This is a genomic window from Bartonella sp. WD12.1, assembly GCF_002022415.1.
Classification (GTDB): domain Bacteria; phylum Pseudomonadota; class Alphaproteobacteria; order Rhizobiales; family Rhizobiaceae; genus Bartonella.
Window position 1 is genome coordinate 1,150,001 of sequence record NZ_MUBG01000001.1, and the last position, 57,671, is coordinate 1,207,671.

At 38.0% G+C, this 57,671-nt stretch carries 48 protein-coding genes and 4 pseudogenes (2 of these 52 running past the window's edge); 34 read left to right on the forward strand and 18 right to left on the reverse strand.

Annotation, left to right across the window (positions count from 1 at the left end; genetic code table 11):
• Nucleotides 1-472, forward strand: the 3' end of a protein-coding gene (locus tag BWD121_RS05120; RefSeq protein ID WP_078664077.1) for an HlyD family secretion protein. Its footprint begins 626 nt before the window's first position; the window shows 472 of its 1,098 coding nt (coding positions 627-1,098); the start codon falls outside the window, past its left edge; the stop codon is at nucleotides 470-472.
• Nucleotides 473-491: 19 nt separating this feature from the next.
• Nucleotides 492-2,063, forward strand: a complete 1,572-nt coding sequence (locus BWD121_RS05125) for a DHA2 family efflux MFS transporter permease subunit (RefSeq protein ID WP_078663648.1) — start codon at nucleotides 492-494, stop codon at nucleotides 2,061-2,063.
• A gap of 118 nt (nucleotides 2,064-2,181) precedes the next feature.
• On the opposite strand, the gene BWD121_RS05130 is transcribed toward BWD121_RS05125, so the two are convergent.
• The 3 genes from BWD121_RS05130 to BWD121_RS05140 form a co-directional block, all read right to left on the reverse strand.
• Nucleotides 2,182-3,315, reverse strand: coding sequence for a type III PLP-dependent enzyme (locus BWD121_RS05130; protein WP_078663649.1), 1,134 nt, complete (start codon nucleotides 3,313-3,315; stop codon nucleotides 2,182-2,184).
• Nucleotides 3,316-3,939: 624 nt separating this feature from the next.
• The gene (locus BWD121_RS05135) at nucleotides 3,940-4,857 is read right to left on the reverse strand and encodes a rhodanese-related sulfurtransferase (RefSeq protein ID WP_078663650.1); all 918 of its coding nucleotides are present in this window, start codon (nucleotides 4,855-4,857) and stop codon (nucleotides 3,940-3,942) included.
• Between the two features lie 241 nt (nucleotides 4,858-5,098).
• Entirely contained in the window at nucleotides 5,099-5,929 is an 831-nt protein-coding gene (locus BWD121_RS05140) for a ferredoxin--NADP reductase (protein WP_078663651.1), read from the reverse strand.
• Nucleotides 5,930-6,641: 712 nt separating this feature from the next.
• Between BWD121_RS05140 and alr the strand changes: the two genes are divergently transcribed.
• Nucleotides 6,642-7,763 (forward strand): alanine racemase, encoded by a 1,122-nt coding sequence (alr, locus tag BWD121_RS05145; protein WP_078663652.1) that lies wholly within the window; start codon nucleotides 6,642-6,644, stop codon nucleotides 7,761-7,763.
• 437 nt (nucleotides 7,764-8,200) lie between these two features.
• Here the strand turns inward: alr and gcvP are convergent, their stop codons facing one another.
• The 3 genes from gcvP to gcvT are packed head-to-tail and all read right to left on the reverse strand — an operon-like array spanning nucleotide 8,201 to nucleotide 12,495.
• Entirely contained in the window at nucleotides 8,201-10,993 is a 2,793-nt protein-coding gene (gcvP, locus tag BWD121_RS05150) for an aminomethyl-transferring glycine dehydrogenase (protein ID WP_078664078.1), read from the reverse strand.
• Between the two features lie 5 nt (nucleotides 10,994-10,998).
• Entirely contained in the window at nucleotides 10,999-11,367 is a 369-nt protein-coding gene (gcvH, locus tag BWD121_RS05155) for a glycine cleavage system protein GcvH (RefSeq protein ID WP_078663653.1), read from the reverse strand.
• Between the two features lie 6 nt (nucleotides 11,368-11,373).
• Nucleotides 11,374-12,495, reverse strand: a complete 1,122-nt coding sequence (gcvT, locus tag BWD121_RS05160) for a glycine cleavage system aminomethyltransferase GcvT (protein ID WP_078663654.1) — start codon at nucleotides 12,493-12,495, stop codon at nucleotides 11,374-11,376.
• 746 nt (nucleotides 12,496-13,241) lie between these two features.
• Here gcvT and BWD121_RS05165 point away from each other — a divergent pair.
• The 6 genes from BWD121_RS05165 to BWD121_RS05190 all read left to right on the forward strand — a co-directional run bounded on the left by BWD121_RS05165 (nucleotide 13,242) and on the right by BWD121_RS05190 (nucleotide 18,328).
• Nucleotides 13,242-13,904: an LON peptidase substrate-binding domain-containing protein gene (locus tag BWD121_RS05165; protein ID WP_078663655.1), complete on the forward strand. Its 663-nt coding sequence runs from the start codon at nucleotides 13,242-13,244 to the stop codon at nucleotides 13,902-13,904.
• Between the two features lie 13 nt (nucleotides 13,905-13,917).
• Entirely contained in the window at nucleotides 13,918-14,109 is a 192-nt protein-coding gene (locus BWD121_RS05170) for a Trm112 family protein (protein WP_078663656.1), read from the forward strand.
• Nucleotides 14,110-14,505: 396 nt separating this feature from the next.
• The gene (locus BWD121_RS05175) at nucleotides 14,506-15,537 is read left to right on the forward strand and encodes an aspartate-semialdehyde dehydrogenase (RefSeq protein ID WP_078663657.1); all 1,032 of its coding nucleotides are present in this window, start codon (nucleotides 14,506-14,508) and stop codon (nucleotides 15,535-15,537) included.
• A gap of 279 nt (nucleotides 15,538-15,816) precedes the next feature.
• Complete coding sequence (locus tag BWD121_RS05180; protein WP_078663658.1) at nucleotides 15,817-16,635, forward strand: MetQ/NlpA family ABC transporter substrate-binding protein; 819 nt, start codon at nucleotides 15,817-15,819, stop codon at nucleotides 16,633-16,635.
• A gap of 6 nt (nucleotides 16,636-16,641) precedes the next feature.
• Nucleotides 16,642-17,676 carry a methionine ABC transporter ATP-binding protein gene (locus tag BWD121_RS05185; RefSeq protein WP_078663659.1) on the forward strand — a complete coding sequence of 345 codons (1,035 nt, stop codon included), beginning with the start codon at nucleotides 16,642-16,644 and terminating at the stop codon, nucleotides 17,674-17,676.
• Nucleotides 17,669-18,328, forward strand: coding sequence for a methionine ABC transporter permease (locus tag BWD121_RS05190; RefSeq protein ID WP_078663660.1), 660 nt, complete (start codon nucleotides 17,669-17,671; stop codon nucleotides 18,326-18,328). The genes BWD121_RS05185 and BWD121_RS05190 overlap by 8 nt, the downstream gene beginning before the upstream one ends.
• On the opposite strand, the gene BWD121_RS05195 is transcribed toward BWD121_RS05190, so the two are convergent.
• On the reverse strand, nucleotides 18,325-18,813 hold the full coding sequence (locus tag BWD121_RS05195; protein WP_078663661.1) for a MaoC family dehydratase: 489 nt from the start codon (nucleotides 18,811-18,813) through the stop codon (nucleotides 18,325-18,327). The two genes, BWD121_RS05190 and BWD121_RS05195, sit on opposite strands and share 4 nt — an antisense overlap.
• Nucleotides 18,814-18,968: 155 nt before the next feature.
• Between BWD121_RS05195 and BWD121_RS05200 the strand changes: the two genes are divergently transcribed.
• A complete protein-coding gene (locus BWD121_RS05200) occupies nucleotides 18,969-20,294 on the forward strand; it encodes a homoserine dehydrogenase (protein WP_078663662.1) in 1,326 nt (441 codons plus the stop codon).
• A 267-nt stretch (nucleotides 20,295-20,561) separates the two neighbouring features.
• On the opposite strand, the gene BWD121_RS05205 is transcribed toward BWD121_RS05200, so the two are convergent.
• Nucleotides 20,562-20,975, reverse strand: coding sequence for an enterotoxin A family protein (locus BWD121_RS05205; protein WP_240536696.1), 414 nt, complete (start codon nucleotides 20,973-20,975; stop codon nucleotides 20,562-20,564).
• Nucleotides 20,976-21,450: 475 nt separating this feature from the next.
• Complete coding sequence (locus BWD121_RS05210) at nucleotides 21,451-28,851, reverse strand: autotransporter outer membrane beta-barrel domain-containing protein (protein ID WP_078663664.1); 7,401 nt, start codon at nucleotides 28,849-28,851, stop codon at nucleotides 21,451-21,453.
• Between the two features lie 1,558 nt (nucleotides 28,852-30,409).
• On the opposite strand from BWD121_RS05210, the gene BWD121_RS05225 reads away from it, so the two are divergent.
• On the forward strand, nucleotides 30,410-31,195 hold the full coding sequence (locus tag BWD121_RS05225) for an N-acetylmuramoyl-L-alanine amidase (RefSeq protein WP_078663667.1): 786 nt from the start codon (nucleotides 30,410-30,412) through the stop codon (nucleotides 31,193-31,195).
• Between the two features lie 856 nt (nucleotides 31,196-32,051).
• Here the strand turns inward: BWD121_RS05225 and BWD121_RS05230 are convergent.
• Nucleotides 32,052-33,185 carry a porin gene (locus BWD121_RS05230; RefSeq protein WP_078663668.1) on the reverse strand — a complete coding sequence of 378 codons (1,134 nt, stop codon included), beginning with the start codon at nucleotides 33,183-33,185 and terminating at the stop codon, nucleotides 32,052-32,054.
• A 1,819-nt stretch (nucleotides 33,186-35,004) separates the two neighbouring features.
• Here BWD121_RS05230 and BWD121_RS05240 point away from each other — a divergent pair.
• The 4 genes and pseudogenes from BWD121_RS05240 to hisS all read left to right on the forward strand — a co-directional run bounded on the left by BWD121_RS05240 (nucleotide 35,005) and on the right by hisS (nucleotide 39,077).
• Complete coding sequence (locus BWD121_RS05240; RefSeq protein WP_078663670.1) at nucleotides 35,005-36,162, forward strand: integrase arm-type DNA-binding domain-containing protein; 1,158 nt, start codon at nucleotides 35,005-35,007, stop codon at nucleotides 36,160-36,162.
• A gap of 271 nt (nucleotides 36,163-36,433) precedes the next feature.
• Nucleotides 36,434-37,005: pseudogene (locus tag BWD121_RS08685) on the forward strand (antA/AntB antirepressor family protein).
• A complete protein-coding gene (locus BWD121_RS05255) occupies nucleotides 37,002-37,517 on the forward strand; it encodes an antA/AntB antirepressor family protein (RefSeq protein ID WP_078663671.1) in 516 nt (171 codons plus the stop codon). The pseudogene BWD121_RS08685 and the gene BWD121_RS05255 overlap by 4 nt, the downstream one beginning before the upstream one ends.
• Before the next feature lie 105 nt (nucleotides 37,518-37,622).
• The gene (gene hisS / locus BWD121_RS05260; protein ID WP_078663672.1) at nucleotides 37,623-39,077 is read left to right on the forward strand and encodes a histidine--tRNA ligase; all 1,455 of its coding nucleotides are present in this window, start codon (nucleotides 37,623-37,625) and stop codon (nucleotides 39,075-39,077) included.
• Between the two features lie 18 nt (nucleotides 39,078-39,095).
• On the opposite strand, the gene BWD121_RS08505 is transcribed toward hisS, so the two are convergent.
• On the reverse strand, nucleotides 39,096-40,004 hold the full coding sequence (locus tag BWD121_RS08505; RefSeq protein ID WP_078663673.1) for a DUF488 domain-containing protein: 909 nt from the start codon (nucleotides 40,002-40,004) through the stop codon (nucleotides 39,096-39,098).
• A 272-nt stretch (nucleotides 40,005-40,276) separates the two neighbouring features.
• Between BWD121_RS08505 and ssb the strand changes: the two genes are divergently transcribed.
• Entirely contained in the window at nucleotides 40,277-40,726 is a 450-nt protein-coding gene (gene ssb / locus BWD121_RS05270) for a single-stranded DNA-binding protein (RefSeq protein ID WP_078663494.1), read from the forward strand.
• Between the two features lie 16 nt (nucleotides 40,727-40,742).
• Nucleotides 40,743-41,291, forward strand: a complete 549-nt coding sequence (locus tag BWD121_RS05275) for a hypothetical protein (RefSeq protein WP_078663495.1) — start codon at nucleotides 40,743-40,745, stop codon at nucleotides 41,289-41,291.
• Here BWD121_RS05275 and BWD121_RS05280 read toward each other — a convergent pair.
• Both BWD121_RS05280 and BWD121_RS05285 read right to left on the reverse strand, forming a co-directional pair.
• The gene (locus BWD121_RS05280) at nucleotides 41,288-41,710 is read right to left on the reverse strand and encodes a type II toxin-antitoxin system HicB family antitoxin (protein WP_078663496.1); all 423 of its coding nucleotides are present in this window, start codon (nucleotides 41,708-41,710) and stop codon (nucleotides 41,288-41,290) included. The genes BWD121_RS05275 and BWD121_RS05280 overlap by 4 nt on opposite strands.
• A gap of 29 nt (nucleotides 41,711-41,739) precedes the next feature.
• Nucleotides 41,740-41,922 (reverse strand): type II toxin-antitoxin system HicA family toxin, encoded by a 183-nt coding sequence (locus BWD121_RS05285; protein ID WP_078663497.1) that lies wholly within the window; start codon nucleotides 41,920-41,922, stop codon nucleotides 41,740-41,742.
• 443 nt (nucleotides 41,923-42,365) lie between these two features.
• Between BWD121_RS05285 and BWD121_RS05290 the strand changes: the two genes are divergently transcribed.
• The 3 genes and pseudogenes from BWD121_RS05290 to BWD121_RS05305 all read left to right on the forward strand — a co-directional run bounded on the left by BWD121_RS05290 (nucleotide 42,366) and on the right by BWD121_RS05305 (nucleotide 44,524).
• Entirely contained in the window at nucleotides 42,366-42,896 is a 531-nt protein-coding gene (locus BWD121_RS05290) for a hypothetical protein (protein WP_078663498.1), read from the forward strand.
• Nucleotides 42,897-42,938: 42 nt separating this feature from the next.
• Nucleotides 42,939-43,806: pseudogene (locus BWD121_RS05295) on the forward strand (N-6 DNA methylase); the annotation flags it as partial.
• A gap of 130 nt (nucleotides 43,807-43,936) precedes the next feature.
• Complete coding sequence (locus tag BWD121_RS05305; protein WP_078663501.1) at nucleotides 43,937-44,524, forward strand: phage tail protein; 588 nt, start codon at nucleotides 43,937-43,939, stop codon at nucleotides 44,522-44,524.
• A 342-nt stretch (nucleotides 44,525-44,866) separates the two neighbouring features.
• Here BWD121_RS05305 and BWD121_RS05310 read toward each other — a convergent pair whose 3' ends face one another.
• Nucleotides 44,867-45,139, reverse strand: coding sequence for a BrnA antitoxin family protein (locus tag BWD121_RS05310; protein WP_078663674.1), 273 nt, complete (start codon nucleotides 45,137-45,139; stop codon nucleotides 44,867-44,869).
• Nucleotides 45,126-45,422 (reverse strand): BrnT family toxin, encoded by a 297-nt coding sequence (locus BWD121_RS05315; protein ID WP_078663675.1) that lies wholly within the window; start codon nucleotides 45,420-45,422, stop codon nucleotides 45,126-45,128. The genes BWD121_RS05310 and BWD121_RS05315 overlap by 14 nt, the downstream gene beginning before the upstream one ends.
• Before the next feature lie 71 nt (nucleotides 45,423-45,493).
• Between BWD121_RS05315 and BWD121_RS05320 the strand changes: the two genes are divergently transcribed.
• From BWD121_RS05320 to BWD121_RS05365, 10 genes and pseudogenes are all read left to right on the forward strand, one after another.
• The gene (locus tag BWD121_RS05320; RefSeq protein WP_078663676.1) at nucleotides 45,494-46,063 is read left to right on the forward strand and encodes a hypothetical protein; all 570 of its coding nucleotides are present in this window, start codon (nucleotides 45,494-45,496) and stop codon (nucleotides 46,061-46,063) included.
• Nucleotides 46,056-47,963: a phage terminase large subunit family protein gene (locus BWD121_RS05325; RefSeq protein ID WP_078663677.1), complete on the forward strand. Its 1,908-nt coding sequence runs from the start codon at nucleotides 46,056-46,058 to the stop codon at nucleotides 47,961-47,963. The genes BWD121_RS05320 and BWD121_RS05325 overlap by 8 nt, the downstream gene beginning before the upstream one ends.
• A gap of 3 nt (nucleotides 47,964-47,966) precedes the next feature.
• Nucleotides 47,967-48,224 carry a hypothetical protein gene (locus BWD121_RS05330; protein ID WP_078663505.1) on the forward strand — a complete coding sequence of 86 codons (258 nt, stop codon included), beginning with the start codon at nucleotides 47,967-47,969 and terminating at the stop codon, nucleotides 48,222-48,224.
• Nucleotides 48,224-49,732 carry a phage portal protein gene (locus BWD121_RS05335; RefSeq protein ID WP_078663506.1) on the forward strand — a complete coding sequence of 503 codons (1,509 nt, stop codon included), beginning with the start codon at nucleotides 48,224-48,226 and terminating at the stop codon, nucleotides 49,730-49,732. Before BWD121_RS05330 ends, BWD121_RS05335 begins: the two co-directional genes overlap by 1 nt.
• Nucleotides 49,722-50,576: pseudogene (locus BWD121_RS05340) on the forward strand (S49 family peptidase); the annotation flags it as partial. The gene BWD121_RS05335 and the pseudogene BWD121_RS05340, both read left to right, overlap by 11 nt.
• Before the next feature lie 41 nt (nucleotides 50,577-50,617).
• Nucleotides 50,618-51,049, forward strand: coding sequence for a hypothetical protein (locus BWD121_RS08510; protein WP_240536693.1), 432 nt, complete (start codon nucleotides 50,618-50,620; stop codon nucleotides 51,047-51,049).
• The gene (locus BWD121_RS05350) at nucleotides 51,046-51,411 is read left to right on the forward strand and encodes a head decoration protein (protein WP_078663507.1); all 366 of its coding nucleotides are present in this window, start codon (nucleotides 51,046-51,048) and stop codon (nucleotides 51,409-51,411) included. The genes BWD121_RS08510 and BWD121_RS05350 overlap by 4 nt, the downstream gene beginning before the upstream one ends.
• Nucleotides 51,412-51,424: 13 nt before the next feature.
• The gene (locus tag BWD121_RS05355; protein WP_078663508.1) at nucleotides 51,425-52,501 is read left to right on the forward strand and encodes a major capsid protein; all 1,077 of its coding nucleotides are present in this window, start codon (nucleotides 51,425-51,427) and stop codon (nucleotides 52,499-52,501) included.
• A 139-nt stretch (nucleotides 52,502-52,640) separates the two neighbouring features.
• Complete coding sequence (locus tag BWD121_RS05360; RefSeq protein ID WP_078663678.1) at nucleotides 52,641-53,693, forward strand: major capsid protein; 1,053 nt, start codon at nucleotides 52,641-52,643, stop codon at nucleotides 53,691-53,693.
• A 1-nt stretch (nucleotide 53,694) separates the two neighbouring features.
• A complete protein-coding gene (locus BWD121_RS05365) occupies nucleotides 53,695-54,039 on the forward strand; it encodes a hypothetical protein (protein ID WP_078663679.1) in 345 nt (114 codons plus the stop codon).
• A gap of 69 nt (nucleotides 54,040-54,108) precedes the next feature.
• On the opposite strand, the gene BWD121_RS05370 is transcribed toward BWD121_RS05365, so the two are convergent.
• The 3 genes from BWD121_RS05370 to BWD121_RS05385 all read right to left on the reverse strand — a co-directional run bounded on the left by BWD121_RS05370 (nucleotide 54,109) and on the right by BWD121_RS05385 (nucleotide 55,291).
• A complete protein-coding gene (locus tag BWD121_RS05370; protein ID WP_078663680.1) occupies nucleotides 54,109-54,426 on the reverse strand; it encodes a type II toxin-antitoxin system HicB family antitoxin in 318 nt (105 codons plus the stop codon).
• A 333-nt stretch (nucleotides 54,427-54,759) separates the two neighbouring features.
• The gene (locus BWD121_RS05380; protein WP_078663681.1) at nucleotides 54,760-55,041 is read right to left on the reverse strand and encodes a type II toxin-antitoxin system YafQ family toxin; all 282 of its coding nucleotides are present in this window, start codon (nucleotides 55,039-55,041) and stop codon (nucleotides 54,760-54,762) included.
• Nucleotides 55,028-55,291, reverse strand: coding sequence for a type II toxin-antitoxin system RelB/DinJ family antitoxin (locus BWD121_RS05385; RefSeq protein WP_078663682.1), 264 nt, complete (start codon nucleotides 55,289-55,291; stop codon nucleotides 55,028-55,030). The genes BWD121_RS05380 and BWD121_RS05385 overlap by 14 nt, the downstream gene beginning before the upstream one ends.
• Before the next feature lie 135 nt (nucleotides 55,292-55,426).
• Here BWD121_RS05385 and BWD121_RS05390 point away from each other — a divergent pair.
• From BWD121_RS05390 to BWD121_RS05405, 4 genes and pseudogenes are all read left to right on the forward strand, one after another.
• A pseudogene (locus BWD121_RS05390) lies at nucleotides 55,427-55,958 on the forward strand (hypothetical protein).
• The gene (locus tag BWD121_RS05395; RefSeq protein ID WP_078663265.1) at nucleotides 55,942-56,679 is read left to right on the forward strand and encodes a phage baseplate assembly protein V; all 738 of its coding nucleotides are present in this window, start codon (nucleotides 55,942-55,944) and stop codon (nucleotides 56,677-56,679) included. Before BWD121_RS05390 ends, BWD121_RS05395 begins: the two are co-directional and overlap by 17 nt.
• Before the next feature lie 8 nt (nucleotides 56,680-56,687).
• On the forward strand, nucleotides 56,688-57,017 hold the full coding sequence (locus BWD121_RS05400; protein WP_240536685.1) for a GPW/gp25 family protein: 330 nt from the start codon (nucleotides 56,688-56,690) through the stop codon (nucleotides 57,015-57,017).
• On the forward strand, nucleotides 57,014-57,671 hold the 5' portion of the coding sequence (locus tag BWD121_RS05405; protein ID WP_078663267.1) for a baseplate J/gp47 family protein. It continues 167 nt past the right edge of the window; 658 of the gene's 825 nt are visible here — the first part of the coding sequence; it begins with the start codon at nucleotides 57,014-57,016; its stop codon lies beyond the right edge, outside the window. The genes BWD121_RS05400 and BWD121_RS05405 overlap by 4 nt, the downstream gene beginning before the upstream one ends.

Below are 57,671 nucleotides of genomic sequence, written 5' to 3' on the forward strand. Positions count from 1 at the left end.
AAGTCTTGAACTCATGCGCGATAAAGCAAAACGTGATCTTGATTCAACTATTTTGCGTGCTCCATTTAATGGAGTTATTGGAAATTTAACAGCAAAAACAGGTGATTTTGTTGTCAACGGTCAACGCCTTGCTGCTTTAGTACCTATCCATACATTATATATTGAAGCAAATTATAAAGAAACACAGTTGAAGAACATTTACAGTGGGCAAACTGCTTATATTTCTGTTGATGCTTTTAAAAATGAGGTTTTTAAAGGCAAAGTCCTTTCTATTTCACCTGCAACGGGAGCTATTTTTTCTCTATTACCACCACAAAATGCCACAGGTAATTTTACTAAAATTACCCAACGTATTCCAGTGCGCATTTCCATCCCCGACGATGCATTAAAAAGTGGGCGTATCCGAGCAGGCATGAGTGTTTTAGTAAAAATCGATACACGTACAAGGCCTCAAGGTAAAAATTCTTTATAACAAAATCAATGATCTCGTCATGAAAGAACCAACATCTACGCCTATTTCCTCTCAAGAGCGTATAGAAATGCGTAAAATCATAGCCTTCATCGCTATGACTTTTGGTATGTTCATGGCTATTTTAGATATTCAAATTGTTTCTTCATCTTTGGCTGAAATTCAAGCTGGTTTATCAGCCAGTCCTGATGAAATTTCATGGATTCAAACTTCCTATCTTATAGCAGAAGTTATTATGTTACCTCTTTCCGGCTTTTTAGGGCGTTTACTTTCAACACGTATTTTATTCAGTCTATCAACTGTCGGATTTACTATCTCATCTATTCTTTGTGCCACAGCAACATCCATTGAACAAATGATATTTTATCGAGTACTCCAAGGCTTTATTGGTGGTGGTATCATTCCCAGTGTTTTTGTTGCTTCTTATACAATTTTTCCTCCCTCTAAACTTCCAATTATTTCGCCTATTGTGGGACTAGTAGCAACATTAGCACCCACCATTGGCCCCACAGTAGGTGGTTATCTCAGTCATACCTTATCGTGGCATTGGCTTTTTCTTATTAATGTGCCTTTTGGAATCATCATCTCAATTATAGCTTGGAAATTAATTGACTTTGACAAAGCTGATTTGTCCTTATTCGCTAAATTTGACTGGTGGGGTCTTATCTCTATGGCAATCTTTTTAGGGTCTTTAGAATATGTTCTAGAAGAAGGTGCACGTCATGACTGGTTTAATGATAATTTGATTTTTAATTTTTTTATTATTATGCTCTTATCTGCTGGCGTATTTTTCTGGCGTGCTTTTACTGTAAAAGAACCAATTGTTGACCTTACTGCTTTTTCTGATCGCAATTTCTCGATCGCAGCAATGTTTTCTTTTACGCTTGGGATAGGTCTTTATGGCCTTACCTATCTTTATCCTGTCTATTTAAGTCAAATCCGTCACTATGATGCCCTTATGATTGGAAATGCAGTTTTTATTTCAGGTCTAGCTATGTTTTTGACCGCTCCTTTTGCGGGATTCCTTTCTGCACGAATGGACGCACGTCTTATGATTGCTATAGGACTTGCAAGCTTTGCATGGGGAACCTGGTTGGCTACCTCTATCACAGATGATTGGGACTTCTGGGAACTCTTTTGGCCGCAAATTTTTCGCGGTATTTCGGTTATGTTGTGTATGGTTCCTATTAATAATATTGCCTTTGGATCATTACCACCAGAACGAATGAAAAATGCCTCTGGTCTCTTCAATCTAACACGAAATCTTGGTGGTGCAGTGGGGCTTGCTATTATCAGCACTCTTATGACGCAACGTACTGACCTTCATTATGGACGAACAGCTGAAACTATTCAGCATGGAAATATTCAAGCAACAGAAATGCTTTCAAATCTCACCATGCAGTTTAGCTCTGCTACTTTTGACCCCCATGGTCTTTCTTTGCTCCAACTTTTTAATATGGTTCTCATACAAGCACAAACCATGGCTTTTAGTGATATCTTTTTTATAATGACTATTCTTTTTAGTATTTTAACCTTTTGCACCATCTTCCTCAAAAAGACATCATTATCTACTAATATTTCTCCAAACCACTGATTTACATTGTAAAGTGTAAGAAAAACTTTGTATTCTGATTACTAAATAGCACAATCTTATTCCTTCGCCATTTTAATGGTGTGCTTTATAAAGTAATATTATACATTTATAAAAAAGCTTAGATTACATAGGATCGTAAAGGCTCAAAACCATTAAATGCAACAGATGCATAAGTTGTGGTGTAAGCGCCAGTCCCGTGAATTAACAATTCATCACCAATGGTTAGAGATAAAGGAAGAAGATAGGGTGTTTTTTCATACATGACATCTGCTGAATCGCATGTTGGCCCCGCCAAAATACAAGGCTCCATTGCCTTATCATCATGAATTGTTTCAATCGGATAGCGAATAGCTTCATCCATAGTTTCAGCAAGGCCATTAAATTTCCCCACGTCAAGATAAACCCAGCGAATATTATCACTATCTGCCTTTTTGGATATCAACACAACCTCTGTACGAATAACACCAGCATTGCCCACTATTGCACGCCCTGGCTCAATAATCGTTTCAGGAATACGATTACCAAAATGTTTTTTTAATGAATCAAAAATCGCTATACCATAAACTTGAGTTGTAGGAACCTCTTTCAAATAACGTGCTGGAAAACCTCCCCCCATATTAACCAATTGCAACTGAATACCTTCTTTTTCTAAACGCTCAAAAATTAAAGCTACATCCGATAAAGCATGATCCCAAGCGTTTAAATGCGTCTGCTGAGATCCCACATGAAAAGACACACCATATGCTTGCAAGCCTAATTGGTGTGCCCGGCGCAGTACATCAACCGCCATATCGGGAACACAACCAAATTTGCGTGATAATGGCCACTCTGCCCCTTCACCATTGGTAAGAATTCGGCAAAAAACGCGAGCTCCTGGTGCAGCACGAGCAATCTTTTCCACTTCTTCAACACAATCAACCGCATAGAGCGAAATGCCAAGAGTATGAGCATAAGCAATATCACGTTCTTTTTTAATAGTATTGCCAAAAGAAATACGCTCAGCTGTTGCTCCTGCCTCTAAAGCCATTTTAATTTCTGCTACAGAAGCAGCATCAAAAGATGATCCTAAAGAAGTAAGCAAACTCAAAATTTCAGGTGCTGGATTTGCTTTAATCGCGTAGAAAATACGCGATTGAGGAAGAGCTTTTTCAAAATTTAAATAATTCTCACGGACAACATCAAGGTCAACAATCAAGCATGGACCTTTTGGATGATGTGTTGAAAGAAAATCGCGAATACGTTGCGTTGCCATTTGCAATTCTCCTTAAGGAAGGCAAAAGTCTCCCTTTAAACCAAAGGACAAAATACACACAAACCACCATTTTTATCCCTATTATTCAGATAATTAGGATAAATCAGCATTGTATGCAACGAAGGAACAGCGCGAAAACCGCATTGTTCTATTTTGTCTGCCTTTTTGATTGGAGTTGCACAAAAACTTCCGCACTGAAGGCAATGAGGTGTGCCTCTATAGTTATCCCAGCTTTTTAAATAGCTGGAAGACACCAGAAAGGCCCGCACCGTCGTTGCTTCAAGATGTCCTCATTCTTTCGATGGCCGTAAGAATGACTGGAGCGGTTAGTTCCAGGTACCGTACCGGTTAATCCCACCATTTGAGAACCAGCGGACACCCACAGGCACGTGCGACTTTGGGCAATGTTGCGTATAAGACTAATTTTTATTTATTTCAATCATTTTTTTTACTTTTAGATAAAAAATGATAGCCAAAAACACACTTTATTCAAAAACGTAAACCAGCTTATATTCCTATCTTCTATGCATGCAATAATAGGCTAACCAATAACCTTTATTCAAAATGCCCTTCTTTTAAAATAGAAGAAAAAACAAAAGCTTTGAATATTCAAAACAGCGATCATCATCGTTCTTGATAGGAATGTATTGCACGTGATTTTAATAACTGGAACTGTTTATGACGTTCTCGAAAACGCTGTCTATCAGCATCGCTGCGTGTATTATAACAAGCATCACACGACACACCCTCTTCATAATGAGGTGATAACTTGCTTTCAGCATTAAGAGGGTAACGACAAGCCCGGCATAATTCGCGCCCACACTCTTCAAGACCGTGACTCACAGAAACACGTTCATCAAAAACAAAGCATTCACCCCACCACAGGCTTTTTTCTTTCGGCATTGTTTCTAAATAGCGTAAAATACCACCTTTTAAGTGATAAACTTGATCATAACCAAGCCCACGCACATAAGCTGTTGATTTTTCACACCGTATACCACCTGTGCAAAACATGGCGATTTTCTTTTTCTTTTTCAAATCACCTTCATGCTTAGCTATCCATTCAGGAAATTCACGAAACGTTTTAATACGAGGATCAATTGCTCCTTGAAAACTACCCAATGCATATTCATAATCATTGCGTGTATCAATTAAAATCGTTTCTTCATCTTGTATCAGGGCATTCCAATCTTCAGGCTCTACATAAGTGCCAACAATTTCTAACGGATTAACACCCTCTACCCCCATTGTAACAATTTCTTTTTTTAATCGCACTTTCATACGATGAAAAGGCATCTTTGATGCCCATGAATATTTAAGTTCTGGCTCCTGCAAAGCAGGCTGTGCAGTAATAAAATTGACTAGTGCTTCAATTGCAGCACAAGAACCAGCAACTGTTCCATTAATACCCTCTTTTGCTAAAAGCAAAGTACCTTTGATGCCATTTGCCTGACATAAATCCCGCAAGGGTTTTTGTAATTGATGATAATGTTCCAAATCTGCAAAACAATAAAGAGCAGCAACTTTAAAATTCTTTTCCATATTCTTGCAATAACCCGCGTTTCACTCAATTTCAAGACTTATTCATATTACTTTTTATATATTTTACTTCTGTATATTATGCTTAAATTAAACTATACTTATCATATTATTGTATAGAAAAAATTATCTTGCATCCAAAATAGAATGCCTTTCACTTTTTATCCAAAAATAAACTCTGACATTGTTGTTCATATGATTTCAAGTGCTGTTTTCGTAACGCATAGCAAGATACAGCTTTTTTCTACCCTACAAAAGCACGTTCCACAACATATGTGGCCGGTGCATTATTTGCACCCTCAATAAGCCCGAAAGATTCACACATTGCTGCACAGTCCTTCAGCATTGCCATTGAACCACAAATCATTACACGGTCTTCATCAGAATTAATTTTGGGCAAGCCAGCCATTTCAAAAAAAACACCACTCTCCATTACATTAGTAATGCGCCCCATATATTTTGAAGGTTCACGAGTAGTCATAGGATAAAATTTTAACTGCTGTGCATACTCACCAATCAACGGATCTTGGTACAAAGATGCAACAAGATCTTTTGCATACGCTAACTCATTTTTCTCACGTGTTGTTTGAACAAGCACAACTTGAGAAAATTTTTCATAAGTTTCAGGATCACGAATAAGACTTGCAAAAGGAGCAACACCTGTACCTGTTGAAAGGAGATAAAGACGCTTTCCAGGAATAAGAGCATCAAGAACCAATGTTCCCGTAGATTTTTTACGCATTAAAACCGTATCACCAATTTTGATTTTTTGAAGATGTTCGGTCAATGGCCCTCCTGGAACTTTGATAGAAAAAAATTCTAACTGTTCATCCCAAAATGGACTAGCGATTGAATATGCACGATAAATTGGCTTTTCTGCATTCGGTAAACCAATCATAACAAATTCGCCTGAGCGAAAACGAAAAGTTTCTGGCCGGTTCAGACGAAATTTAAACAAATGATCTGTATAATGGCAAACCTCCTGAACGGTGAGCGCAAATACATTATCAGGAATCGGAAAGTTTGGTGCAACACTACTGATGTTTGATTGAACATTGGTGGTACATACACTCATAAAATTGTTCCTTATATCCTTATTGAATATTTAATTTTAAATTTTGTAAAATGGTATAATGGTTGCACAACTATCTACCAATATCTTTCTAAACATATAGTGTTAAAATAATACTTTTAGGACTTAAACCAATTAAATAAAAACATCTGAAACAGATATCTGTCACACCAGATAACTCTTATAATGAATCAGTTCAGTTATATTATATTGCTAGCGTTAACACACAACTAGTAACAAACATGATTTTGTTATTAAAATTTAATTTTAAAACTGACAGCTTTAAACCTTAAAACAAAAATTTCTACCTCTTCTTTCAAAAGCAATCTAAATATTCACCATAAGCAACACACATACCTCATAATACTTGAGAATGCTTGCTACTTTTTCTATAAGTTCATATAATTATAGGAAATATCCTTTGTTTCTAAAACATGCATTTAAGCAACAAATAACCTGCTTTTGTTAATTATGGTGTGAGTTACGTGATCCCACAGCACAGATCGGGAATAATATTTTCATTGAGTATATCAAAGCTAAACATTTTATTTCAAAAGACTGTTTCTATTATATACAATCCGGTATGACTTCAAAAATAAAAACAATAGTTGAATTCTCTGTACAAGTTTATACAAGCAACAACTCAAAAAACCTCGTGTTTATTACTGACACATTTATTACTGACACAGATTTATTATACAGATAAGATTTTACAATGAATAAATCCGTTGATTATGAAACAAAAATACCGCTTCCCTATACAGCTGTATTAACTATTGACATTGGTGCCATTGTTGCCAATTACACAGCTTTATCTCAACATGTTGCTCCTACAGAATGTTCAGCTGTCGTAAAAGCTAACGCTTATGGGATAGGTGCTGAAAAAGTTGCTCCTGCACTTTATCAAGCTGGTTGTCGTACTTTTTTTGTTGCTCAAATTAAAGAAGCACTTCAATTAAAAACTATTTTACCACCTGATGTTACTCTTGCCCTTCTTAATGGGCTTCCACCTACTGCAGAAGAATTTGTAGCTCAAGCTGGTATTGTTCCTGTTCTTAATTCTTGGCACGAAATTGAAAGTTGGCAAATACTTTGTCAAAAAAAGGGTAAAAAATTCCCAGCAATCGTTCAAATTGATACCAATATGAATCGGTTAGGTCTTGATCAAAAAGAATTACAACAACTTATCAAATGCCCTACCCTGTTTGAAATAGCAGATATAAAATATATTATAAGCCATCTTTCCAATGGAGATGATTTCGCACATTCATCTAATTATACACAATTAACCACCATAAAAACAATGCTTGCACAATTACCTACGTGTAAAGTTTCGCTTGCTAATTCTGGGGGAATTTTACTTGGTCCAGATTTTTATTTTGATCTCGTGCGTCCAGGCATTGCACTTTATGGAATTAATTTCCATAGAAAACACACAGTACCCATCAAACCTGTTTTAAAACTTGAAGCTCAAGTTATTCAAAGTCGCTCTGTTGAAGAAGGTGTGCCAATTGGCTATGGGGGAAGTTTTATTACCCGCCGGCCAAGTGTTCTTACAACTATTTCTATCGGCTATGCTGATGGATGGCTACGTAATCTTTCTAACAAAGGTTCTGTTTATTTCAAAGGATACAAACTTCCCATTGTTGGACGAATCTCTATGGATTCTATCATTGTTGATGCAACCGACCTTGAACACGATAAACCTAAAAGAGGTGACTGGGTAGAGCTTATCGGAGAACATCAAACAATTGAAGATGTTTCTATAGATGCAAATACCGTTCCTCACGAAATTCTTTCTTCTCTTGGTGCTCGCTGTAAACGTATTTATATTTAAGCTATCGAAAAACTACTAATAAAATCAATTTTTAAAATTAGCGTTTTAGAAAAGCAGTCTCATTGGTGTAACCCTCAACATAGCATCTTTAGGAAAGACAAGGATATATTCATTCTCTATCTCTACAAGAATCAAATTAAATTAATTCATAAGAAAGCTAATCAGATTTTTAGCGTCAAATATGTATTGAATGAACAGGGGGATTTAACTTGTATTTGAATTTTTCTTCTCTTCTTTTATTCAATAAAATTAGCAGTAAATTCTCAACTTAATCTGTGAGAATTTACAAACATTTGTATCTTAAAAAGAAAAAACAGCCAATTCATAAGTCAATGACATAAGCTGAAAACTAATTTTAACACACTAAAATTTGATAGCATTCGTTATTAATAAATAATTTTAAAAATCCACACAAAATGAGTGGATTTTTATGATATTTAATCCGTTAATGGTGGCGGGCAAGAACAGATTAATGCTCTATCGCCGGCAACATTATCAATACGTGACACAGGTGGCCAATATTTACTAGCTGGATCAACATGACGGTTAGGAAAAGCAGCTTCTTGTCGTGAATAAGTCCTTTTCCAATGATCATCCAAAGTATCTGCCAATGTATGCGGTGCATTTACTAATGGATTATCTTCTTTTGGCCAAACACCTTCACCGACTTTCTTAGCCTCCTCAGCGATGGATAATAAAGCATCACAAAGACGATCAATTTCTGCTTTTGGCTCTGATTCTGTTGGTTCAATCATCAAAGTTCCGTGAACTGGAAATGACATAGTTGGCGCGTGAAATCCATAGTCTATTAAACGTTTTGCAATGTCATCAACACTAACTCCATATTGTTCCTTCAATAAACGTGTATCAACAATACATTCATGAGCAACATGACCATACTTACCACGATAAAGAATAGAATAAGCCTTTGAAAGACGTGCAGCAATATAATTGGCATTTAGTATTGCTGTTTGTGTTGCATACTTCAAACCATCTGCTCCCATCATTCGAATATACATCCACGTAATAACAAGAATAGAAGCACTGCCATAAGGAGCCGCAGAAACTGCATGTGTTGTCTTATGCTGTTCATGACCAGGTAAAAATGGCCTTAAATGCTCTTTTACACCAATCGGCCCAACACCAGGACCACCACCACCATGAGGAATGGCAAATGTTTTATGAAGATTCATGTGGCAAACATCCGCTCCCATATCTGCTGGACGTGCAAGACCTACAAGCGCATTTAAATTGGCCCCATCAAAATAAACTTGCCCACCATTTTCATGGATAATAGCGCAAATGTCTTTAATGCTTTCCTCATAAACACCATGCGTTGAAGGATAAGTGATCATTAAAGCTGCCAAACAGTCTTTATGCAATTGTGCTTTGGCTTTAAGATCATTAATATCGACATCGCCATCATTTAAACATTGAACCACAACAACTTTCATACCGGCCATATGAGCTGAAGCTGGGTTGGTACCATGTGCAGATGCGGGAACAAGACAAACATTACGTTGATGATCACCACGAGATTGATGATATCGACGAATAGCCAAAAGCCCGGCATATTCGCCCTGAGCACCAGAATTTGGCTGAAAAGAAACTTGAGCAAACCCTGTAATTTCACACAACCATGTATTTAGCTGACTGATCATTTCTCGATAACCCTCTTCGTCTCCTTGAGGAGCAAAAGGATGTATATTAGCAACCACAGGCCAGCTCACAGGTATTAATTCAGCCGCTGCATTAAGCTTCATTGTACAAGAACCAAGTGGAATCATTGCTCGATCTAGTGCTAAGTCTTTATCTGATAAGCGGCGTAAAAAACGCATCATATCTGTTTCTGAATGAATCGCACTAAAAAATGGTTGTGAAAGAAAAGCAGCATCACGTTCTTTGCCCAAAAGCTTTGAATCAGATTTGTCTGCTAGTTGTGCCCCAAAAAGCTGCGCTAAAGCACAGGCATCTTCTTCTGTTGATAATTCATCAAAATTGATTGCAACCCTATCATTGTCAATAACACGAATAAGATACCCCTTCTCTTTTGCTCGAGTCGCAATTTCTTGAGCTTTCCCCTCAACAAAAATACTAACACAATCAAAAAAGTGTCGATTTTCACAACGTATACCTGCTGCCTCTAAACCACTAGCAAAACGACATGTTAAATGGTGAATCCTCTTAGCAATCGCCTGTAAACCTTGTGGTCCGTGCCAAACAGCATAAGCTACAGCCATATTAGCCAACAAAGCCTGTGCTGTACATATATTTGATGTAGCTTTATCACGTCGAATATGTTGTTCACGGGTTTGCAATGCCAAACGAAAACCGACACGTCCTTTCGTATCGACTGATTGACCAACAATACGCCCTGGAATCAAGCGCGTTAAAGCAGAACTCACAGCAAGATAGCCCGCATGAGGACCACCAAAACCCATTGGAACACCATAACGTTGCATAGAGCCAACAACAATATCTGCACCCCATTTTGCTGGCGACTCCATAATAGTGAGCGCCAAAGGATCAGCAACAACAATTACCAGCGCTCCTTTTTCTTTTGCTTCTTTAATGACTTCACTGTAATCATTAAAGCAACCTTTTGTATCCGGCCATGACAAAACAATAGCCGCTGTATCTGCACAAATTTCACTATGTGTATTTATTTGAATACCCTGCGTTTCAGCACGCGTTTGAATGACACTCAAAGTCTGAGGATGCAATAAACTTTGAATCAAAATTTTTGTCTTCTTTTCACGAGAAAAGCGAAAAGCTACTGCATTGGCTTCAGCTAAAGCTGTTGCTTCATCTAAAAGTGAAGCAGCAGCAACAGGTAAACCTGTCAATTCACTGATCAATGTTTGAAAATAAAATAATAATTCTAAACGGCCTTGGCTAATCTCTGCTTGATAAGGTGTATAAGCAGTATACCAAGCTGGATTTTCAAAAAGATTGCGTAAAATAACAGATGGCACACATGTTCCATAATAACCCTGGCCAATGAAATTTTTGCGCAAACGATTACGCTCCATCATTTTGGATAGCTCTTCTAAAGCCTGTTTTTCACTTGCCGCTTGCGGCAAATTAAGTGGACGTTCTAAATGAATAGACTGAGGTATAGCTTGAGAGATCAATGTTTCAATTGAATCAAGAGCTAAAACATCTAGCATTTCCTGTGTTTCACCAGGTCGAATCCCAATATGCCGAGAAAAAAAACGACGTTCTTGCATAGCACTCATCCAATCAACGCCTTATAAGCATTTTCGTCTAGCAATCCATCAAGTTGTGCTTCATCTTGTAGCGTCATTTTCCATAACCAGCCTTCTTCTTCGGCCTTTTGATTTACCAACGCAGGGTTATCTGCCAATGCCTCATTAATTTCGACAACTTCGCCATCGATAGGTGCATAAACATCTGAAGCTGCTTTAACCGATTCCACAACAGCAGCAGAATCTCCCTTGGACAATTGTGTGCCACTTTGTGGCAAATCAACAAAAACCAAATCACCTAACTGTTCTTGAGCATGATGAGTGATCCCAACAGTAGCTACTTTTCCTTTAATGCTGATCCATTCATGATCTTGTGTAAAATAAATCTTAGACATAGAATATTACCCTTTAAAATAACGTTGCTTAATAAAAGGGAGTAAATGAACAGACAGCGCAATCTTTTTACCACGCAATTCAGTAAATACTTCTGTTCCTTCAGCCTTCCAATCAACAGGGACATAGCCCATTGCTACTGGACCGTCAAAAGAAGGACCAAAACTCCCCGATGTTACTACTCCAATCTGGTTACCCTTATCATCTAGAAGAACCGCACCCGCGCGTACAGGTTGGCGCGTTTGTGGTTTTAGACCAACACGACAACGTGATGGCCCCTTTTCATATGCTTCAAGAAAAGCTTTAGCTCCATAAAACTCAGCTTTTTCACGAACATTTTTAGAAACAGCCCATGTCAATGCAGCTTCAATGGGGGTGATATCAGATGTAATATCATTGCCATGTAGACACAACCCCGCTTCCAACCGAAGACTATCACGCGCTGCAAGACCAATCCATTCAACACGACAATCACTGAGCAATTTTTCTGCTAGTTCGTGGGCTTGATCTTCTGGCAACGCAATTTCAAAACCGTCCTCCCCTGTATAGCCAGAACGTGTTACAAACCAATTTTCACATGGTTCAAATCCTTGCATAAATAACAGTTCATTACCAGGCAACCCCGCATCAGCTATAACAGATGCAGCTTGTGGCCCTTGAAGAGCAAGAAGTACTCTCTCAAGTGCGCTCACATGACAATCAAAGTTAGTAGCACGTTTTTTAAGTTCAGTAAGATCAGCTTGTGCATTACCTGCATTAACTACCAGTATAAAACGGTGATTCCCTAAACGGGTAAGAATAAGGTCATCGAGGATACCGGCCTGTTCATTAAGTAAATAGTTATACCGTGATTGGCGCTCTTTTAAAAGTGCAGCATCTACAGGAAGGGCGTAGGATAAAAATTCAGCTGATTGTGGACCTTCGACAACGATTAATTTCATATGAGAAATATCAAAAAGGCCAGCATGAGCACGGGTATGAAGATGTTCTTTTAAAACTCCTAGAGGATAAGTTAAAGGCATCATCCAACCAGCAAAAGGACCAAATTTTGCTCCTGCTTTTTCGTGTAATTCATGTAAGGGAAGATTTTTAAAAGAAGATGTTTCAGGTTTTTGCGATAGTGTATTCATAATTTCTCCAAAGTCGCACCATCACTACATAATATGGTAACTTCTATTCTTGTATGTCATAAGCCTTAAGGCATTTGCTAGAAATGCTTAAACTGTTGGCATGAACCCAGCCACTTTTTAAATCAGCTTTTTACGGCTTCTTATGGTTTTTAAAATTATAAACTATTTCCCCTTTAGTGGACAGGTGTGAAAATTTGCGTTTTGCTTCCTTACGTATAAAAATGAAAGTAGTGATAACGCTTTTTCTGACATATTGTTATTTATATTCTATCTTCTTCATACTGTCATTAGCAAATTGATTAGTATTCCCTAAATTTTAAGTTTTTTGATATACATAGGCTATTTAAAAGGAAATTATGTGGATTCTTGTTTAATAATTTTACTGAGTTAAAATATAGCACAACAAAGTACACGGATTATAAACAAAAAAGACAATTTAAAATTTTAAAGAAACATTATATTATTTAGTAATAATCCAATCATAGTGACAAGGCTTGATAATATCTAGTAGTGAGTATTTTTTGAGTAATTTGAATAAGTTGCAAAGCTCTATCTAAAAGTGTCTTATAGTGTTATTTCTATATTTTCTCTTGTAGATGAAAGGATACAAAGTTGCAGTCTTTGATAATAAAGTATTTTATAGAGATAAGTTAATTTACAAATATAGTCTTTCTTATAACCAAATGATATTATAAACTGTGGTTACTTTGGCATAAAACTATATCAGATAAAGGTCACAAATACCCATGAAAGCTGGCAATATCTATTATAATTGTGAAAATGATTTGCCAAAGCAGATTGCTCTTTTTCCCTTAGAAGGTGCATTGTTGTTACCTGGTGGTTTTTTGTCACTTAATATTTTTGAACCAAGTACTCTGGAAATGGTTGAAGACGTTATGGCATCCAATCGCCTAGTAGGGATGATTCAACCACTTTCATCGGATATAGATAGCTTATCTAAACAACTTTATAAAATAGGATGTATAGGTCGTATTACAAATTACAATGAAACAGGTAATGGGCGACTCTTCATTATACTCCAGGGAATTTGCCGTTTCACTTTGGAACAAGAATTGATAAACACGAAATCTTATAGGGTTGCTGTTATTCGATCAAATACAAAAGATCTGCAAGAATCTGATGTTTCAGAAGACATTAACCGAGAAAATTTATTAAGCACTGTTGAACATTATCTAACTATTCATGAAATGGAACATCATTGGAATAGTATTATGCAAACGCCTACGTCCGTATTAGTGAATACTCTCTCAATTCTTATACCTTTTGCACCTGCAGAAAAACAAGCTTTGTTGGAAGCGCCAGATATTGCAAGCCGTGCTCAAACTCTTCTTGCTTTAACTGAGCGTTCACTGATGAAAGAAAAAGGAACATATCATCGTTTAAATTAATGGATCTGAAAATATGAAAAAAATGATTACTGATCCCAAAATGCTTGAATTGCTTGTTTGTCCAATTACAGGAGGAACACTTTCTTTAAACCGAAAAACACAAGAGTTGATTTCACTTAAAGCAAAACTGGCTTATCCTATTCGTGATGGTGTTCCTATTATGCTTGCTTCAGAAGCTCGTTCTTTACAACCAAATGAAAAATAAATAACTTTTTTGTTAAGAAGTCATTTGTAGATCAATTTAATATCTGTATAGATTCTTCCTTAGCCAACTTTTATGTATTTTTTTACAAGAGAAATGTTTTAATTAAAGTCAGATTATATTTTTGTTCAACTATACCATTATTATATAGAGATGTTAGAATTCAGTCTGGAATTTAAAAGAAACGGTAGCTTACAAAGTGAAGCTGTTATAGTGTTATGATCACGATAAACATATGCATAGCTGATCAATTAGAATCACTACTGAATTGAGCTTAAGAATAACGTAACGATTATTTTATGCCTCTAACTAACTTATCTTTTCCTGGTTACAGTACAAAAAAAGAGGTTGATAATATGTTAGTTTTGTACAATGGGGAAAGGATAGGAGTGTAGAAAAATGAATTTCAAAGTCGCAGTTGTTGGTGCAACCGGAAATGTTGGTCGTGAAATGTTGGCAATTTTGGAAGAGAGAGGTTTCCCTGCCAGTGAAATAGTTCCTTTAGCTTCACGGCGTTCATTAGGGCAAAGTGTTTCTTATGGTGATAAAACTTTAAAAGTAAAAGCACTTGATACATATGATTTTTCTGATACAGACTTATGCCTTATGTCTGCTGGAGGAAGCGTTTCTAAAGAATATGCTCCCAAAATTGGTGCAGCCGGTTGTGTGGTAATCGATAATTCGTCCACTTGGCGTTATAATCCTGATGTTCCTTTAATTGTACCTGAAGTTAATGCAAATGCTATAGGCGGTTTTTCTAAACATAATATTATTGCTAATCCTAATTGTTCAACAATTCAACTTGTTGTGGCTTTAAAACCTCTTCATGACGCAGCAATTATTAAGCGCGTTGTTGTTTCCACTTATCAATCAGTTTCTGGAGCTGGTAAAGCGGGGATGGATGAATTATTCGAACAATCAAGAGCAGTTTTTGTTGCCGATCCAATTTCATTGAAAAAATTCACCAAACGCATTGCTTTTAACATCATTCCCCACATCGATGTTTTTATGGAAGATGGTTATACTAAAGAGGAATGGAAAGTAATGGCTGAAACAAAAAAGATTCTTGATCCTAGGATCAAATTAACAGCTACTGCTGTTCGGGTTCCTGTTTTTATTAGCCATGCTGAGGCCGTTAATGTTGAATTTGAAAAAGCGTTGAGTGCTGATGAAGCACGAACCATTTTACGCGATGCACCAAGTTGCCAACTTATTGATAAATGTGAAGATGGTGGTTATATCACTCCTTACGAGTGCACTGGTGAAAATGATGTTTTTATTAGTCGTGTTCGTGAAGATATTACTGTTGAAAATGGTTTAACTTTTTGGGTTGTTGCTGATAATTTGAGAAAAGGAGCAGCATTGAATGCAATTCAAATTGCTGAGTTGCTTGTCTCTAATGATTTGATCAAACCTAAAGCAGTAGTTTAAACAAAAACAGTAATATAAGGCAAAAAAAATGTTGTGTGCTGTAAAGTGAATTTTTTAAAAATTAGCAGAGTTTTTTGATTAAATTTAAAATTGAAATACCTAAAAGACATATTTATTGGAATAACAGGTATTCATAATAAAAAATAACATTATCTTTTCAATAAAAATGATTGAATATTCTATTAAGCTTTTATACTCTTTAATTTCCTTCCTAAAAATATTGAGTATATTGAACTTTCCCTTAGAAAATCTTGAAAAGTAGAAGAAAGATAAACACATATGACATTGAATAAATTGTCTTGGTATATTTTAGTCGGAGTATCTCTTTTTCTTTCCGCATTTTTTTCCCATATTCCTTTTGCTATGACAGCAGATAAGTCAAAAATTAAGCTTGGCGTTATGGAAGGAGAGGAAGCAACTATTTGGAAGGTTGCTATCGAGCAAGCTAAAAAAGCTGGTCTAGATGTTGAACTTATTTATTTTTCTGACTACGCTTTGCCTAATGATGCTGTTAATGCAGGAGATATTGATGCGAACGCTTTTCAACATACACCTTATTTGAATAATCAAATTATGCAGCGTGGTTATAAACTTTCGGTTGCTGGTTACACATTTATCTCTCCAATTGGTGTTTATTCACGCAAAATTAAAGATATAAAAGATCTACGTGACGGAGCAAGTGTTGGTATCCCTAATGATCCATCAAATGGTGGGAGAGCTTTGCTTCTTCTTGATTCTTTAGGTTTCATTAAGTTAAAAAATCCTCAGAATGTTCTTTCATCTCCATTTGATATTATTGAAAACCCTAGAAATTTGAAGATTCGTGAATTGGATGCTGGTATCCTAGGACGAGCAATCAATGATTTTGATATTGCGATTGTAAATACAAATTGGGCTGTAATTACTGGGTTAGACTTACAAGAAGATGTTATTGCGTGGGAAAAAGTAGAAAATAATCCTTATAATAATGTCATTGTTGTGCGCACTATTGATAAAGATGAACTATGGGTTAAAAAATTAGTAGCTGCTTATAATAGCGAACCTGTACGTGCGAAACTTAAAGAGGTTTTTGGTGCAGCTATTCAAACATCTTGGTAATTACGAATGGAAACCTCTGCTCTTATTTCTTTAAAAAATATTAGTCGCTATTTTTCCAGCGCGGTGTCTACTCCAGCAATTGATAACTTATCTCTTGATATTCATGCTGGTGAAATTCTTGGAATTATCGGGCGTAGTGGTGCAGGAAAATCTACACTTATGCGCTGTTTAAATGGCTTAGAACAAATTAATGAAGGGTGTATTTTTTTTGAAGGTGTTAACGTTTCAAATCTATCAGAAACAGAATGGGCACCCTATCGTCAACGTATTGGGATGATTTTTCAACATTTCAACCTTTTATCTTCACAAAAAGTTATTGATAATATCGCGTTACCTCTTAAATTAGCAGGTATAAATAAAAAACAACGTTATCAACGCGCTTTTGAGCTTATTGAGTTGGTAGGATTATCTGGAAAAGAGTATCATTATCCTGCAGAACTTTCAGGTGGGCAAAAACAACGTGTTGGAATTGCACGTTCTTTAGCAGCTAACCCCAAAATATTATTATCGGATGAAGCAACTTCTGCACTTGATCCTGAAACAACGCAATCTATTTTGGAGCTTCTTGCTGATATTAATAATCGTCTCAATTTAACTATTGTACTTATTACGCATGAAATGGAAGTTGTTCGTGCTATTGCGCATCGTGTTGTTGTGTTGAATCAAGGGCGTATTGTTGAGGAAGGATGTGTAAAAGATATTTTTACATCACCGCAAGAAGATACAACGATTGCTATGTTGAAACTTGTAACGCCACAACTTCCTAAAGAATTGGCGCAAAAACTTAAATCAGTGGGTCAGGAGGCCGTCATTGAAATTAATATTGCTGGTGAAATTGCTCAGCAACCTTTTTTAAGTCTCCTCGAAGATGAAGTAGGATTAAGAGCACGTATTTTACATGGTGGTATTGACACAGTTCAGGGTGAAAGTATAGGTCGCCTTTTTTTAGGTCTTCCAAGTCAAAATAAAGTGGCTTTGGAAAAAGCAGTTAGATGGTTGACAAAAAAAGGGCGATATTGTGAGGTTTTAGGTTATGTTTAATGTTCTTTTTCATGAACTTCCTGGTGCTGTTTTTGATACATTATTTATGACAATTAGTGCTTCTTTTATGGCACTTATTGTAGGTCTTCCACTTGGTTTGTTGCTTTATACAACTGCGCATGGAAGTCTTTTTTCATCACGTCTTATTAATCGTCCTTTAAGTATTATTGTTGATAGTGTGCGTGCTATTCCTTTTATAATTCTTGCTTTTTATCTTCTTCCTGTTACGCGTATTGTTGTAGGAAGTGGTGTTGGAACTTTTTCTGTAATTTTTGTTCTTACTATTTCAGCTATTCCTTTTTATGCTCGTATAGCAGAATTATCTTTCAAAACAGTTGAATATAGTTTGGTTGAAGCTGTTCGTTCTATGGGAGCTAGCCGTTTTCAAATTGTTAGATATGTACTTATTCCAGAAGCGCTTCCTAGTTTAATTACTGGGTTTACGGTTATGATGATTTCTCTTATCGGCTCCACTTCACTTGCTGGATATCTTGGTGGTGGTGGGTTGGGCGATATGGCTATCCGCTACGGTTATCAGCGTTATAATACTTCTATTATGACAATAGTTATTATCTTTTTGATTATTCTCAATATTTTTGTTCAATGGTTTGGTAATCGAGTTGCACAGAAATTTGATAGAACTAAGCATTAAGAAACTAAAGAGTTTATTTCTTTCTCTTCGATCATAGCAATAATAAGCCAATGTGCGATAAGAGCTGGATTTTTTAATTTATTGATTTCTATTGTAGTGTTGTAATGCAAGACGACTCTACCAGAGGGGCGAATTTTTGCGTTATCTAAAATAAAACGGGCACGTATTTGTGCACCTGTTTTTACAGGGTTTACGAAGCGTACTTTATCAAAGCCATAGTTAATTCCCATTGTTGCACCTTCTAATTTTGGTAGTGCTTCATAAGCCAGTGTAGATAATAGCGATAATGTTAGAAAACCGTGAGCAATAGTACCACCGAAAGGTGTTTTTTTTGCTTTTTCTGCATCTACGTGAATCCACTGATAATCATCTGTTGCAGATGCAAATTGGTTAATCATATCTTGTGTAACTAAGCGCCATTGTGATAAGCCAATTTCTTTTCCAATGAAATTTTTTATATCTTGTATCGCTATTGTTCGCTGCATAATGTCATTCCTATTTTATTTGACAAAAAGCTTATATATTCTCCCTTGCTTTTATAAAACCCATTGATTAGAGCATCAATTATAAAAGATGAAATATTTTACAGACAAATGTATTCTGCGAATAAACAATCTTCCTTTTTCAGATGGAAAAAATAATGGCAAGTAACGTAAGATTGACAGGTTTAGCATATGATTTGAAGCAACGTGCAGAAAATTATCAACCTATTCGTATTGGGCTTATTGGTTGTGGTGAAATGGGAACAGATTTGTTGTCAAGTGTTGTACATATGGATGGTATAACAATTGCAGCTGTTGCTACCCGAACACCGTTACGTGTTTTTGATGCTGCTGTTTTAGCATATGGTGAAGAAGGTCATGTGTGTGAAGTTGAAAATGCTACAGCTTTAACTCAAGCTATTGAAAAAGGTCTAATTGCTGTTACAGATGATCTGGATCTTGTTTTGTGCAATGAACAAATTGATATTGTTGTTGATGCAACAGGTCATCCTGAAACAGGTGCTAAAGTTGGTCTTAAAGCGCTTGAAAATAATAAGCACCTTGTTATGATGAATGTTGAAGCAGATGTTACAATTGGTGCTTATCTTAAACATGAAGCAGATAAACGCGGTTTAATTTATACGCTTGGTGCTGGTGACGAACCTTCTTCTTGTATGGAACTTATCGAATTTGTTTCAGCTCTTGGGCATAAAATTGTTGCAGCTGGTAAAGGAAAAAATAATCCACTCATTTTTGATGCTACACCAGATTTATATGAAGAAGAAGCTTTGCGACGGAATATGAATGTTCGCATGTTAGTTGAATTTATTGATGGTTCTAAAACGATGGTTGAAATGGCCGCCATTGCTAACGCCACAGGTCTTCTTCCAGATTGTCCTGGGATGCATGGTTCACAAGCATCACTTGAAGACTTAAATAAAGTACTTATTCCCAAAAAAGATGGTGGTATTTTGGATGGGTACGGCGTTGTAGACTATTCAACAGGTCAAGGAGTATCTCCTGGTGTTTTTGTAATAGCTGAAATAGCACATCCACGTTTACGTGAACGTATGGAAGATTTAAAAGTCGGTGAAGGGCCATATTTCACCTTTTATCGCCCGTATCACTTAACTTCGATGGAGGTTCCACTTACCTGCGCACGTGCAGTACTGTATGGTAAAGCAGATATGACACCACTTAATTACCCAGTGGCAGAAGTTTGTGCTGTTGCAAAAAAAGATCTCCATCCTGGTGATCAATTAGACTCGATCGGCTTATATAGCTATCGTGCTTGGACGATGAGTGCTTCAGAAGCACGCACACACAAAGCTATTCCTTGTGGCCTTTTAGAAAAAGCAACAGTTGTGTCTGATATTAAAAAGAATGAAATCATTACACGACACAATACTCACCTCTTCGAAGACCAATACATTGTACATCTTCGTACACAACAAGATATTTTATTTAATTCATTTCGTAAATAAAATGGCTATTATTTTAAATTGAATTTAATATTATTTCAAGTATATTTTATTTACTCGTAGTTTATTTATTATAATTAGCTATTACTCTATGTAGAGATTCTTTACTATTATTATCTCCTCTAAAATAGTTCAAGATTACTATGCATAATACAAAGTATACTTTATTAATATTTTGATTTAGCTAAATTTAATGTATTTTATTTTATTCTCTCTGTTTTTTATTTAACTTTAAAAATAACACCTTTTTTATTTCTATATTAATAGCTTTTAATCAAGAACAACCATCGCCCTCGCTATTACAGTATGGTAACTTTTCCAAAACCAATCTGCTCCAAATTGCTGTTCTGATTTATTCGATGAACATGTTGATTTTAATTCACAAGTGGCATGAGCAACCCATGGTTCAAAATGCCATGCTTCATGATAATAAGGAAAACCTGCTAGTTGTGGTTGAGGGTCTGATATTGGAAAGTTTCCATATAGTGCATGATTGTAGTCCGGGTTACGAACAAATTCACCAACAACTTCTTGTCCCCAACGAATACCACCTAGTGCAGCTAATTCGGATTGCTCTGGATGTGGGGAATATTGTCTCAACATAGCATTAACATCAATAAAATTAGGTGCCGCTCTTATATGATAGACATAACTTGGTGATGTCCAACCATGTAAGTAAAGCAAATCAACTGCAACATCTTGAGAAGTTGTCGTGGATACATAACCACCATGTGCTATTTGTTACATGTTCCCATAAATTTATATCTGATGGAGGTTTGAATGGTCTAGATCCATCTATACCCCAAGGATAAAATCCTTTAGCTTTTTTATTTCTTTAGGACTCCTCGTATCTGCTCGATCTGTACACTACGTTATTAAGGTCATTAGCTAAAACAGAAATATTAAAAAAGAAAAAATAAGTTTTTTCATATATCTTCCTCCCTTCGCTTATAATAACATTATAGCTACAAGTTTGCAACATATTGTGCATTAAAATGGTATGATATTTTCTTAGATTTTATTTTATTACAGTAAACTCTATAAGGCTTTCCTATTTTAATAATTCAATCACATACATATCTCTTGGCTAGCCTTCGTTATATGTTGCCTAAAGATTGAAAATGACGACAACTATTATGTGATATAACATCAATATCGATCAGAAACGATAACGTAGCCCCCCTGAGAAAGTACTTCCCGAAAGACCAGCTTTGGTTATTTTTTGCTGATAAACCATATCACCATGCAAAGCTATCTGAGACGACAATTGAGCCTGCACACCTACACCTGCTTCCATAGAAGAACCAAATGCGCCTAACTGGAATGTATCTTTGAACTGTACAAATTGCTTTCCTCCAAAACTACTCATAAGATGTAGCTTGCCATAGAAAGATATTGAACTGTCTTCTTCCATTAAAGCAAATTCTTGAGCAAGACGTCCACCTAAACGCGTTGTTAATTGGCTTGGAGATCCCATATTGATATTAAATCCATCAACATCTCGAGCGGAATTAAACATCAAATATTGATAGACAAGTTGCATCTGTGGCTCAAAAACAAGGCCTTCATATCCAGTCAAGAAAGCCTTACCACCTGTCAAAGCTGCACGCAGTGGCTTGCCCGTTATGCTTGCTGTTTTACCTCGCGCAAGTGTTTCGACATTTCCTCGAGATAAACCGTATGATAAAAGGCCATTAACATAAAATCCCATATTATGTTGCAAACTCGCATAAGCCGTTACAGACCAGTTATCAAAATTACTTTTCTTACTTTTTTCAACATCTTGAGGTTGGAGTGATAATTTACCATAAGTACCTATAACCCCAATAAATGCACTATTTTGTTCATTTTCTAATGTATCCAGTAGAACAGCTGCATCTGCCGCACGGTAGTCAAATTTTGCGCCATAACCATATTCCAAAGCAGACAAATCAGAAGTATAGGTATGACTACCACCGTAACCACGTATGAAAAAGGCCGGCTTTCCGTTGAAAAATGGATCAAACGACGTCACCATTGTCCCTAATAACTCAGTTTGATTGTTGATATCCATCAGCCCAGAGTAAAATAAAGCATTAGGCAAAAGCAGATAGGTCGGAACCTGTGGAACAATCGCTGGCTTGATTGGCTTTGGCTGACGAGGATCAAAAGGAGTGTATTTACTTTCAAGACGGAAATCCCAAAATTCTCCCTCTCCCGCCACTAGCCTTTTTTGAGGATCCGCTTTTCCAAATTTAGAATCGGGACCATAAGCAACGAGATAATATTGATAAGGAGAATTATTTAATGTGACATAGCCATAATTTAATTGGAAAGAGTCTTGTTTTGCTGATCCAGAAACTTGTACTATTGATACACTTTGATGATTGTTATTTTTACTCGTTTTTGAGTTTACAGTTTCCTCTTCATTATTCGGTGCGTTCATATGAATTTTAGTAGTTCCAGAAGCATTACCGTGAATTAAAACGCGGTCGGTTTTATTATCATCAAATGAACCATCACTACCTACTTGAATGTTAAGATGAAATTGAGAATCACCTTGAGCAAGATAAACGCTACGGGGTCCTTTTCCAATATACAGTGTTTGATAATTATCTGAAGTTGGTCTTTCAAAGATAATCGCACTGTCTTTAAGCATCATACCTGAGACAGATGAAGACACTTTTTCTAGATCTTGTTTTTTTCTATTCGTTAAAAGCCATTTGGATTTGTTAGTTAGATAAAATAGAGCACTAGATTTATCATCAACATGTGATCCGCCAGTTAATAAGGAATTATTAGTTGCAAGCATTATAGCAGACCCATTTTCGGCCCTCAGCAAAAGATCACCCGAAACATCCGAATCTTTTAAGGTGATGAAACCTTTAGCTGTTTTTCCATGAATAACTATGTTGTTTGGAACTTTTAAAACTGTTTGCGTTAAGTTAACCATCGCCGCTTCTGATTTTTGAGATCCTCCCCACAAGCTTATACCAACGCCATCGTCGCCATCTATTGTAACAATTGATTTTCTAACCCTCACCATTCCACTATCAATACGGATTCCTTTAGCAATACCTGTTAGTTGGGATTGAAGAAGTGTTATTTTTGCTCCTCTTATGACATGCAGTCCTTGTCCTTTATTGTTTGACCCTTTAATTGTGATTTTATTTGCTTCAAGATTTGCACCTTTTCCTTGAACTCTAAGGAAGTCTGCATCATTATCACTTGTATGCGTCAGGTTTACTTTATTTAGAACAGCTTTCCCGATGTGTAAGCTTACCCCATATTCTCCTTTAAACTCCACTGAAGCACTACTCATGGTTACTTCAGCATTTTGAGCAGTTATTCCTGTTTTAACTTTATTTAAATTTGAACGAATGAGTACTACATGTCCACCTTCAGTTACATCGGCACCTTTTTCTTGGTTATTTCCATTGATTATTGTTCCTAACGCTTTAACAACGGATTCTCTTCCTTTAATTTTGATAAAGTCAGCGTTTTTATTACCTTTGTAGTTCATTTGTACATTAGTTAAGACGGCTTGTCCTTTACTGAGCTTAACCCCATGCTCTCCATTAAACTCTATCACTCCATCCCCCATCCAGACCGATCCTTCCTCGACAGTTATCGCATTTTGAACTTTTATCAAATGCGATTTATTTAAAGTAACATGTCCGCCGTTTTTGACATACACACCCTGCACACCTTGCCCTTGCCACCACATATTACCTGAAAGCATTACTTTAATAGCTGAAAGATTTGAACCTTTTCCTCCAACCTGAATAAGATTTGGAGATTTAGGGTTTTCAGGAGCACTTATTTTTCTGTTATATTTTACAACAACACTTTTTAGTAAAACATTTCCTGTTGAAAGATTGACACCGTATTCTCCATTAAAGGTGATCCCTCCCCCCTTTATCCAGAATTGAGCATTCTTTACATCCACCCCCTTTACGACATTGGCAAGGACCGTATTTTTTAACATGACACGCCCACCATTCATCACATGAACGCCTAGCCCTTTACCCTGTCCGTCGATTTTGATGAGCGCCCCCTTAATATCTGCCTTGTTTACACCCTCCGTTGCATCAACCTTGAGGAAAGTAGCATCAGCATTATTACCTTCATACTTCATCCCCACATTGACTAACAAAGCATTCCCCTGTTTGAGAAGTACCCCATGCTCTCCATGAAACTTTATCACCCCATTCTGCATGACCACAATCCCATTTTCGACAGTCATACCTTTTGCGACACTTTTCAGGGTAGTACCACCCAACCATGCCGCTCCTCCATTCACATACACCCCCGTACCACTCCTCACAGCTTCCCCACTTCCCGTAATTGTCGTCATCGCCACCTCTCCCATCACATCTTTCCCCACATAGACCCCATACTTCCCTTGAAACCCAATCGTAGAGGTTCCCCCTATCGCCAACATCCCACCCCCCGCTGCAAATATTCCCATTCCAACCCCCGAAATCTTCACATCCGTCAATGCCATTACCATCGTTCTCCCTCCCATTGCATATACACCCACCCCCTTACCCTCTCCCGTAATCTTCGTCCCCGTCAAGTCAGCCTTTGTCACCCCTTTTCCCACATACACCCCATAACCATTCCCTTTAAACTCAATCGATCCCTGATTCATTGTCAACGTCCCACCTCCCGTCACATGTACCCCTTTTTGCACTCCTGAAATCTGTACCCCCTCTAATCTCACTGTTCTCCCCCTCAATGCTCCCCTCACCTCATGACTTCTCCTTCCCGTAATTGTTGTCATCGTCACCTCTCCCATCACTTTATCCCCTGCGTACACCCCGTACTCACTCCCATTCCCCTCTCCCCTAATCACCGTCTTCGTTAACTCAGCCCTTGTCACCTCTCCTCCCACATAGACCCCATAATTCCCCGCAAACTGAATCTCCGTTGTCCCATTCATCGTCAAGCTCCCCGCCCCCATCATCTGCACCCCTATCCCAACCTTTGAAACCATCACATCCGTCAACGCCACCTTTCCCCCCGCTACATACACCCCTTGACCACCTCCCTTTCCCATAATCTTCGTCTTCGTTAAAGTAGCACTCTTCACAGAACTTCCCACATATACCCCATACCCCCCTGCAAAATTAATCTCCGTTGTCCCACTCACCGTCAACGCCCCATCACCCATCATAACTACCCCTATTTGCACATTTGTTATCGACCCTTTTGTCACAGTCAGATCATTCCCCCCCATCATCCTTACCCCCGTTCCAACCCTCTCAATCTTCACATCCGTCAACGTCACCTTTCCCCCCGCTACATACACCCCTTGACCACCTCCCTTTCCCGTAACCGTCACATTCCTCAAGTCAGCCCTTGTCACAGAACTTCCCACATAGACCCCATAACCATTGTCGCTTGTAAACTCAATCGTCGAGCTCCCACTAATCATCAATGCCCCCGTCCCATTCATCTCCACCCCTGTTTGTACCCCCGAAACCGTCACATCCGCCAACGTCATCGCCACCTTTCCCTCATGCGCCACATACACCCCTTGACCACCTCCCTTTCCCGTAACCGTCACATTCGTCAAGTCAGCCTTTGTCACCCCTTTTCCCACATACACCCCATAACCATTCCCTTTAAACTCAATCGATCCCTGATTCATTGTCAACGTCCCACCTCCCGTCACATGTACCCCTTTTTGCACCCCTTTTATCATCCCGCCACTGATCGTCAGATCATTCCCTGCCTTCATCTCCACCCCCGTTGCAACTTTTGAAATCTTCACATCCGTCAACGTCAAACTCGCAGTCGCCTTATCTTCCACCTTCACCCCCGTACCACCTCCTTTTCCCGTAATTATTGTCCCTGTTAAAGTAGCACTTATTACCGAAATCCCCACACTCATCCCCTCTGTCGTAAATTCTTTTATCTCCCCCTTTGTCATCATCAACGTCCCACCACCCATCATACTCACCCCCGTTGCAACCTGTGAAATCTCCACATCCGTCAACGTCACCTCTCCCCCCGTCGCATACACCCCCTTACTCACCCCACTATTCACAGCTTCCCCACTTCCTGTAATCACCGTCTTCGTCAACTGAGTCATCTCTCCCCCCACATTAACCCCATAACTCCTCGTAAACCCAATCGACCCTCTCTCCATCACCAGCTTCTTACCACCTAACATCTGCACCCCCTTCTCAACCCCCTCAATCGTCACCCCAGTCAACGTCAAACTCGCAGTCGCCCCACTCTTCACATACACCCCTGTCCCAACCTGTGAAACCGTCACATCCGTCAACGTCAACTCAGCACTCTTCACCTTGCTCCCCACACTCACCCCTTTACTCGTCCCACCCCCCTTTCCTATAATCTTCGTCCCCTCCAAACTAACACTTTCCACCCCAGCCGCCTCCACATTAACCCCCGATGTTTTAAACTCTTTTATCTCCCCCTTCTTCACCGTCAACGTCCCACCACCCGACATCGTCACCCCCGTTGTAACCCCTTCAATCTCCACATCCTCCAACGTCACCTCTCCCTTCCCCGCCATATACACCCCATTCCCACCCCCACTTCCCACAATCTTTACATTCGTCAACTCAGCCTTCTCTCCCCCCGTCACATTCACCACATTCCCATTTCCCGTAATCTTCCCCCTAATCATCTTAAACGTCCCACCCGACATCGTCACCCCCGTTGTAACCCCTTCAATCTCCACATCCTCCAACATCAACGTCCCATCCTCCACACTCACCCCCCCTTCACTAATTGTTCCCCCCATCATAGTAACCGTTCCCCCCTGTACACTAAGCCCCGTACTAATTCCCGCAATCTTCGACTCCCCACTAATCATCACCTTTCCCTCACTCACACTCACCCCCGTTGTAACCCCTTCAATCTCCACATTCGTCAACTTCACCCCTTCCTCACTCAAAGTATTCACCTCCACCCCCGTACTCGTTCCCTTCTCATTTCCCTTAATCTTCACATTCATCAACTCAGCCTCCCCCGTCCCCGTCACACTCACCCCCATTGTAGCTCCTCTACCAAACACCCCACCTATACTAATCTCTCCCCCCGTCACAATAGCCTTCCCCTCTCCCGTTATCTGAAGCCCCACCGCCTTTTGCCCCGTAGCCGTAATCTTAGAGCTCCCTTCTATCTTCATCGTCCCATTCGTCACCTTGACCCCTGTTTCAAACCCCTCCACCCCCACACTCGTCAACGTCACCTCTCCCTCCCCCGCCATATCCACACCCACCCCCTGACCACTCCCATCCCCCTTTCCCACAATCTTCCCCCCCATCACAGTAACATTCGCCTTCCCCTGTCCCTCCACCTTAATCCCCACCGCCTTTTGCCCCTTAGCCTCAATCGTCGCCCCTATCACCTCAGCCTTCCCCGTCTCCGTTATCCGAACCCCCACCCCATTATCCCCCTCAGCCGTAATCGTCGACTCCCCATTAATCTTAACCGTCCCATCACTCACACTTACCCCCGTTAAAAAACTCTCAACCTCCACCTTATTCAACTCAACCGTCCCCGTCCCCATCATCACCACCCCCGTACCCTTATCCCCACTCCCATCCCCCTTTCCCACAATCTTCACATTCGTCACAGTAGCACTCCCCTTTCCCGACACATTAAGCCCCACCCCATTCTTCGTAACCGTAATCTTCGTCGAGCTTCCTTCTATCTTCAACTTCCCATCCCCCGACACCTCAGCCCCTGTTGTGACCTTCGTAAAACTCGTACCCACCAACGTCAACGTCCCATCTTTCACCACAGCACCCACTACACTCCCACTCCCCTCAATCGTCCCCCCCGTCACTTCAGCCTCTCCCTGCCCCTCCATCACAATCCCCTTACCATTCGACCCAACCGTAATCGTCGTTCCCTTCCCCGTCATAGTAACACTCGCCTTCCCCGCCCCCTTAATCTTTATCCCCGTCTTGACATCCGTAAAACCTGTACCCATCAATTCAACCGTCCCATCCCCATCCATCACTATCCCCGTACTATTACCCCCCTTCTCCACTGTCACCCCCCGCCCCTTCATCATCAACGTCACTTTCCCCCTATTCTTCACCTCAACCACAACTCCATCTTTCTTAACCCCAATCAATCCTGTCATCACCGTAACAGCCCCTTCACTCTCAGCCACTATCCCCTTACTCACATTTACAATAGTAGCATCCACCAACTTCAGCCCCCCTCCACCATGCACCTTAATCGCCGGATAAGTATTATCCCTACCATCACCATTTGTAACCCTCAGCGTACCACTCATCGTAATATCTGCATTCTCCCCATACACCTCTACAGCAGGCCAACCAGGGTACTTACTCATATCTATAGTCCTCCCATCACTCACACTCACACTTCCACCCCCACCCAACCTATCACTTCCATCACACACAATTGGCTTACTACCATCGCTACCAGTATCAACAGCCACCCTACAATTACCCTGTGACCCAGCATATACTTTTTCCTGAGCAGCTATAAGAGACACACCTGCTAGAAGAGCTGTCGATAAAAAACAAAAACAAACATGATGCTTCAATACGCGACGCATAACCATAACCCTCTCATCATCTTTAACGGAATAGGATCAAAAGAGACGAACTATTTGCAAAACGAGAATCGAAAATTAAAACACACCTGATACAAATCAGATCTAACGCCATACCCCCATTGAGACCTATACAAAAGACATCACTCATCAACACAATAATCTAATGAATAAGGCTAAACACACTCCCCAAAACAAAAAAAATAAACCTATAAGATAAAAAATCCCAAACAAACACACATCACGCAGGAAACAGAAAGTAAACGCAAAAATAAATGAAACGTATCTTCTAAAAAAACATAAACACCAATTAACAATTTAAAATAAAACACACCTAAAAAATGCAAAAACTGGTTGTTATGAAATAGTGCTGGAGTGCTTCTTGTTGTAGAGCTAGGCGTTGTAGTAATGGTGTTTGGGTATTTTTTTTCGGTTTTTTTAATCATGTGACACCTACAATTTTAAATATAAAATATTTCAAAGTGAGTTTGCCTTTGAAGGGGATTTGTATCAAAGGGTGTATTCAGTTTTGGACGTATAATTCATTTTGGGTTGTTCGTAAAGTGGCAACAAGGTTACAGTTTGAGATAAAAGTTTTGGGTTGGCTTTGTGTGTTGGGTTATTTTGTGGGGAGAATTGAGTATATTAGAGGTGAAGTTGGGAGGAAGGAGGTTGGTATTTTTTTGTTTTGTGTGTTTCAGGAGAGTGTAAAAACGTGTGGGTAGTTTGGTGATTGTGTTGAAATTGCACGAATGTTTCTTGATTTTTTTTTGTGTTTTGAGTAAAATAGTATGGGGTATATAAACCTTTTAGGTATTTTAATTACTAAAAAGGCATTATGAAATTTGTATTTTATTAACATTGTTTTTATGTCAATGCAATATAAATTAAGTAAGAGTAAGTTTTGTAATTTAATTTGAATGGTATTTATTAAAATCATTTAAAAAGCGATTTCAGTTTTTTATAAATTGAGAAAGTGATTTGCTTATTTGGAAAAAATGATTTTATTCTTTAAATCATAATGAAATGTAATTATTTTCAAATCGAATATTAAGAAAACATTTTAAACTTATAGCAAATAAATTTCTAAAAATGCTATAATACTTTCAAAATGAAGAACAGAATATGAATTTAAGTTATATATTAAAATGTCAGGGTAATATTAGAAAGAATATCTAAAATATTGTAAGATTGATCATGAATATTTTTTTCTTATAATAATTAAATAATGGATTATTTATAGAGTAGAATCTATCTAAGCTTTATGATTTCTAAAAAATTGTTTCATAATAATATGTTTTTAAGAAATTGAATTTGTGAATTTTATTTAAGAAAAGAGTAAAATTAAAAGTAGATATTTTCTCGAAAATTGCGTTCTTGTCTTTTTTAAAAGCTCTTTATGGTAGAGAAAAAGAAAATATTCAATTTATGGTATAATATTTTAGTTATAGTCCACTAATGGATACCAATATTGTATAGTAAATACTTTTCCAGATAACACCAATATTAATCTATATGTTTTATTATAATGTATAAGCATAAATGAATTCTAAAAAGAGGATTGTCTATGTATAAAATTGATTACAATAGTTATCGTGCTATACAAAGCTTTAATCGTCGAGTTCGTTTTTTAGTTATGCATTACACTGCGGTTAATTTTGAAACGTCAATCGCTCTTCTTACAGGTCCCTTAGTTAGTGCTCATTATCTTGTTCCTGATCCTTCAGAGAAAACTTATCTTGAAGCCGGCTTTAAGGATATTCATATTTTTAACTTAGTTGATGAAAATGAACGTGCATGGCATGCTGGTGTAAGTTCATGGAATGAACATAGTAATCTGAATGATACATCTATTGGAATTGAAATTGTTAATCTAGCAACCACTGAAAATGAAGCATTTACATTTCCCCCTTATAACCCAACACAAATTGATGCAATTAAAGAACTCGCATTGAATATTCTTCAACGTTATCCAGATATTACGCCAACCAATGTCGTTGGTCACAGTGATATTGCCATTGGAAGAAAAAATGATCCAGGTGCAGCTTTTCCATGGAAACAGCTTTATGAAGCAGGTATAGGAGCATGGTATGATGATGAATTAAAAAATTGTTACCAAAAAGAGTTTTGTAATTACACATGCTTGGAAAAAGCAAAAAAACAGGTTGTTGCTAAACTAAAGCAGTATGGATACGATACCTCAACTGCAAAAACTAAATGCGGATATAAGAATCTAATCCGAGCATTTCAGCTTCATTTTCGCCAAGAGAATTATAATGGAATTCTAGATGCTGAAACAACAGCAATTATTTATGCCTTGGTAGACAAGTACTTCCCCACCGCAGTAGTCTAAGTCATTCTCATCAAAAAGAACTGTCAAAACAGTGACTTTTCATATTTGCAAAGACCATCTAAAACTCTATTAACTAGAAGTAAGCACTACAATACCTTGTGATCATCTAAATTTATCTGTAACTATAATCAATCACGATAAACAGAACCCCACTTTAACTATTCAAAATTTACATTATGAATAGCTTTATTATTAATTTTTAGCTTAATATCGCGTAATGATATGTAAAATCCTAGATACAAATGATGTAGAAAACAGAAAAAAGTAGTTCTGATAAATCTGCTTGTATTAATCAAAATGACTAAAAAGCATAAAAATTCTTTTTGACACTAATCTCTCAAAGACTTTTTCAGGAGGTCGGCGCACACACCACCCCAAAGAAAATATTTACGCTGGATAAAGCAAAATAATTTCACAAATCCACTGAAAGCTAGTCTTCAGTACTAGTTTAGAAGATAACAAAAACAAACACAAAAATCGACATTCTATTCGTATTCAAAACAAATTCATATTCATTTGAATAACGCTTTTATATCATTTTTAAGTTAAATACGTAAATAAATCATACTAAAATTAATTTACTTTTTTGAAGCACTAATTAACTTACTGCAACAGATAAACTGTTTATAATGCCAAATACTCCAATCAAAGCAAACAGAAAAATATGCTAACATAAGCTGAAATGGACAGTTACAAAACTCCCAATTCCCTTTAATCAATCCTCTTTTGAGTACAACATTACTCCTGTTAAATTAATATTTTTGCCACTCTAAAAAGCTCTGTCCTTTTGTTACACTTTTAAAAACAATAAAAACCTATCATAAACTAAACTTCAGAATTATTAATTTTTAACACATTAGAATTTATAGGCCACACCAACACGAAAATCATTAGTTTTGTAATCAAGCTCCAATTTCTCCTTAGCAAATTTCTGCTTACCAAAATCTGAGTAACGATATTCCGCACGCAAAACAACGTTATCGGCCATCGCAAAATCAATACCACCGCCAAGGGTATAACCTACCATCATTTTTGTTTTATCTGATAAATCAAGAGAGCTTATTTTCTTACCCGCTACTTCAAATGACTGTGAAAAGATATCTTGAAGTTGCGCATAAGTAACACCACCAGCGATATAAGGCATAATACGATCAGCTACAAAACCTATACGCATTCGTGTAGCACCAGACCATTTTTGTCTTAAAGTATGACTATAAACTTCAATGGGTCTCTCTATTTCTGCCTCACTTGAAATCGTCTCTGCCCCACCACCATGAGATGATCTCCTTCCAAATGGTGATCCTCCTACAGTTTGTTTTGACCTTCTTGTACGCCCTCCTCCTTCCTCTCCCTGCCCATTCTGATCACGAACACTATCATAGACCTCATAGAGCATATTACTTCCTTCCCGTTGAAGAGGAACTTCATTTGTCGCTTGTTCTTGTAGAGGAACTATCTCCATATTTGGTATTTCGGGTCGTTGTAGAGAAGTCTCATTTACTTCTGACCGTCGTAGAGGAACCTCACTTACTTCTTGTCCTTGTAGATACACTACATCCATTTCTGGGATTTCACGCTCTCTTTTATCAATAACTTTTGTATCTTGTTTATTAGACCACACTATATCCGTGTCAACACCTAGAACAAAACTATTCCCGAGGCTAACATTGGCTCCCGCATAAAGACCTCCCATAAAACCAGAAAGTTGAGGCAATGCATCTTTCCCAACTGGTGCCCATTCTCTACTAGACCCTTGTTTAGCGTATAGACTCCGATCACTTTTACTCGAAAAACCACCAATCTGGCCTCCAAGATAAAAACCATCCCAAGAGAAAATAGGTGCAGCAACAACTGGTGAAACAACAGAACTCGCTTCAACAGGTGCAACAACTGGTCTTGACTCTCGAGGAATTCTAATATCTGCTGCTTGTGTCATAGAAGCTGTAAACAGGGTGAAAATAGACGTACTAACTAAATATTTCGTATTCATAAACACCTCCAGAGATAACTTTTAAAACACATAATGGATATTATTCGCACATTTTTTCAAAAGAAGCTACAATAAAAATGATGCAATCATAAAAAAGTGAACTTTGTAGAATTAAAAAACAATTTGGTGTTTATTTTATTATCCGTGATAATGACCAGCCTATTAACAGCTCAATTCTATTTTGTGTGTTTTCCTTCATAAGTAGCAAAGTTTATTCAAACCTAGAATAGTAAGCTTTCAATAACGAATCCAAAATCTTAGAGGATTTGGAATTTCCAAAATCTATTAGAATTGCCACAATTTAACAGTGTTTAGAATTTCATTTTGACGTTTTTATTAAGCCTTTTCCATTACCCTTATAATGTTAATTAGAATTTTATAGTCCTCTTCTTCAAAATTTTTATAATTCTGCACAACAGGATATAGAAAACCAAAATAGGTCATCCATAAATCGGATAAAATTAATAACATTCTTCACTGTAATTTCCGTGGATTGACTCTTTTAAAGCACACTAACTTTTTTATCATGATTTGTTGTAACAGAAATAATTTGACTGTTTTTTGTGCTATTTTATTAGGTTTTTAATCATAAAGATTGGACAATCTATAAAACCTTTTTTTGATTTTATCCTAATTGATTTTGGAGAGCGCTTTTATAAGCCTTATTATTTGCATATAAAGCAGTCACATTAATTTTTTATTGTATTCCAATATTTTCGTACTTCAGTACAAAACAACAGGTTATCGGACTATTTAAAAACTTATCATATTACGTTAGAGTGAGTATTGTTTTGCACTCTCTTTAACTTTATTAGATATTCAAGTAGCTTATCATTATTTCAAAATTAAATCGTCAATATATAAAGCTATATGAAGTGTTATTTGGCAATTCATTCTCTTTCAATAAAAACAAACAAGTTTTTCTGCCTTTCTTATTATTTTTTATTATAAAAAGCTTTTTGCCACATCTCTCAACAGTGAGGGTATAATCCTTAAAAAGGTATCTCTTTAAAGTTATAGGAAACTCAAACCAGCGCGCCAGTGTTTTATGATTAGAATAGTAACAGCAACTTTGATTTATCCTATCAATGCAATTTAAAAACAATTCGTACAAGGAGCAAAAATACAATTTCATGAACCACGATTGTAGTCCACATACTAATCAACACCAAGGTTAAGCGCATTTTTTTGTAAAACTAAACAAAGCATAAACACAAATTTTAATGCAACCCCTTCTTATATGAAAGATTATTCTTAAGTGTTCTTACCTAATTTTCGTAAAAATAAAGAGTTCATAAAATATATTAATGATAGCAATAAATATGTCACAAGATCAAAATCAGCTCAAACATGCTTAGCTTTCAGCGTATTAAGGCGATCATTGGTAATTGGATATTTAAAAGGTACTTTTTGCACCATACTCAAATAGAACCAGTCAAAGTAGAGCAAAAAGAGATACTGGCTTTCACATCAAAGAAAAATGCAGAGCAAATGAAAACTTTAGGTAAAATTATACAAGCCGTAATGAACCGTAACAAGTAGATTAAAGAAGAATGGGGGGGGAGGTGACGTTGATAAGGTGGGTTAAAAGTATCAATTAAAGAAAAAATCTATATATTACAATATGCTAAAAATAAAAAATGGTGCCGCATGCCAGCGAATCAGTCCTTAGCAAGTAGAATCCAATCACATAAAAACGCACAAAGACGTGTTGCTGTATATAGCTTTTTATGATTCAGTAAGAAAATTAATGATTAAAGGAAGAATCTGATATCAAAAATTAAAGGTGGTCGAAAAGGTGGTCGAAAAGGAGGGGTAAATGAGGGCGATTCATAGGTTATCAGCATCGTTTGTAAAGACGTCTCCTCAGGGTAAACATTGTGATGGAGCAGGCTTGTGGTTAAATGTTCGAAAAGACAATACACGCACTTGGTTTTTTCGTTATACATACCGCAATAAACGCCGTGAAATGGAGTTTGGTCCTGTTACAAAAACTTCTTTAAAGGAAGCACGCGAACTTGCTAAACATTATAGCGATATTCTTAAAAGTGGCAACGATCCTATTGTGTTTCGAGAACAAAGCATTTTAAGGCAGCAAAGCAATGTTTTTCAAGAAATTGCTCAAGAGGCTTTTGAAAGTAAAAAAGCTGAATTAAAAAATGAAGGCAAAAATGGTCGTTGGTTTTCTCCACTAGAGTTACACGTTATTCTACATATAGGTAATCTTCCTATAGAAAAATTAACAGCGAATATTATTCGTAATGTTCTTGCTCCACTTTGGCATAAAAAAGGAGATACAGCGCAAAAAGCACTGAACCGTATCAATATTTGCTTAAAATATGCCGCCGCTCTTGGCTTGGATGTTGATTTACAAGCTTGTATGAAAGCACGCATCCTTTTAGGAAAATCACGTGCTATATCAACAAATATTCCCGCTATGCCATGGCGGGAAGTTCCAGCTTTTTATCAATCCTTAAATAATGACCTCCTTTCAAATTTAGCACTGAAATTGCTAATTTTGACTGGAGTACGGTCATATCCCTTGCGATATTTACGTCTTGAGCAAATTGATAAAAATATATGGACGATACCAAAAGAAAATATGAAGGGTATTGTAGGAAAAGTTTCAGACTTTCGCGTACCGCTAAGTAATGAAGCTTTGAGAGTCATTGAAAAAGCTCTTTCTTTTGAAAAAAATGGTTTCTTATTTTCTGGTCTTAAAGGCACCCCAATTTCTGATGCAAGCATGGCAAAACATATGAAATTTTGTGGTTTAAAGTATCGTCCTCATGGTTTCCGCTCAAGCTTACGGGATTGGATAGCAGAAACAACATCAACACCATTTGAGATTGCAGAAACGGTTCTTGCTCATTCAGTTGGTAGTTCAGTGACAAAAGCTTACATGCGAACAGATTTTTTAGAACAACGACATGCTCTCTTAGAACAGTGGGCTACATTTATATCAGGAACGACTTGACACAATTAAGAGAATACGTTTATACACGGGCCAGGTGCTTAAGAAACACTGAATCGATAGCGGATTGGTTACCGAAATAATCAGTTCTCCGCGTTTTAAAGACTTTGACTCATTGTATGCGTGTAGCGTATAGTGACCTCGTCGGGTGTAGTTATGCGATACAATACTCTTTATGGGGAAAGCATAACGACGGACTATCGACCGTGTTTCTTAACACCCGGCGCTCTTTTTTGAGTGTCATTAAGAAACCTTTAATCGATAGGAGTTCATCATGAACAATCTTATAGAGATTAAAAAACAAGTGATTGATCAGGAAACTGTTCAGATGGTCAACGCACGTGAGTTGCATGTGTTTTTGGAAGTTGGTAAAAAGTTTGCAGATTGGATTTACTGAACGTATTAATCAATATGAATTCATTGAAAACCAGGATTATATAGTTTTCCCCAATTTTGGGGAAAACCTCCAAAGTAGCTGTTCTTCTAAGGATTATGCTCTCACCTTAAGTGTAGCAAAAGAGCTATCTATGGTTAAGAATAATAAAAAAGTAGTAGTGAATTTTTCGTTTGACAACATAGTAAGAATACGTCTATACGCAAATCAGGTGCCTAACAAACACCTTAAGCAAACAGCGGATAGATTGCCGACACAATCTTTTTTCTGCACATTAAAGACTTTGACTCGTTGTATGCGTGTGGCGTATAGTGATCCTGTCGGGTGTGGTTATGCGATACAATACCCTTTATGGGGAAAGCATAACGACGGACTGTTTGCCGTGTTTGTTAGCACCCGGCGCCCTTTTGGGTGTCATTAACAAACCTTTAACAAACAGGAGTTCATCATGAACAATCTTATAGAGATAAAAAAACAAGTGATTGATCAGGAAACTGTTCAGACAGTAAATGCACGCGACTTACATACTTTTTTAGAAGTAGGAAAAGATTTTTCTACTTGGATTACAAACCGCATTAATCAATATCAATTTGAAGAAAACAGGGACTTTATAGTTTTTCCCAATTTGAGGAAAAACCCTCAAGGTGGTCGCCCTTTTAAGGATTATGTTCTCACCTTAGACATGGCGAAAGAGTTATCCATGGTTGAACGTAATGATAAAGGACGTCAAGCCCGTCGATATTTTATTGAATATGAAAAAAAATTAAACGGTCAATCACAATTTGATCGTGAACTGTTTTCTCGTGATTTATTTAAATCGCCCTCAGGTATTGGCAAAGTTTTAGGAGTAATTGCAAAACGCCTGTCAGATGTAAATGATCTTGAAGATGAGCTTGAACATTACAAATCAGTTACAACAGAAGCCAAGCGTGTTTTAGAAAGCCCTGTTGCAAAGGCTGCCTAATTTAAAGGAATATAACCATACCTTTCCCCTGTAAAATGGGGAGAGGTTAAGTCTTATATTTGTATTGCAGAGCAATTTACCTACATTGCTGAATAGAGAAATATCATGTCCATGAAACAAAAGAAAACTAAAGCGCGTTTACCACGTGGGTTTGTTGATTGCACGGGTGTAGAGTTACAAGCACTTGAAGCAATGACGGCTCAAATACGTGAAGTTTATGAGCTTTACGGTTTTGAAGCACTTGAAACACCGATTTTTGAATATACAGATGCACTTGGAAAGTTTTTACCTGACGTAGATCGCCCGAATGCAGGCGTTTTTTCTTTACAAGATGATGATGAACAGTGGATGTCTTTGCGCTATGACCTTACAGCGCCTCTTGCTCGTTATGTTGCGGAGAATTTTGAAGTCTTACCAAAACCTTATCGTAGTTACCGTTTAGGACATGTTTTTCGTAATGAAAAATCAGGGCCAGGACGCTTTCGTCAGTTTATGCAGTTAGATGCTGATATTGTGGGAGCACCAACAGTGGCTGCTGATGCAGAAGTCTGTATGATGGCAGCGGATAGTTTAGAAAAATTAGAGTTTAAGTGTGATGAATATGTCATTCGTCTGAGTAATCGGAAAATTTTAGATGGTGTTTTGGAAAATATTGGTTTGGGGGAAGATGAACAGTCAGACAAACGCTTAATTGTTTTCAGAGCTATAGATAAACTCGATCGACTTGGTCTTGAAGGTGTACGTTTGCTTGTAGGAGATGGCCGTTTGGATGAAAGCGGTGATTTTACGAAAGGAGCGGGACTGACTAATGACCAGATTGAGTGTATTCTTAGTTTGTTGCGTGCGAGAGACGAAACTGCAGAGGAAACGATTAATAATCTCAAAAACATAGTTGACCGTAATGTTTGTGGACTTGAAGGAATTCGTGAACTTGAAGAAATGCAAGAAGTTTTTGACGCTAATGGTTATAAGGATTGCATGAGAATTGATCCATCAGTTGTGCGAGGGTTAGACTATTACACAGGGCCTGTTTTTGAAGCTGAATTGCGTAATAAGCTTACCTTTGGATCTATTGGTGGGGGTGGGCGTTATGATGGTCTGATTGCACGCTTTCGCAATGACAATGTCCCCGCGACAGGTTTTTCAATTGGTGTGTCACGTTTAATGACGGCTTTGCAAAGCTACGAAACATTGCGTGTGAGAGAGAAGACAGGTCCGGTTGTTGTGTTGATGATGGATCAAGAGACAGACAGTGTTTTGCGTTATCAGAACATGGTGAAGCAATTGCGCAATGCGGGTATTTGTTCTGAAGTATATTTAGGAACGTCGGGTATTAAAGCACAAATGAAATATGCAGATCGACGCCGTGCACCTTGTGTGGTGATTCAAGGGTCACAAGAGCGCGATCGTGGAGAGGTCCAGATTAAAGATTTGGTAGAAGGTATGCGTTTAGCCAATGAAATTAAAGATAATCAAACATGGCGTGAAAGTCGCCCAGCACAAATAACCGTTAAAGAAAATCAATTAATTCAAGCAGTGAAGGATATTTTGAAAAAATAAAAACAGCACATTCATTTATCAAATATGTTTTATTTGATAATTCCACTGAGGTAATTTTGAGAGAGCAAGTGCAATTTGCCCCCTATGACACATGGATACATTTTCTTCAAAACAAGTAATTGCAATGCGTTTTCTGTCTAAGAACAGCTGATATAATTTATCTATTGCAAGATGATTATCTTTAAGGGTTGTATTGTTATAATCTTGAAAAAGACGCTCATAATCTTTTTGCGTTTTCAACTCTTGACGCTTTTCAGAAATAATACCCAACTCTGGAATATGCCTATATTCAATACCCAATGCATTTACGATTTGAGATAATTGTGTTTTAGAAAACCCATATTTGCGACTTAGCGGGTTTTTGCGAACGTCACACAAAGTTTTGATATTATTTTTGATAAGACGATTAAGATAATTTTCAAAAGACTGTCCTTCATATCCAATGGTGAAGAAACAAAAAGTCTCATTCTTTGATTGAAATGTATCAATTGTTTCTAAATCTTTTTTCTCCATAAGGTTATTTGCTATACAACTGTTGATGGCAAAATATGGATAGTTTTTGTAGACATACCGAATAAGTTCATCACCTTTGAGATTGCAAAATTTTTCAACAAATGAAGAAATTTTCTTTTGTGTAGCAAATTCAATATCAGAACTATAATCACTCTTCATTGATGTAAGCTGCCAATCATTTTCGTTTGTAAGCATACCTAATTTTATAAGCTTGTGTTTGTCCGCATAAGATTGAAAAGAGAAACATCCATATTTGTAAGGCACAAACTCATAACTTTGTTTTTCTTCCCATTGCGTAAATAAAAATAAGTACTTTTGAAAATCTATACTTGAAAGGCGTCCTCCAAATGCTTGAAGTAAAGCTAACAATAGTTTTTGCCGTTTGAATAGAGTCTTGCCTTTTATTGTTTTCATAGTGTTATTTCTGTGTCTGATTGACGTAGATAAATTTGAAAAAATTGCTCAAATTTCAACAAATGCGCTGGTCTATAATTTGCTTAGAACCAACCCAATGAAATTATATCACAAAACAGCATTTATGCACTGATAAATCAACAATAAAATGTTTATTTTCAGTTATTTATGTCATTTTTTCTTTGGAAAAATGTACTATATATGCTATAGTAAAAGTAGCTTTTCATATCCGTATTTCGTTTCAATTATTTTCCTTAGAAAAGATATCAAACATGCTTAATAAAGTAACTTTAATTGGCTATCTGGGTGCTGATCCAGAAAGCAGAACAATGCCATCTGGAGTAGAAGTGGCGAATTTTCGTATAGGCACTTCTCAAAGATATATAGATAAAACAACAGGTGAAAAAGTAGAGAAAACAGAATGGCATTCTGTTGTGATTTTTAATCCACATCTTGCAAAGGTTGCGCTTCAGTATCTGGGCAAAGGTTCCAAGGTTTATATTGAAGGTCAATTACAGACGCGTAAATGGCAAGATAAAAGTGGGCAAACACACTACACAACAGAAATTGTCTTGCCGCAATATAGGGGTGAATTAAAGATCCTTGATAGTGCTCAAAAGTCTGATTCTGACATGGCTACTCAAGAGCAAGCGGTGGCATGGGAGAATAGTAGGCAGGAGCAATATTTAGAAACGACTTTGAATGACAGAATCCCGTTTTAATCAGGAAAATTAATTTATGAAGAAACGCAAAAAAAGGGGAAGACCTAGAATAGAAGGTCAAATAAGAGAACCCAATGGACGTATTTCACGTGCAAAAAAGCCTCGTGAGCCTGTTGATCAATTAACTCTTGAAATGCGTGCAAAACGTTATGGGGTGAGTATTCAAGATGCGAAAAACCCACTTATGGGTACTTATGTAGGGCGGTTATATTTATTGGAAAAAAAGATTAATCAAGATCAGTATGATGCGTCACAGCAATATATTCAAGTGCTAAACAATTATCGGTGTGCGAAACAATTGCCGGGTGCGGTTTATGATGGAATCACTACTAATCACGATCAAGAAAGTCTTGAAAAATGGATTGAAGTAGCAACTGATCGCTATAAAGCGATGCAAGAGGTTATCAGAGAAACACAGAGACTGCATCGTCGGTACAATCTTCATGCTGCATTAGAGCATCTGGTTATTGAAGATCAACAACTGCCACATCTTGTCAACTCTTTACGCATGGCTCTGAATGCTCTTCAGAAATACTGCCCGGAAAAAAAACCTTGTAAACTTTAAGCAGCATCTTGAATATCAATAGTAACTGATTTTCCGAGAGTAAGGAGAACGGATTCTAAAGTATCTAGTTTTGTTTCATGATTTAGGTCTAACAATCGATCGATTTGTATAGGGTGAAGTTGCAAAAGACGCACGAGATCGGCTTTACGCAAATTTTTTTCGACCATGGCATTATGGATTGCAATTTTTAAAGTGATCAATGAAGATACTTCAATAAAAGGGTAAGCAATATCATGAGTTCCAAAAGGGATGGTTTCACGGTCTTGAAAACGCCCTTCAATAACTGTTAAAAGTGCATTTTTAGCGTGTTCTAAAGCTTCTTTTTCATTGTTTCCATAAGTGATGAACTCTTGAAAGTCTTTAGCAATAACAATAAGGGTATCATTATTATCTTTAATGAATTTAATGGCATATTTCATTTTTACGTTCCTTTCATTGAGGTTATGATTTATTTCAAATCAAGATCTTTGAGGATCTTTTGAACCAATCCTGTCCCTAATTCCTTTCGCGCACCATGCATAGGCAAAACAGATTTTTTGGAACCGCGTTTTACAATTAAATGACCGCCTTTTCCTGGGATGAAACTACAGCCTTGTTTTGTGAGATATCTTTTCAATTCTTGACTATTCATAATAATAGAATAATATCTAAAATGTTTCAATACAACATAAATGTTGTTTTATACATTAAAAAATTATATTTATTTGAGGCAAGATTGTGCGTTAAGTTCGCAAATTAAGTACAGTTAATACTGCACGTCATATGACCATTTACACTTAACAAATACCATATTTAGGTTGATTGAAATAAAAAATACCAGATTATGATTTTTTTAGTTGACATGGGGATATAAATAGTATTTAATAACGTTACTGTACTAGTTTTGTTGCGCCCAAAATTACAGATTTATGTAAGTTTTTCTTTTGAATGTTGTTGTTAAAAGCCCTGTGAATGCAGGGTTTTTTATTAAACAACTCAAACTTCGTCATTATTAAATCTACTATTTACTGGCCTCACTCCTCCCCTCCTGAGAGTGAGGTTTTTTTATATTTCAATTTCTCCAAAGGAATAATCATGGAAAAAGTACAAGTGGTCATCACAAGACCTATGTGTGTTCTTGGTGATAACAAAGCCACCGTTCGTTTTGAGCCTCCCACAAAAAGTAAACCATTCGTTGAGGTTTCTTATCAGGTTTATGATCGCCTTAAACGCGCTGGTGCTGTCAAGCTTTATCAACAATGGCTAGCACAAAATGTTAATGAAAAACCTAAACCTAATGAGCAAGAAGTTTCTGTAGATGTAAACACTCAAGAGGTTCCACAGGTCGTTGAGCAGATTACACAAACGTCTATAGAGTCTGACAAACAATCTCAAAAAGAGCTTAATGAGCAAGAAAACCCTGTAGATGTAGACATTCAAGAGGTTACACAGATCGTTAAAGAAGTTGAACAAACTGTCGATGAAAAACTAGGGCTTAATGAGCAAGAAGTCCCTGTAGATGTAGACACTCAAGATGTTGAGCAAACATCAGTAGAATCTAGTGAACAGTCTGCAAAAGCAAAAACTTCTAAATCCTCGACGCGTACGACGACAAAGAAAGCTTAAACTGTGAAGTCAAATAGCCATGCAAAGCAAGTTGAGCGCTTTGCTGAAACTGTTAAAAATTATATCACGCGCTTAACAAGCATTTTAGCCGAACCAGATACTGAAGTTAGGCAGGCCTTTGACAGTTTTTTAGCAAAATTGCGTGATGATTTAAATAACACAACCACAGAGGGCGATGCGATTGAAATGCTTGCACAGCATATTATCATGCTTCCTGTGTTTAAAGTGTTGTTTGAAGAATACCAGTTTACTCGTGAAAATCCTGTGTCACCTGCTATACAGCGTGTACTTGACGCGCTTAAAGAAGCTAACTTTGAGCAAAAATCTAAAGATCTTGAAAGCTTTTACGCTGGTGTAAAATTACGGGCCAGTGGACTTACCGATCCACAAGAAAAGCAAAAATTGATTTTAGAGATTTATGAAAAGTTTTTCCGTTATGCATTTCCACTCACTGCTCAAAAACTGGGTATTGTCTACACTCCTATTGAGGTTGTAGATTTTATTATTCACTCAGTCAATGAGGTATTACAAACTGAATTTGGCAAAACACTTGGTTCACCTGGTGTTAAGATTATGGACCCGTTTACGGGAACGGGAACTTTTATCACACCGCTTTTACAATCTGGACTGATTAAAAAAGAGGAGATGGAATATAAATTCCGTCATGAAATCTATGCCAATGAAATAGTACCGTTAGCATACTATATCGCGGGCATTAATATTGAAGCCACATATCATAGCATTATGGGTGGAGATTATGTGCCATTTGAAGGGATTTGTTTAACCGATACATTCCAGCTTTATGAGCAGGGAAAAGATCAGATGAGTGATTTGCATGAAGCAAAACAATAAATGTCAGTCACGTCAGGAAAAACGAGATATTCGTGTCATTATTGGTAATCCTGCTTACCCCTTAGAATTGTTTCAACGGGTAATTACTGTAAGTCTAGAAACAATGAAAATTGTTCGTCATCTTCCAAAATTGGAAATGAGAGAAATTGAAGATACTCAAAAAACTATACACTAAAAAGGATTAGGTTTTGGGGTTAAAGATCCATGCCAAGTGGTATCTGCAACAGGCAGAAAATACTTTTACAAGTCTTCAAGCCCCACGTCTTCATTGGGCATTGCGTAATGCGATTAACACCACAGCAAAGCAGGTTGAACGTTTTGCAGAAAAGAAAGTTGCAGAAGATGCTTCAATTCCACCAAAGCGCGTTAAGAAAGGTGTCTACATTAGCGGCAAAGCCACAGCTAAATTTCTTGAAGCGGATATCATTGGTTCAGCTTCACCATTGCCTCTTAAGATTTTTAAGGCAAGGGAAACGAAACGTGGTGTGATTTATAAAATCTTTGGCAAAAAAGAAGTCATGCCCCATGGTTTTATCCGAGGTGGGAAATTTCCAGAGCGTGTCAATCTAAAGATGGGAGGACACGTCTTTACAAGAACCTCTGGAGATAGGTTCCCCATTGCAAAACAAGATGGCACCTCGATTGCTTATGTCATGTCTAAACCAAAGGTCTCAAGTTCTATTGAACACCATGCACGTGAGAGGCTAACCAAAAACATCCAGAGCCAAATTGCTCGGCAAGAATATATGGTCAATCAAAAGGCCCCACGCTCTTAAACCATACCAATTACATACAAAGCATATGATGATTTTAATGTTTCAAACCAAATTATCGAGAGAAAAGTTTTTAAAAGGTACTTTCCAGTGGGGTAGGTGTGTTGCGGGGCAATCAAGCGCGACATATCGCTAGCGACAGAATTTTTAAATAACTGTACATTGTACACATAACTTATTGATAAGTAACAATTTATATGTGTGCATTGTACAATGTTTCTATTTTATAACGGGATAGTTTCTAAGCCATTTGTTTAAATTTATCTATTTTAGCAAATTCGTCAGCTTTTTCAGTTTGTAGTACATTAACATCGTAAGCAGCTTGCATGTTAAGCTGAGAAGATGTCAATCACGATAACTTTTCTGTAAATCTTGCTCAATAAGATGCCGGACATAACGTGTATAAGGGACAGCTTTGTTTTTAGCTTTTTCCTTTAAAGCGCTCATAAGTACTTGAGGTAAACGAATATTAATAGAAGCTTCTTTAGGTAGAAATTCAAAATGAACAGGTTTAAAGCCACTTAAATCATACTCTGTGAGATCTGCAGTATCTACAAAGTTTTCTGCTTCTTCATCTGTTTTAAAAACAGGCATCTGTTTCAACTTAGAGGTTTTCATAAAAATCAATTTCCTTTTGATGCATATAGCGAGCACTAATTGGGCGCACGAATAATTTATTGTTCATTGTTCTTAGGGTAAAAACTAAAAAAATGTATCGCTCATTATAGCTTTTCCCGATAGCTCTCAACCGTTCTTCTTTAACATTTGGATCATCTTTAATAACTAGATGACCATGACCGGAGAATAGATACTCAATTTCTTTTTTAGAAACTCCATGTTTAGCACATTTAGGCCAATTACCTTCGTCCCAGTTTATGCCGCATATCTTAATGTTTTTCATAACATATGTATATCAAAATGTATCTACAAATACAATAAGATTTTCAAAAAAATATTCAATCACGGTAAAACATGAATAAAAAGAATAGAGAAGGAATATCGGCTCGAGCGTTTGCGAAGAAGATGGGCGTTTATCCTAATGCGGTTATTGCCCGTTTTAAGACGGGGAAGTTTGATGAAGCGCTTTATGATGACGGTTCTATCAATGAAAAATTAGCAACAGCTTTATGGAATGAGAATCCCACCAAGCAAGCCTATATTGTAGGCGATGATGGAAAGCCTCGCACAAAGACAAAGCAGGCTTCTATAGAAGGGGCTAATGAACACAAGATAAAACTCCAGAGAATGCAAATTGCACTTGAAAGTGAAACGATTGATCTTGAGCAGAAAAAAGAAACAACACTTGACCGTGAAAAAGTAAGGAGGGAAGCACGTAATTTTGGAAGAGCTTATCGTGATATCATGCTGCATTTTCCTCATCGTTACGGTGCCCGTATTGCAGCAAAGGTTGAGTGTAATGCCGCAAGTCTGATTGGTGCCATTGATCACTATATCCGAGAAGCTTTGCAGGAGATCATAAAAGTTCCGGTTCCTTTCCATGATCAAGACACTCCCGATCATAAGGAGGAAAAGAATGACTGATACAGGAGAAGGTTTTTTTTATTTTCATGCCAGTCAAGCATGTCAACCAGATCCCCCTTACACAGTTTCACAATGGGCAGATAAAAACCGTTATTTGAGTACAGTAGCCAGTGCTGAACCTGGATTATGGAGAACTAAACGTACCCCTTATTTACGGGAAATCATGGACAATCTTTCCTCTTACGTACCCGTTGAAAAAACAGTGGTGATGAAAGGTGCACAGATTGATATGTCAGAGGCTGGCTTGAACTTTTGTGGTTATGCTATTCACCATAGTCCTGGTCCTGTTCTTTATGTGATGCCTACAGTTGAGATGGCAAAGAAAGTATCTAAGACCCGTCTTGACCCTATGATTAAGGCCAGCCCTGCATTAAGCGAACGTATCTCTCCTGCCCGCGCTAGGGATAGTGGGAATACAATGTTTTCGAAAGAATTTGATGGTGGGGTATTAATGCTTACAGGAGCCAATAGTGCTGCTGGCTTGCGATCAATGCCTATTCGTTATTTGGTTCTTGATGAAGTTGATGGCTATCCATTGAATGTTGATGGAGAAGGAGATCCTGTCAATCTTGCTGAAGCACGTACTGCAACTTTTATTCAACGCAAGATTTTTAAATTATCAACACCAACTCATCGTGACACAAGTCGTATAGCTAAAGATTTTGTTTTAGGAGATCAGAGATATTACAATGTACCTTGTGATGGATGTGGCACGCTTCAACCTATTGTCTGGTCACAAATTAAATGGCCAAAAGGGGCTCCTGAACAGGCTGTATTTGTTTGTGCGCATTGCGGTCATGAGCATGCTGAACACCGTAAGGAAGATTTACTGTCTGAAGAAAGGGGAGCTTGTTGGATACCAACACAAGAGCCAATTAGACCTCGTTTGCGCTCTTACCATATTTCAGCACTCTATTCACCTTGGATGACATGGGGAGAGTGTGCTCTCAAGTTCTTAGAATCTAAAGATGACCCCGCACTTTTACAGACTTTTGTTAACATCATTCTAGGTGAACCATGGGAAGATAAATCAGGAGAAGTCATTGATCCAGATAGCCTGTATGCCCAACGTGAAGACTATCCTCTTGCCCCTGCCAAAGCAGTCCTTCTCACAGCAGGCATTGATGTACAAAATGATCGCTTAGAGCTTGAAGTTGTAGGTTGGGGACGTGGTGAGGAAAGTTGGAACATTGATTATCAAGTTCTGCCGGGTGACCCCTCTTCTCTAGACGTTTGGGATCAGTTGGATGAGTATCTTCAAAAACGATGGCCCCATCCTGGTTTCAAAGACGGAATAAAGATAGCAGCAGCTTGTATTGATACAGGGGGTAACCATACACAAGACGTTTACAATTATGTGCGTCCTCGTGAAGGAAAGCGTATCTGGGGCATTAAAGGACACGCAGGATCACGCCCTGTATGGCCACGTCGCCCCAGTAAAAACAACAAAGGACAGATTAATTTATATATCGTTGGTGTTGATTCAGCAAAAGATACCATCACAAGGCGCTTTAAAAAATCAGGTCCTGAAGCATCAGGAGCTGGTGCAACGCACTTTCATAAAAACCTTGATAGAGAATATTTTGAGCAGCTGACTGCTGAAAAAAAGGTCATCAAATATTTTAAAGGCCATCAACGGATAGAATGGCATAAAAGTGAAACAGCAAGAAACGAGGCTCTCGATTGTAGGGTTTATGCTTACGCTGCCTTACAGGGTCTGATTTTAGCAGGTCTCAATCTTAATAAAGAAGTCGACATCTTAGAAGAGCGCTTGAAAAGACTTGAAAATGTTGAAACCCCTTCAACAGCTTCACACTACCCAAAAAGACTGAGACCAAAACCTCAAAAGCAACTTATCAGAACATCGATCAGCGCCTACATGCAAGGCAATAGGGAGTAATCTATGTACGAAAAATCAAAGCAAATAAACTGGAAATACGAAAGACTTGCACAGCTTAAAAAACGACGAGAACAATTGGAAAATGCTCTTTATTCAGGTGCACAGTCTGTGCGCCACGGCGATAAGCAAGTCAATCATCGTTCGACTGAAGATATACGCAAAGCCCTTACAATGTTGGCCGATGAAATAGCTCTTCTTGAAGGGTACAAACCTTTATATCCTTTCCATCCTTTTTATCTTAGGGCATCACGAGGCTATTAATGACATCTTCTCTTATACATCAAATCAATCATAACCCCCATTTTGAAGCAGCAAGTCGTAGCCGTCGATTAAATGGGTTTGATCCTGCAAAAAAACACATCAATAAAGCCATTGAAGAATGTGGTGATACAATTGTTGCTCGTTCAAGATGGCTCTATGACAATGAACCCCTTTACGGATCTGCAACGGAAGAATGGGTCTCAGCAGCAGTAGGTGATGGAATTAAGCCTTATCCTAGAATTGAAGGGTTTCAGGAAGAAAAGAAAAAGCTTCTTGATCTTTGGTGGCAATGGGTCGATGAGGCTGATTATGATGAAGATGCTAATTTTTATGGTCTTCAAGCAACAATTGCTCGTGAGGTTTTTTTAACCGGTGAGTGTTTTGTAAGGCTACATTATATCGACTTTTATGAGCGCTCACGTGTACCTCTTCAATTGCAAATTTACCCTTCAGAAATGCTGGACTTAACCTACAACGGACCAGCAGACACTGAAGGCCACACCATTCGTATGGGAATTGAATTTAATGCAAAGGGCAAGCGTGTTGCTTATCATTTTTGGAAGCGTCACCCTTACGATGATCATCAGGTAACTCAGCTATTTACAGATCAAGAACGCGTTAGAGTCCCTGCTGAATTGGTTATTCATATCAAAGATCGCCGCACTGCAGGACAACTACGTGGATGCCCCAAAGTTACGCGCTGTATGACAAAACTCTTTCAACTTGAATGTTATGACGATGCAGAAATTGAGAGAAAAAGAACCGCTGCTCTTTTTGCTGTCTTTATCACAGGGTCAGAATCTGGTGAGATGGCACCAGACAATCATGATGAAAATCAATCCGAACCTCCCTCACAAAAACTTCCCGACTTGCCAATGACGCCAGGATCGATCAATGTCGTGGATGGCAACAGACAAATTACATTCTCTAACCCTGTGGAAGTTGGAGGCTCTTATGAGGCCTTTCAATATCGCAATAATTTAAAAATTGCAGCAGCTTTAAATATACCTTACGCCATTGTCACAGGTGATGTCACACGAGGGAACTTTTCTAATGTGCGCACGTCCATTATTCAGTTTAGACGCCACATCAAACAATGGCGTGAAAATATCATTGCTTTTCAATTCAATCGCGTTGTTTGGGAACGTTTTGTTCAATTTGCCGTGCTTGCTGGGTGTGTTGAATTACCAGGATGGGAAGAAAATCCCTTACCATGGATCCAATGTGAAAGCTTTGCACCCCCACTTGAGATGATTGATCCCAATAAAGACATCTCAGCTGAAAAAGAAGAAATCCGAGCAGGTCTAAAAACACGACGTATGGCACTTGCTGAGCGTAGTTTTGATATTGATACCATTCATGCAGAGTTGGAAGAAGAGCAAAAAGACGCAAAAGCACGGGGATTATCATTCGATACAGATGGTGAAGATTCTTCTACTGGTTTGAGTAACGTTGACGAACCGGATGAAAGTGATCTCGACAATAAAGTGCATGAAGATGAAGAATAATATTGATATGCCATTTTTGGTCTCACGACTTTTTAATGTACCGCATATGCTTGTCCCTACAAAGTTTGATGTCATTCTCAATGCTATGACACCACGCCTTTTTGAGGGGAGTAAATTTCCAGTTGGAGCATTTTCCCAAGAGGATCCCCTCTTTCAAGCTCCCCCAGAGACTTATGTGGTTAAAAATCATGTGGCTATTCTTCCGGTTCATGGCACACTTGTACGTCGTGGTGCATGGCTTAGTGCAGCATCAGGATTAACTTCTTACAATGGTTTGCAAGCCTCTTTTCAAGAAGCCATTGAGCAACCTGATGTTCATGCAATTCTATTGGATATTGATAGTGGTGGTGGCGAAGCAGGTGGTGTTTTTGATTTAGTTGACGAATTTCGTGCGCTTTCACAACAATATAACAAACCCATTTGGGCACATGCTAATGAAGTGGCGTGTTCAGCAGCTTATGCCATTGCTTGTGCGGCTTCTCAAATCTGGGTTGCACGCACAGGAATTGTTGGATCCATTGGAGTTGTATGCGCTCACCTTGATCAGTCGCGTGCTGATGAAATGGACGGATATAAATGGACTTTTGTCTATGAAGGGGATCACAAAGTTCACGGAAATCCTCATGAGCCACTGCCTGATAAAGCCCTTGAAAAGATGCAAGCAGATTGTGCGCTTTTCTACGACATGTTTGTCAATTTAGTTGCACAAAACAGATCTATGAGTGTTCAAGCGATCCGCGACACGAAAGCAGAGACATTTATAGGCACCCAGGCTGTAGAGCTTGGGTTAGCAGATGCGCAAGGCACATTTGCACAAGCTTTGGAAGCTCTAACCGCTTCCATTCAATAATCCTGAATATGAAATCAAACAAAGGAATTAAATATATGGTGAATCTATTACGGACAAGATATCGCGCCAAAGATGATGGTGAGCTTTCCACACAATTGCCTGCAGGAGAGGAAAGCGAAAAGATTGAAGTTTCTGCAGAAGTAAGCGCTGTCGACATTGGTATTAACGCTGAAGTCTTTAATGAAGATAAGGATGCAGGTATTCAAGCGGCACTTGAACAAGAAAGAAAGCGTGCTCAGAGCTTTATGACTCTGGAAAAGCAAGCTCAGCGTCTAGGTGTTTCTTTTAATGCCGCACAAGCTATTCAAGATGGTATGAGCTTAGAGGAAGCAAAGAGCATTATTCTAGCTAATGCTACATCACAAAGCGAATCCTTAGTTGTATCGCCTTATGCACCCCATCCGGAAGGAAATACTCAGGCAAATATTTATGCAAAATGGGACAAAGTTTGGAGGGCAATACAATGAGTAAAGTTTTTTATGAAGGTCCTCATGATAGTGCTTATCTTGGGCGTTACAACCCTGACATGTCAAACGAGGAAGTCATCTTTGCAAAAGGATCTGAAATCGCAGCAGGAACCGTTATGGGGCTCGTGACAACAACGGGCAAATATGTGCCGTTTAACCCTGATGCATCAGATGGCAGTGAAATTCCAGCGGGCATTTCTTATGCCAATGTTGATGTCTCACAAAGCGATCAACGAGCAACGATTACAGTGCGTTTATGCACGGTAAAAGCATCTGAACTGATATGGCCTGACAAAATTGATGAAGAGAAAAAGCAAGCAGCCATTCAGATCTTAGAAAAAAACAACGTTCTATTGCGATAGGAGACATACAAATATGGATATAAGTTTTTTTAATCACAATGCTTTCTCAATGGTGACAATGATGAAAGCAATTGAAAATTATGCGTTTAAACCTGATCTGATTGGCTCACTTAACCTTTTTGAGGAAGTTGAGACAAACAAGACAACGGTTGGAATTGAGAGACGTGACAACAAATTATCACTCATTCCAACGAGTAAACGCGGCGCACCTTTAATAGAAGCTGATAGAGATAGTCGCAACGTTCGGTTTTTTCCAACAATACGTATTGCTAAAAGCGACACAATAAAGGCGGAAGAAATTCAAGACCGCCGAGAGTTTGGTACAGAAGACCAGCTTGAAACAGCGATGAAATTTATCGCTAAAAGGCAAAAGAATCTGATTGGGGAAATTGAACTGACCTGGGAAAATATGCAGCTTGGAGCTATTCAAGGTATTGTTCTCGATGCTGATGGATCAGTGCTTTATGATTGGTATAAGGAATGGGGGATCACACCACCAGAGCCTATTGATTTTAAACTAAATGAGGACACAACCGATGTTTCTTATATGGTTAATCAAATTCGCATCAAGATGGTTAAAGCTTCAGGCAATACATTTTCCACTCGTTCACGAATTATTGGGTTTTGTGGAGATGAATTCTTTTTCAAGTTAAAAAATCACAAAACAATTCGTGAAACTTATCTCAACACATCTTTAGCACAAACATTAAATAGTACAGCAGGTATCGCAACGCCTGGAGCTATTGAATTAGGAAGCTTTGGAAGTTTTGATTTTGCTGGTGCGACGTTTGTTAATTACTGCAACATTCATGATTATAATATGAATACTAAATCCAAGACAAAACGAAGCATAGGTATTAAGCCTGATGAATGTCAATTTGTTCCTGTTAATGTGCCTGGTGTATTCCAAAAAACATTTGCTCCGGGTGAAAGTTGGAAGGTTGTTAATACAGTCGGTAAACCTCTTTATCCTACACTTGTTATAGATCGCGATAATGACGCGTGGGTGAGAGCTGAAGTATACAGTTATCCACTCTTCATTTGCGCGCGTCCTGAAATGCTTTTCAAAGCAACAGTGAAAGCACAATAAAATGCAATGGCACGGGCTGCTCAGTCAAATGATAGAAGATGTACGTGACACTTTTGGGCAGCCCATTATCTATACACAAAAGAAAACAGGACAATCTTTTCATATCACAGCGATTTATAGCATATAGGATAGTGCAAATATGAATATGGATTTTTTTAATCAAGATGCTTTTTCACGGGTAGAAATGACGAAAGCGCTTGAAAACTATGAGTTTAAGCCAGGTCTGATTGGCTCCCTTAATCTTTTTGAAGAAGTTAAATCAACAAGAAAAGTAGTTAATATTAAGAGATATAAGTTATCACTTATTCAAACAAGTCAACGCAGTATGCCTTTGCGGGAAGCTGATAGAGATGTCTGTCGATATTTTGAAACAACACGTATTGCTAAAGGCTACACTATATCATCAGAAGAAATCCAAAACTGGTTTGCATTTGGTACAGAAGACAAACTCGAAACAGCGGTGAAATTTATCGCTAAAAGACAAAAGAAGCTGATTGAAGAAATTGAGCTTACTTGGGAAAATATGCAGCTTGGAGCTATCCAAGGTGTTGTTCTTGATGCTGATGGATCAGTGCTTTATGATTGGTATAAAGAATGGGAAATCACACCACCAGAGCCTATTGATTTTAAACTAAATGAGGACACAACAGATGTCGCAGATGTAGTTGATCAAGTCGTCACCAATATGGTGGAAGCATCAAGTGGTGCATTTTCTGATCGTTCACGGATTGTTGGGCTTTGTGGATATGAATTCTTTTCAAAATTAAAAAATCACAAAACAGTTCGTGAAATCTACTTGGCACAAAGATTAAACAGTGCAAAAGGTATTTCAGAGCTCGGTGCTATTGGATTTGGATTCTTTGATAGTTTTGATTTTGCAGGTGTAACTTTCATCAATTGTCGTAATATTGGTAACTATAACGTGGACACTAAATCTAATGCAGAACGAAGCATAGGAATCAAACCTGATGAATGTCAATTTGTTCCTGTTAATGTACCTGGTGTATTCCAAAAAACCTTTGCTCCAGGTGAAAGTTGGGAGTTTGCTAATAGAATAGGTAAATCTCTTTATACGATGCTTATTGTAGATCGTGAACGCAATGCATGGGTGAGACCTGAGGTATACAGTTACCCACTCTTCATTTGTACACGCCCTGAAATGCTCTTCAAGGCAGTAGTGAAGGCGCAATAAAATGCAATGGCATGGGCTGCTCAGTCAAATGATTGAAGATGTACGTGACACTTTTGGGCAGCCCGTGATCTATACGCGAAAGAAAACAGCACAATCTTTTCATATCACAGCGATTTACAGCATTAAGCACGCAGAACAAGAAGCGGGGGGAAGAATCAAAACAACAATCCCAAGAAAAGAACTTGATGTCTGTATCAACGATATTGGTGGAGTACAACCTGAACTCGGAGATCATATTGTTTTGCTTGCTTCCCAGGAGAATTTTTCTGTCGCAAATGTACAAGCCTCAGAATCAAATATGTACAAGCTTATCCTACGTGAGGAATCTGTGTCTAATGTGAAATAAATATCTTAATTACTTTCCCATCTTCATAGATAGGAAGGTAGCAAATACATAAGACATCAATGAAAGAAACTACAGTTTAGAAGAAATATATCTATTTAAACTCACACCATTTTCAGCAGCTTGAATTGCTAATTGTCTGTGGAGTTCTGGTGGTATTCTTAACTGAAATTTACCACTATATTTTACATGTGATAAAGGTACAGGAACATCCTCTCCACTGCGTTGCATGTCCTCAACAACTTCTGTAACGAGGTTCATAATACCCTTTAAAGCATTCTCTGCTTTAACATCTAACCATGAAAGAGAAGGAAATTCAGCACATAAACCAACATATTCCTCATCTTCTTGCGACCACAAAACACGATACGTATAATGATTATTGTTCATGCTTTATCCTTTCTATCGCTTGTAAGATTTGTTTGACTTGATAAGCTTTTGCTTTGTTACCAGAACTTTTTTGAATATTCACACGAGGATCTCCAAACCACGGGGTTTAAAAAACAAAATGGCTTGAACCATTGTTTCGCGGTTCTCCAAAGAAATGTCTACATACAGCCAACAAATCTGAAAACTTTATGTTTTTTGGTGATGTTTTCATCAAGTTGACTATTTTTTCAATTTTATGACTCATAATTTTATATATAATATCACTATTGATACTAATCAATGCTTTTCATAGTTTTCAACTGATATTGCTTAAAAAGGAGATCGATTCTTTAATCATAAATCAAGTTTAGAATGAGAACCAAGACGTACCAAAACCAATCTATCCTGACTGATTAAACGATAAATCAATACCAAATCAGGTCGAATATGGCAGTCTCGGTAATCACTCCAATTTCCGGTTAATGCATGATCACAATGCCGCGGTTCTAACGGTTGGTCATTGGCTAATGCTTCAATAATTTTGCGCAAATCACTCTCTAAAAGGTGGCGATGCCTTCCTTTCATTTCACGCTTGAAATCACGTTTGAAAATAGTAGTACGCTCAATCGTCCGCATACAAATCATCAAATAGTTCGTCTACTGAATTAAACTTTTTTAAACCACCTGTTTCGAGTTCAGCAAAGGCTTCCAATGTTTTTGCATTAGGTTGAAACAACACTGATGGAATAGCTTTATCTTGCGCGATACGGGTCATCAATACTCTAACCACATCACTTACTGACAAACCCGACGCTTGAATGACCTGACTAGCTACATTCTGAATATCTTCTGGAACACGTGCTTGAACCATACGACTAGTAACCATAACAGTCTCTCCTAACTCATTTGTATTGCACTGTAATACAATATAATACAATTAATGTTTAATTTCAAACACAGAGTTGTCTTGTTATTTTAACAGAAAATACTTTTACCTATTGACAATATAACAGGAGTTAAGATGCATCCACGAGATACATTAAGAGAGACGTTTGTTGAGTTGATTAAGGTTGGCAAGACAGCGGCTGGTGATGAAGTTTACAATATGCGAAACTTTAATTTCTCTACTGGAGATCACCCGTTCATTAATGTGTCGACCCCAAACGAAACGATAGAAGATGGGCACGATTATGGGGCAAGACGACGTATTTTAACGGTTGATGTTGAATGCTATGACACAAGAGACAATGGAGCACGTTTTGTTGATCAATTAGCCTGGGAAATAGAAACGATTTTCCATAGCAACCCCAGTCTCAACAACACAGTTGAAAACTGTCGTTTACAAAACATAGCCATGGCCTTTGGTGATAATGGCTCCTTAGCATTGCATGGTTCCATTTTAACCTTTGAAGTCACTTATGTAACCAATATCCCTCCTGAAGAAGAAGGCGCTGTCTTTTTTGAACCTTGTGTAGGCTTTGATCCCGATACAGGGCCTAACAATGAGGATAAATATCAAACCACTGGAAATTCCCCATGTTAGAGCGGCGTGATAGCGAAATCACAGATTTAAAAAGGCGTGTGGCCAATATGGTTATGGTGGGCAAGATTAGCCACGTTGATCATAAAAACGCACGCTATCGTGTTCAAAGCGGTCATATTGTAAGTGATTGGATTCCAGATACACAGGCCCGTGCAGGAAAAACTCGTTCCTATGAAGGACGTGATGTGGGTGAGCAAGTTATTGTCCTTTCCACATCAGGTGATTTATCACAAGGGATGATTATTGGCTCTATTCATACAGATGCCAATCAAGCAGCTGATAAGGGCAATATCCATACAACCATATACCCTGATGGCACAACGGTTGAATATGACGATGAGACAAGCACTTACTCATTGACGATTAAGTCAGAAGGCAAATTCATTTTAACGATATCCGACGGCGTTTCCATGAAAGGTGAAGGAGGTGAATTAGAAATCACCGCTCCAGAGGGCATAAAGATTATTTCAGAAAGTGATATGACTTTAAAAGCAGATGGAAACATGACACTGGAGGCAGAGGGAGATGTTTCTATCAAATCAAGTGATGGGGTTTCTCTTGAGTCAGGCAGTCATATGTCCCTTAAATCAAGTAGTGGCACCTCTCTCAAAGCGGGTGGTGAGGTGTCTGTTAAATCAAGTGGGTTAAAGCATAATAGTGTTAACGTCGGAAGTGGCCATAAACACCCTGGTGTTACATCTGGTAATGCTATGACGGGAGGCCCCATTTGAGTGTAGGAATGAATTGTCAGACAGGCAAATCCATGGTCGGAGTTGATCACTTGCGTCAGTCCATCATAGATATTTTAACGACACGGATAGGAACACGGGTTATGCGTCGTGATTATGGATCACGTGTTCTTGATCTGATTGATGATCCAGTCAATGAAACCTTTAAGGTTGCCATTTATGCAGCTGTTGCAGAGGCTTTAGATAGATGGGAGCCTCGTTTAAAGCTTCAACAAGTGAATTTAACTTCTGTTGAACCGGGAAAAGTTTCCATGTTTTTTGAAGGAATTTACATCCCTTCAGGAAAGCCAATCACTATGGAAGGATTGCAGATAGGATGAATGAGGATTTCATAAAACCAGAAATCATTCCAGAGCTTTCTATTGAAGAAATACGTGCTGCTTGTCTTGAGAGTTTAAAACAGCTTTTACCCAATTACACACCTTTGGAAAGTGATCCAGCGGTTAAAATCATTGAGGTTGCAAGTTACAGAGAGTTTTTATTAAGGCAGCGTATTAATGAGGCTGCACGCAACACTGTTCTTGATTTTGCAAAGGGGGAAGCTCTTGATGCTTTGGGTGAGTGGCATGGTGTTGAACGCTTAGAAGGTGAAAGCGATGACAACTATCGTGAACGCATTAAGCTTCGTGTACGGGCTGGTAAAGGGGGTGGAACAGAGCCTTATTATAGGTATTTCGCCTTATCAGCAGATAATCGTGTGAAGGATGCGGTCATTTATCGAAAAGGAAGAAATCCTACCATTCACGTGGCTATTTTTGGCAAGAATGAGCAAGGAACAGCGAGTGAGGAATTATTACAAAGAGTCAAAGAAGTGCTGACGGATAAAAGTGTGATTATGACCAATGATACCATTGAAGTTCACGCTGCAGTGACAAAGGTTTTAGATTTAGAAGCAGATGTTTGGCTCTTACCTGAAATCTCTTTAGAGATCTTAACCCAAATGGAAGCAAATTTACGGGCAGCTTGGAAGAAAG

Bases quoted from the DNA above. Each gene is read 5' to 3' on its own strand.
- BWD121_RS05285 (WP_078663497.1), bottom strand. From the start codon at position 41,922: ATGAATAGTCAAGAATTGAAAAGATATCTCACAAAACAAGGCTGTAGT.
- alr (WP_078663652.1), top strand. From the start codon at position 6,642: ATGAATAAATCCGTTGATTATGAAACAAAAATACCGCTTCCCTATACA.
- BWD121_RS05200 (WP_078663662.1), top strand. From the start codon at position 18,969: ATGGCAAGTAACGTAAGATTGACAGGTTTAGCATATGATTTGAAGCAA.
- BWD121_RS05125 (WP_078663648.1), top strand. From the start codon at position 492: ATGAAAGAACCAACATCTACGCCTATTTCCTCTCAAGAGCGTATAGAA.
- BWD121_RS05230 (WP_078663668.1), bottom strand. From the start codon at position 33,185: ATGAATACGAAATATTTAGTTAGTACGTCTATTTTCACCCTGTTTACA.
- BWD121_RS05180 (WP_078663658.1), top strand. From the start codon at position 15,817: ATGACATTGAATAAATTGTCTTGGTATATTTTAGTCGGAGTATCTCTT.
- ssb (WP_078663494.1), top strand. From the start codon at position 40,277: ATGCTTAATAAAGTAACTTTAATTGGCTATCTGGGTGCTGATCCAGAA.
- BWD121_RS08510 (WP_240536693.1), top strand. From the start codon at position 50,618: ATGGTGAATCTATTACGGACAAGATATCGCGCCAAAGATGATGGTGAG.
- BWD121_RS05385 (WP_078663682.1), bottom strand. From the start codon at position 55,291: ATGGTTACTAGTCGTATGGTTCAAGCACGTGTTCCAGAAGATATTCAG.
- BWD121_RS05185 (WP_078663659.1), top strand. From the start codon at position 16,642: ATGGAAACCTCTGCTCTTATTTCTTTAAAAAATATTAGTCGCTATTTT.
- gcvT (WP_078663654.1), bottom strand. From the start codon at position 12,495: ATGAATACACTATCGCAAAAACCTGAAACATCTTCTTTTAAAAATCTT.
- BWD121_RS05225 (WP_078663667.1), top strand. From the start codon at position 30,410: ATGTATAAAATTGATTACAATAGTTATCGTGCTATACAAAGCTTTAAT.
- BWD121_RS05350 (WP_078663507.1), top strand. From the start codon at position 51,046: ATGAGTAAAGTTTTTTATGAAGGTCCTCATGATAGTGCTTATCTTGGG.
- BWD121_RS05170 (WP_078663656.1), top strand. From the start codon at position 13,918: ATGAAAAAAATGATTACTGATCCCAAAATGCTTGAATTGCTTGTTTGT.
- BWD121_RS08505 (WP_078663673.1), bottom strand. From the start codon at position 40,004: ATGAAAACAATAAAAGGCAAGACTCTATTCAAACGGCAAAAACTATTG.
- BWD121_RS05355 (WP_078663508.1), top strand. From the start codon at position 51,425: ATGGATATAAGTTTTTTTAATCACAATGCTTTCTCAATGGTGACAATG.
- BWD121_RS05380 (WP_078663681.1), bottom strand. From the start codon at position 55,041: ATGCGGACGATTGAGCGTACTACTATTTTCAAACGTGATTTCAAGCGT.
- BWD121_RS05370 (WP_078663680.1), bottom strand. From the start codon at position 54,426: ATGAACAATAATCATTATACGTATCGTGTTTTGTGGTCGCAAGAAGAT.
- BWD121_RS05240 (WP_078663670.1), top strand. From the start codon at position 35,005: ATGAGGGCGATTCATAGGTTATCAGCATCGTTTGTAAAGACGTCTCCT.
- BWD121_RS05290 (WP_078663498.1), top strand. From the start codon at position 42,366: ATGGAAAAAGTACAAGTGGTCATCACAAGACCTATGTGTGTTCTTGGT.
- BWD121_RS05335 (WP_078663506.1), top strand. From the start codon at position 48,224: ATGACATCTTCTCTTATACATCAAATCAATCATAACCCCCATTTTGAA.
- BWD121_RS05140 (WP_078663651.1), bottom strand. From the start codon at position 5,929: ATGAGTGTATGTACCACCAATGTTCAATCAAACATCAGTAGTGTTGCA.
- BWD121_RS05360 (WP_078663678.1), top strand. From the start codon at position 52,641: ATGAATATGGATTTTTTTAATCAAGATGCTTTTTCACGGGTAGAAATG.
- BWD121_RS05320 (WP_078663676.1), top strand. From the start codon at position 45,494: ATGAATAAAAAGAATAGAGAAGGAATATCGGCTCGAGCGTTTGCGAAG.
- BWD121_RS05195 (WP_078663661.1), bottom strand. From the start codon at position 18,813: ATGCAGCGAACAATAGCGATACAAGATATAAAAAATTTCATTGGAAAA.
- BWD121_RS05365 (WP_078663679.1), top strand. From the start codon at position 53,695: ATGCAATGGCATGGGCTGCTCAGTCAAATGATTGAAGATGTACGTGAC.
- BWD121_RS05190 (WP_078663660.1), top strand. From the start codon at position 17,669: ATGTTTAATGTTCTTTTTCATGAACTTCCTGGTGCTGTTTTTGATACA.
- BWD121_RS05275 (WP_078663495.1), top strand. From the start codon at position 40,743: ATGAAGAAACGCAAAAAAAGGGGAAGACCTAGAATAGAAGGTCAAATA.
- BWD121_RS05130 (WP_078663649.1), bottom strand. From the start codon at position 3,315: ATGGCAACGCAACGTATTCGCGATTTTCTTTCAACACATCATCCAAAA.
- BWD121_RS05255 (WP_078663671.1), top strand. From the start codon at position 37,002: ATGAACAATCTTATAGAGATAAAAAAACAAGTGATTGATCAGGAAACT.
- BWD121_RS05400 (WP_240536685.1), top strand. From the start codon at position 56,688: ATGAATTGTCAGACAGGCAAATCCATGGTCGGAGTTGATCACTTGCGT.
- BWD121_RS05135 (WP_078663650.1), bottom strand. From the start codon at position 4,857: ATGGAAAAGAATTTTAAAGTTGCTGCTCTTTATTGTTTTGCAGATTTG.
- BWD121_RS05315 (WP_078663675.1), bottom strand. From the start codon at position 45,422: ATGAAAAACATTAAGATATGCGGCATAAACTGGGACGAAGGTAATTGG.
- BWD121_RS05395 (WP_078663265.1), top strand. From the start codon at position 55,942: ATGTTAGAGCGGCGTGATAGCGAAATCACAGATTTAAAAAGGCGTGTG.
- BWD121_RS05325 (WP_078663677.1), top strand. From the start codon at position 46,056: ATGACTGATACAGGAGAAGGTTTTTTTTATTTTCATGCCAGTCAAGCA.
- BWD121_RS05210 (WP_078663664.1), bottom strand. From the start codon at position 28,851: ATGGTTATGCGTCGCGTATTGAAGCATCATGTTTGTTTTTGTTTTTTA.
- gcvP (WP_078664078.1), bottom strand. From the start codon at position 10,993: ATGCAAGAACGTCGTTTTTTTTCTCGGCATATTGGGATTCGACCTGGT.
- gcvH (WP_078663653.1), bottom strand. From the start codon at position 11,367: ATGTCTAAGATTTATTTTACACAAGATCATGAATGGATCAGCATTAAA.
- BWD121_RS05280 (WP_078663496.1), bottom strand. From the start codon at position 41,710: ATGAAATATGCCATTAAATTCATTAAAGATAATAATGATACCCTTATT.
- hisS (WP_078663672.1), top strand. From the start codon at position 37,623: ATGTCCATGAAACAAAAGAAAACTAAAGCGCGTTTACCACGTGGGTTT.
- BWD121_RS05165 (WP_078663655.1), top strand. From the start codon at position 13,242: ATGAAAGCTGGCAATATCTATTATAATTGTGAAAATGATTTGCCAAAG.
- BWD121_RS05175 (WP_078663657.1), top strand. From the start codon at position 14,506: ATGAATTTCAAAGTCGCAGTTGTTGGTGCAACCGGAAATGTTGGTCGT.
- BWD121_RS05330 (WP_078663505.1), top strand. From the start codon at position 47,967: ATGTACGAAAAATCAAAGCAAATAAACTGGAAATACGAAAGACTTGCA.
- BWD121_RS05310 (WP_078663674.1), bottom strand. From the start codon at position 45,139: ATGAAAACCTCTAAGTTGAAACAGATGCCTGTTTTTAAAACAGATGAA.